Source organism: Paenibacillus sp. alder61 (assembly GCF_020179875.1).
Taxonomy (GTDB): domain Bacteria; phylum Bacillota; class Bacilli; order Paenibacillales; family Paenibacillaceae; genus Fontibacillus; species Fontibacillus faecis.
Genome location: NZ_JAIUDG010000022.1, coordinates 1 through 57,671 on the forward strand (window position 1 = coordinate 1; position 57,671 = coordinate 57,671).

Genomic DNA, 57,671 nt, shown 5'->3' on the forward strand with positions numbered 1-57,671 from the left:
TAATTCATCAAGAAATCCGGGAGCAACAGCGATCGGAAGAACATTTCACCCGGCTGCCTCTATCCCTCCATCATTAGTTCAACTCATTACGACTAACTGATGTTAAGGTTTTTGCAAGTTTAATGCCTTCGGTGAGAAATAGCGGTCTTTTGGGGCCTTATTTTAAGGAAAAGCGGGCTATAACCTGATTTTTGAACCCGCATCCGTGAAATAAGGCCCTTTTTGGCCGCTATTATTCCCGAAAATGCAAATCGGGCCAAAATAACGGCCCAAAAGGCCGTTATTCGATGGGAGGCAAGAGAAGCAGCGGGTACCAGCCCCCGTTTCCCACGCTGCCGCTAAAATCGGCGAATAAGTCTAATATAGGCTGGCAAGGTTAGCACCCATGTTAGTAGGGTCTCCCGAGGAAAGATAAGGTGTTCGGCTTGGAACGGCAGGAATCTGAATTCGTGTTTGTGGGTTCGCTAATTTTGTTCTGTACCCAACATTGCCGGGTAGAGGTATGTCCTCAAGCAGGCCAAAGTCCTCATACCCTTGCTTGAGATAGAAGTCCGGTGCCTGGAAATCGGGCGTATCCAGATGGATCAGTTTAGCGCCGGAATTTATGAAACTATGCAAATCTCCTTTGGTTTTGATGTGGGGTCTGCAGCATCCATAGGCAGATCCCGATCCGTAAAAAGAATGTCGACCTCTTCAAGCCGCCCGATTCGAAAGGGGAAATTCACGTTCATTTTCGAATGATCCGCCAGCATGACCACGTTTCGCGCTCTGGCGATCATTTTCTGCTTGATCAGCGCATCCTCCAAATGGACCCCGGTAATTTCTCCTTCATCGATCCCGCACGCCCCGGTAAAAAACCAATCCGCCCGATATTGTTCCAAGGCGTCAAGCGCAGCCGATCCGTATACATACTGATCCCGCGAATGGAGTCGTCCCCCCAGAAGGATCAGTTCCACCTTCGGTGAATGGCTGAAGGCTTGAGCGATATGGAGGGAATGGGTCACGATCGTCAAGACCCGGTCAACGATAAATTCGGCCATACAAGCTACCGAAGTGGACGAATCCATGAACAGCAGATCCCCGTCTTTCGGCAGAGAGGAGGCCGCTTTCGCCAATTTCCGTTTAAGGTCTCCGCTTTCTTCCTTCCGCTGCGCATAAGTTTGAATCGTGGAAGAGACGGCGCCCCCTCGGGTTCTGGTGATCCGGCCTTGCTGCTCCAGCTTGACCAGATCACGTCTTGCCGTGTCCCTCGATACTTGAAACGTGTCGCAGATATTTTGCACGGTCACTAATGCCATCGTTTTGGTCATGTCTTCAATGAGGGACAATCGGGTTTCCTGGTCCATCGGTATCGCTCCTTGTTAGGCCTCTAATTTAAAGGTCAGCTTGTAATTTCGACCCGATTGTTCTCGGGATCCAGCACGACGCTTTCATAGCACCCGTCCCCGGTCCACCGGGGCTCGCCGATCACGGCGTATCCGTCATTTTTCAAACGCGCGGTCAATGCGTCAACCTGCTCCACGCCGCCGACCGAGACGGCCATATGGATAAAGCCCAGAGCCTGAAAATCCACGGTGTTCTGATGCGGATCCTTCACGTCGGGTCTTTGCATCAATTCCAAACGGCAGCCGTCGTCGTAAGAAATAAAGTAGGACGAAAAGGAGGTACGGGGATTCACGTATTTCTCGTTGGCACGTCCGTTGAAATAGGTAAGGTAAAAGTCCTTCATTTTCTCCAAGTCCTCGCACCAAATGGCGATATGATCTATTCTCATTCAGTTTCACTCCTCACATAATATAAGTTATATCACTTAATATATAAGCAAAATAGCTTATTTGCAAGTGGGAGGGAGGAGGTAAGGATAAAACAGCCCCAGCCCCCCATGACGAGGCCATACCTATCTTACTTCCGCTTAGCAAGGAACAAAACGAAACCATTTCAGGTCAAACTGACTTCTCGGCAAAAAATAAAGGTAAGCACTTGCGAGCCTTGGATACGCTACAGCGCGAGTTGGGCGACTGATGGACGACCCGGACCTGGATTCCGTTAGGACCTTTTTGAATATAGGGGGTGATGTCCAGTTCAAACGTGGAGTAGCCGTATTTCCATACGCCGGCAAGTTGACAGTTGACATACAGCGAGAGCGAGGAATCCATATAGACCCCTTCAAATCGCAGGGCACGAAGAGCTTGCTGGGGTATTGAGAGACAATGGAGGGTATGGCTAGATTCTTGATGTGAATGAAATGGGGCGCGGGCTGCGAAGGGAACCCTTTGCGGCCCGCGTCTTGTCGCGTTTCCGCGAGGTCGTTTCCATAGGTTGGGAATTTTGATATACTGGGTGTGATCTGCAACTAAAATGAAGCAGGTGACATTATGAAATCGGTTACAGTCTATGACATCGCGAAAGAAGCCAATGTCTCCGTCGCAACCGTTTCCCGGGTGCTGAATAACACCGCACCCGTCAAAAAGGAAACCCGGGAGCGCGTCAAGGAATTGATCGACAAATATCAGTTTCAGCCCAACGCACTCGCCAGAAGTCTGATCAAAAAAGAAACGGGCATGATCGGCATTATTCTGCCGGACATTACGAATCCTTTTTTCCCGGAGGTGTTGTCGGGGTTCGACCAGGAAGCGAGGAAAAAAGGATATACGTACTTCCTCTGCGACACGGTGTCGGCCAACGCGGACGATGCCGAGCAGTATGTCAGGGAGTCGCAGTACCTGAACGTGCTGGCGGAGAAGCAAGTGGATGGCATCGTTATGCTGGGAGGCCGAATTGATCTGGCCAAGCCGGGCAGAGAACTGGTCGAAGAAGTGGTCGATGTGGGGAAGAGGCTCCCCGTTCTGCTGATCAATGGCCGAATCCCCGGGGCGGGCCTTCCCGCCGTCGCAAGCGATGAGCGGTTTGGTGCCGAGCTGGCCACCACACATCTGATTGAGCTCGGCCACCGCAAAATCGCCCTTGTCGGCGGATATCGGCACATGAGCAACACGCTGCAGCGCACGGCGGGGTTTACCAAAACGATGGAGCGGTACGGGCTGGAGGTTCGGAAGGAGTGGCTGCTCCACGACGGATTTTCGGTAGACAGCGGAACCGCATTTATGGACCGGCTGCTCCGGCTTCCGGATCGCCCGACCGCCGTGTTTTGCTTGAACGATTTGGTGGCGATCGGAGTGCTTAAAGCCGCCGTCAAAGCCGGTTTGAAGGTGCCGCAGGACATGTCGATTATCGGATACGACGACATCCCGTTTGCGTCGTACAGTATCCCGGAATTAACGACCGTATCGCTGCGGGCTCATGATCTTGGACGCACGGCGGCGGAAATTCTGCATAAGATGATTACCAAAAGCAAGGTGCCCAAAACCACGCTAATCAAGCCCGAACTGGTCATTCGGGAATCTACGGGCGCCCCCGCGCCACATTGAACTTTCGGACGGGGGCGTTTACGAACAAATTCCAGGATTGACAACCGTGATGGGCTAAGCTAAAATATCGATGAAAACCCTTACATTTATCTACTAATCATACTCCTCTTCGCACCAATTCGTACGTCATCCTTTTCACTCTTCATTTAAGAATACCAAGTTTTTTTCTTCCAAATCAGATTTGTCGTTCCGTTTACGAGGTTATCCTGACTCCCTTTTTCTCCGAGTATATGAAACCCATTTCATTAAAATTTTAATGACCTTCGCCTTTTTACACTCATTTGTTACGGTCTCGAATGTTCACTTGCCGTTTACTGTTACACGAAACACCCCATTTTCTATGAATACATCAAAATGAAACGGGTTTCATGAAATGGGTTTCATATAGAGTTACGCAGTCTGTTCATTTCCGATTGGTGAGGAGTGATGTTGATTGAGTTCTCATGTTCATGCAGAGTCGGTTGTTCGCCTAACCCCCGAATCCGTCGAAATCGACGGCGAAAGCGTCATTTTATTATGTGCTTCGCTCTTCTATTTTCGGATACCGCGGGAATTGTGGAAGGAACGAATGCTGCAGCTCAAGGCGATGGGGTATAACTGCATCGACGTTTATTTTCCTTGGAATTATCATGAACCCCGGGAAGGCGAATGGGACTTTACCGGGATGCATGACGCGGAGGCGTTTTTGCGGATCGCCGCAGAAAGCGGACTATGGGTCGTTGCGAGACCCGGTCCCTATATTTGTTCCGAATGGGACGGAGGGGGCTTGCCGGCCTACCTGCTGGCGAAGGGACCGGAAATAAAGCTGAGGGAGTACGATCCCGGCTTTTTGGAGCAGGTTGCCAAGTGGTACGGAGTCATCTTGCCGATCCTTCGCCGCCATCAGGCGGGGGAAGGCGGAAGCGTCATCTTGGTTCAACTCGATAACGAACTTGATTTCTACGGATGCGGCGACCCCGAAGCCTACATGTCGGCGCTCCGCGATATGGCCGTTGCTCATGGCATCAAAGTTCCGCTGATCGCCTGCGCCGGACAGGGGGGGATTGTCCAGGCCACGGGGCTGGCGCAGGGAGTGATCCCGACCTGCAATTTCTATCCCGATGATCGCGATCCCGAGTTTGAGGCCAAGGTGCTGCATTACCGCGCGGCACTTTCCGACCTCGGGCTCCCGTTAATGGTGACGGAGACGAACCGGAGCCATTATCTGCTCCGCAGGCTGTTGTCGGCCGGAGCGAAACTGCTGGGTCCGTACCTGCAAGTATCGGGGACGAACTTCGGGTTTACGAACGCCACCAATAACTGGGGCAGGCCGCTCGCCTTCCTGGCTTCGGATTATGATTTCGGGGGGATGATTTCTCCCGAAGGGCATATCCGGAGAGAAGGCTACGAAGGCAGACTGCTCGCCAGATTGCTTCAGTCTTATGGTCCAGCTCTGGCGGCAGCGGCGGTAGATCCGCATCGGCTCTGGAGCGGAGAAGGGGATATGAGGGAGGTATTCGGTCCGTTCGGGCTTCGGCTAAAAGGAGGCGGCAGTCTGCTTTTCTTGTCCAATGGAGCGGAGGAAGCCAGATCTTTCGCACTGCGGGCCCAAGACGGGCGAAGCATTCCGACCGCGGGAACGTTGACCCTCACCTCGCGCGGGTCCTTAATCTTGCCTGTCGATGTCCCCCTTTCGCTTTGGGGCGTTGACGGCAAAGTGATTTACGCAACGGCCGAGCTTTATTGGGCGAAACCGCAGGACGAGGGAATGGTTTTGGCGTTCCATCAGGCGGTGGATGGCGGGGAGATTGCGCTGGATCTAGACAATGTCTTGGAGTTTGAAGCAAACGCGGCGGCGGTGATCCGGGAGAATGACAGATTCACGATCCAAAGAACCGGCGCCGAAACGGCCTGTATTCGCTTCCGCTTGAAGGGAGGGCGGCAGCTTACGGTCGTCATCAGCGACCGTTTGAAAGCGCTTTATGCCGAAAGTGTCTCGCTAAACGGGGAATTGACCGTTACTGAACCGGATTTCCGTGAAGAACGGCTTCATGACGAAGGTGCGGGCGTGAGCTGGAAAAGATCTTTGGCAAAACAAGGTGAGCCGGCCGTTCAAGCTCAAGCTGTTGGCGAAACGCACGACAGCAGGCTTGAACCGTTGGAACGACTCGGCGTCTATCGCGGTTTTGCCTGGTATGAAGCCAAAGCCGCCATCCCGGAAGGGAAAGAAGCGGCGGGCGTGCTTGTAAGCAAAGCCGGGGATGTTGTGTCGCTTTACGCCTCGGGCCGGTATGCCGGAACTTTCACACCCGGCGGAGGGACCGTCTATGCCCCCCTGGAGAATGCGAGAGCGGAACCGGATCGAGGCGGACTCCCGATCCGCGTCAGGGTGGAAATTTGGGGGCACTCCAATTTCGACGATATCCGCCTCCCGGGGCTCCGGCTCCATTCGAAGAAGGGCCTGGAAAGTATCATCGCCGTCACGGGAATCCGCGACATCACCTCAAATTGGCGAATGTCTCCGGCAGCCGAGCATTCCGCTGGTGATGCGGCGGCCTTCCAGGCGGAGGAATCTTGGCACCGGGTAGTCGGGTTCGGAGGCTGGTTGTCCGATGATCCGTATCCGGATGAAATTTACAGCAAAACTTTAACTACCTCGGCGGATGTCAACCGCTGGACTCTGCACTTTCAAAACTTGCGGGGGAAGGCCAGGCTGTTTGTGAACGGCATCGATGCCGGTTTGATCCATCCCTGCGATCCCTTCGTCGACGTTACCCCTCATGTGGTCCCCGGCGAAACGGTGCATCTGGCCGTCCGTCTGCAACGCATGATGGGCCAATCCGCGGGACGGGTCATCTTGTATGAGGGAGTCTCCGCGGCCGATTACGTGATAAGAGCGGCTGAGGAACCGGAACTTCTCGCCAGCGCCGGGACGGAAGCCGCACAAGATTTGCAGGAGCCGATCCAACTGCCTATCGCCACGGATCCCGGCGCCGTGGGCTGGCTGCAAGGCGTTGTAGGGAACTCCGCCGCCGGTAAAGGCTGGAGGGTGCATGTGGCCGGCTCGGGGCTGAAGCTCACCGTGTTTATGAACGAGACGATCGTCGGCCGCCTTTGGCTGCCGGGGGGCGCCGGCCGCCCGGTGATGACCGGAGGAAGCGCGGATTCGTTCTACCTCCCGGGGCCATGGCTTGATCGGAAGGAAGCGCGGCTTCTGATCTACCTGGAGGCCGTTGATCCGCAGGCATCCGGAAGACTGGAGGCGCTGGATTTTATACCCGTATAAGGAGGTTCGCTATGGAGACTGCTGCACAAGCCCGGGGCCGCAAACGTCAGCACCTGCATTCCGGCAGCCGGAGGAGACGGTTCTGGAACAACAAAACGCTGCTGCTGATGTGTCTGCCCGCGATTCTGTTCTTTATCGTATTCGCTTATTTGCCGATGCCCGGCCTGTATTTGGCTTTCATTAAGTACAACTACACGGACGGCATATTCAAGAGCCCGTTCGTCGGTTTCGATAATTTCAAGTTCCTGGTCATGACCGGCGATTTGTGGAGACTCACATTAAATACCGTCCTTTACAACCTGGCCTTCATTCTGCTCGGCAATGTGCTGCAAATCGTCGTCGCCGTCTTTTTAAATGAAATTCGTCTGAAGTGGTTCAAAAAGGTATCGCAAACGCTCATGTTTCTGCCTCACTTCATCTCGGCCGTTCTGATCGGGCTGATCGCTTACAATGTGCTGAGCTATGACTACGGATTGCTGAACTCGATTCTGACTTCGCTCGGGATGGAGCCCGTCAAAACCTACTCCAACGCAGGCATCTGGCCTTTCATTATTATCCTGACCTATTTGTGGCAGTCGACGGGGTACGGCTCCATCGTTTATTTCGCCGCGATTATGGGATTGGACAACGAGATTATCGAAGCTTCGGAGATCGATGGGGCCAACGCCTTTCAACGAATCCGCTACATCGTTCTTCCCTGGCTTAAACCGACGTTTATCATCCTGCTCCTGTTCTCTTTGGGCGGGATCCTCAGAGGCAACTTCGGGCTCTTTTTCAATCTGGTCGGTGCCAATAACACCGCGCTTTACGCGACGACGGACATCATAGAAACCTATGTGTTCCGCGCGCTGATGACCAACTTCAACTTCTCGATCGGCAGTGCGGTCAGTTTGTACCAGTCGGTCTTCGGATTTGCCGTAGTCCTTACGGCCAACTGGCTGGTCAAGAAATTGTCGCCCGATAATTCTCTCTTCTAGGAGGCGTTACGCATGGATGACCTCATCGAAACCCGAAGCGTCCGAACGGATTTCAGCGGAATCCTCGTGAAAATCGTCGGCTACGTATTTATCGGACTGTTTTCCCTGTGCTGTCTGCTGCCATTCCTGCTCGTGCTGGGCACCTCGTTTACTTCCGAGGATGCGATCAAACGGTTCGGGTTTAATTTTTGGCCTCGGGAATTCAGCGCGTTTTCGTACAAAATCGTCTTCGAGAACCCGGATCTGATCATCGGCTCCTATCTGGTGACGATGGGTATTACGGTGGTCGGCACCGCCGTGGGACTGTTCCTCGTTGCCATGACCGGTTACGCGCTGCAGCGGCCGGATTTCGAGTACCGGAATAAAATTTCATTTTTTATCTATTTTACGACGTTGTTCACGGGGGGCCTTGTTCCGTTCTACCTGCTGGTCACGCAATACCTGCATCTGAAGGACAACTACCTGGCGGTTTTGCTTCCCGGCCTGATCAGCCCGTTTCTGATTATTATGATGAAAAGCTTCGTCCGCTCCATCCCGCACGCGATCACCGAATCCGCCAAAATCGACGGCGCCGGCGATTTCACGATTTTCATCAAGCTTATTCTGCCGATGACGACGCCGGCGCTGGCGACCATCGGTTTGTTCATCGCGCTGGGGTACTGGAACGAATGGTACAACTCGATGCTGTTTCTGTCGCCGGATATGAAATACCGGCCGCTGCAGTTGTTTCTCTATAACGTGATCACCAGCGCGGACTTTGTCCGGAACTCGGCGGCGGCCTCCAATGTGGAGCTGCGCGATGTGCCGCTGGAGTCTATGAAGATGGCGACCGCCATCGTTGCCACGGGCCCTGTCATTTTGTTCTACCCGTTCGTGCAGCGTTATTTTATAAAAGGAATTACGGTTGGGGCGGTAAAAGGCTGAATTTCATTACGAAGGAAAAGGGGAGGTCATGATCGATGAAGACGAAATGGGGAAAAGCTTCGATTGTGTTGCTGGTATCCGTCATGGTGTTTATTCTCTCCGCATGCGGCGGAAGCAACGAGGGCAAGGAGACGGGGAAATCCACCCCGGGAACGGCGCCCGGTTCCGGTCCGGACACCTCGAAGTTCGTCAAGATCAGCTATTTGGTGCTCGGCGATAAGCCGAAGAACGGACAGTTCGAAAAGGTGCTGGCGGAAGTCAACAAGTTCATGAAGGAAAAAATCAATGCCGAGCTCGAATGGAAGTGGATCGAATGGGCGGATTGGCAGACCAAATATAATCTGGCGCTGGCCTCCGGCGAGCCCATCGATCTGATTACGATCGGAACCGACTGGCTGGACACTTGGGGAAATGCGCAGCGCGGCGCTTTTATGAACCTCGATGAACTACTGCCCAAGTACGCGCCGGAAACGTGGAAGTCCATCCCCGAGGAAGACTGGAAGGAGAGCCGATACAACGGCAAAATCGTGCTGATCCCGGAAAACGACTACACGCAATGGGTAAACCACGGCTTCTTTTACCGCGGCGACTGGGCGAAGGAGGCCGGCCTAACGGAGCCGATCAAGGATTGGGAAGGCATCGAAACTTATCTGCAATATATCAAAGATCATAAACCCGGTGTGATCCCGTGGGATGCGGCTTCGGGGACGCAGACCTGGGGCGGATTTATCCAGTCGTATACCGATCAGTTGGAGCTGCCGATTTCAACCGGATTCCTGCCCGTCTTTACGGCAAAGTCCTATGATGAGAAATTTACGGTCACGAGTCCCGTGTTTGAGGACGTTTTTGTGAAATATGCAACGATGATGAAGAAATGGGCGGATCAAGGCTTTTGGCGCGAAGATGCGCTGAACAACAAAAACAACAACCGCGATGCCCTGAAGGCGGGCTTGTCCGGTTTGGACCAGCATCATACCCAAACGTTCTCGGGCCTGCGCGTGGAAATGGATAAATTACAACCGGGATCCGAGCTGCAGATGTTTCCGTTCTCCCGCACCCGCGGTACGAATTTGATGGAGCTGTCGATTACCCATGGCGGCACATCCGTCGGGGCCCATAGCAAAAACCCGGAGCGCGCCCTTATGGCTTACGATTTGATCCGCAATAACGAGGAGATCTACCATCTGATCAATTACGGGATCGAAGGGGTGCAGTACGAGGTGAAGGACGGCAAGCGCGTTCAGCCGGAAGGCTTCAAGGATGCCGAGCACGGGTACTATTCGGACTTCTGGGGTGGGCGTGTCGACAAATTTGAAATTCCGAGCGCGAACTCTTGGGATCAGATCGAAGAGACGCTGTATGCCGAATACGACAAAATTAAGAAGCCGTATGTGTACGGGCAATTCGTCTTTGACAAGACGCCGGTAGAAGCCGAGTTGACGGCGATCTCGCAGGTGACGGGCGAGCTGGGGCCGGCGATTGTCCTCGGCAAGGCGGGGGATCCGGCCCAGGCGGTGGAAGAATTCCGCGACAAGCTCAAACAGGCGGGCTACGATAAAGTGCTGGCGGAATTGCAAAAACAGCTCGACGCCTATAAAACCCAGCTGGGCGAATGAAAAGCGAATAAACCGACCATTACCGCTATCCCGGATTTACGGGATAGCGTTTTTGTTGCGGCTTTAGCCAGTTGAGTGCGTGAAACGTGCGAAACAAAAAACCACCCGCTATGCGGGTGGAAGGATTGAGGGTTTGACCACTAAGACCATTCCGATAAACTTGAGATGTTTAGGCTCAAGGAAAGGAATGGTCTTCCATGGCAACCAAGAGCTATAGCCTAGCTCACACAAAGTGGATGTGCAAATACCACATTGTATTCACCCCGAAGTATAGACGGAAAGAGATTATAATCAAGTGAGAAAAGATCTGATTGAAATCTTCAAACGCTTATGTAAGTACAAAGGTGTAGAGATCATAGAAGGTCATATGATGCCGGATCATGTACACATGTTGGTAGCGATCCCACCGAAGATTGCAGTCTCATCATTCATGGGATATCTAAAAGGAAAAAGTTCGCTAATGATCTTTGAGAAGCATGCCCAGCTCAAATATAAATACGGAAATCGAAAATTCTGGGCAGAAGGATATTATGTGAGTACGGTGGGTTTAAATGAAGCAACGGTAAGAAAGTACATTCGAGAACAAGAAGCACATGACCAAGCGGTAGAAAAGCTGAGTGTAAAAGAGTACGAAGATCCGTTCAGCAGCAACAGGAGCAAGAAGAAATAAACCAGTTTAACTGGTAAGTGAAAGTGACAAAAACACTGAGCCTGAACGGATTTGGGGTCAGGCTAGCGTCTTTAGGCGCAGTTTGGCAACAGGGGGTTATACCCCAAGAGCAAACCACCCGTTGGACGGGTGGATATGATTTAGTGATATGTCACATCCAAAGAGGCGCCTAGTGTGCTTCCAGGCTTCGAACTCCAAAAAGATGCAAATCTGCAGGTATTTCTGGCCGGTCCCCGCGGGAATTCTAAAAAAGATGCAAATCTGCAGGAATTTCCAGCGATTTTAGAGAAACGAGCCGGTTTCGTCGGAAATTCCTGCACATTTGCAGGTATTTAGAAATTTTGAGTCCAAACAGGAAAAAAGCATGCAGATATGCAGCAATTTTATGTCATCAAGGTTGTGTGAAGGGGTGCTAGTAATAATCGCGCCCCTTCAGAGGGAGGCAAAAGCGGTAACGGCATAGTAGCTTGAACGTAGTGAAAGCAAGCGCCTTTAGACGCGAGACACGGGTAGTTTTGATTTAAATTTTTCATTTTGTGAATCCCGCTACAAAATGAAGACGAATTTTCTTTTACCATTAGATTTGTGAATAAGCCAAGAAAGGGGAGACGATGAGGAAGCCAGGAAAGCTCGCGGTTTAGGAAAAAAACTGGCCAAGTGTTACTAGGCAGCATGCATCTAAGGGAGGTAAACATGAGGAAAGCGGCAAAACTTGCGGTATGCATCATCTTAACGGGAACCATCCTGGCACAAATGGTACATCCGGTTCATGCCCAGCTCGACGGGATCAAGGATCCTCCGGTCATGAATCGTTTATAAACAACCCTGAGGTTCCGCTCTTGCTACCGCCGATATCGGAAGGAAGCATATAAAGAAATATGCAGTTCACAAACCTCGCATGGGGCCCAGCCGGCCATGGCATTCTCGCTCCGCAACGATGGGTAGACGGGAAGTCTGGCGGGTAAACCATTAAAACCCCGGGCTAAAGCAACACATGCCGAAACGGCCGTAATGGTACTTCGCTTGTTGGAATACTCCGGTTTCATCGAGGTACCAAAACAACAGAAATAACACGCAAGCAGCCTCGGGTGCATTCGCACTCGGGGCTGTTTATTAAATTTTGGTGTGACAACACCTACTTTTTATACCGCGAATCGTTTGCACTTGGGAAAAAAGCCATTATGATGAAATATATAGCCCCTCAAAAATTTGTGGAGGATCATAAAGAAGAATTCGGACAAGTTCATAGAATTGAATGGAGTAAAAGGAGCCGTGGACGATGTATGGATCTGTATCAAAGAAAACGCTGGAACGAAAATCACAAACAATTAACGGGGATTCTGACAAAGGCTGCGGAGCATGAGAAGGCTGTCGAACTTTTTTAAATCAGCATGCCATGCTTCATTCCTCCAACATATCCCAGTCTGAATCTGAAACTCTAGAAGATGTCCTCCTGCAAAATTTGCCGTAAGCACAGTTCCGACGCTACCCCGCGGTTACCCCGGATACCCGTTTGGGGGAAAAAGACCTGGGCAGGCCTTGTGCTAATGCCGGCCACCCGGCACAATTTTGTCCATCTGAACAAGGCGATACGGATCAAGCGAAGGAAAAGTCAGTCAATCACGCCTTGACGTTGAGGCGTTTTAGATACTGGAATCAGAAAGGTTGAAGAGAGTGCCAACTTATAAGGGCTTTTACGCAAAATATACGGACAGATATGTAACGGTTTACCAAGCGTTTAATCATCTCATTGCGGACGAAATCATGGATAAAAAAACATTCGGTCCTTCTTTTAAGTTGGATAGAATGACATGGATCAAGCCATCATTTTTATGGATGATGCATAGATCCGGCTGGGGAAGCAAAAACGACCAAGAAAGAATATTGTCCATCGACCTTTCCAGAGAAGGATTTGATTATATTTTATCCAAGGCGGTATTAACCAAATATAAACCTAAGATTCATGGATCGTCCGCCGAATGGAAAGCCATGTTGAGTGAGTCTGATGTGGTATGCCAATGGGATCCCGATCGAGATATTTACGGAAACAAACTGGATCGAAGAGCAATTCAACTCGGATTAAGAGGAGAAGCGGTGCAGAAATATGTAAACGATTGGATACATACGATTAATGACATTACAGATATGGTTCACGATTGCAAACGACAAATTAGCCACGGTTCATTTAATAGTGATTTATTACCTGTGGAGAGGGAATACCATACAAACTGACAAGCTGCAATGGAAATGAAAGTTGATGAGCCCCGTCATCCAACGATAAAAAGAGCACCGCCGATGAAGAAGGAAACGTCCGGCCGTGCTCTTTTTCTATTCCCTTGTTTACATTCTCAAAGCGGCGGAAGCCATTTGGATGTCGTTGGCGAGCAGGTGCTCCAGGTTGTAGGAAGGATAGTAGCCGTTCGAGTACATGAAGTTAAACACTTTGGCATGAAGGGCTACGCCGGTATTCAGATGCCTCAGAAAGGTCTCGCGCAAGCTGGGGGTTGCCGTTTCCGTAATGGCGATCGCGTAGGTACGCACGGCCGTCTTGAAGAACCCGAGCAGGTTGGCCGCTTCAAAGGCCGTAGGATCCGGGAAGTGGCTGCGGTGCGCGGTTGGAGCCATAGGGTAAAACTTCAGCAGGTCCTTCAGATTTTGCTCCAGGACGCAGATTGTCTCTTCGTAAAGACAACGGAGGGTAGGATCTTGTATGGTCGGACATAGCTTTTTGAAGAGAACCAGATGCGACGATTGAAAGGCTACCAGTTCATGCAATTCCATCGTTTCATGCCAGGCCAAATGTTTGTGGGGCATGGGGTTTACGTTCACAATGTCACACTCCAAGTTTTTAGTTTGGAATATTCTATGCATTCGCCCAGAATTGGTGCGTGTATTAAATTTAAGTAACATATAAAATATTATGTAAACCAAAATAATCCGGTTATCCAAAATGACTTGGATTTGTCCGCTTTTCACTTTATCAGCAAACCTGATAGTTCCTATAAGATCATTCGAATTGACCATTCTTTCAACCTGTGATAATTTCAAGATAGTATAATTCTGATCATATTAGTAGGAATTGAATTTACGGAAGTTTTTGTGAGGTGGATCTATTGGAACTGCAGGTGACAAACAGCCCTTTTAATCAAGAGCAGGCGGAATTATTGAATCGATTGCTTCCTACGCTGAGCGAGCTTCAGCGGTTATGGCTTAGCGGATATCTTACGGCATTGCACGGCGGTGCCGCGACCGTCCCAGTCGGAACAGGGATACAACAAGCGGGAGGAGCGGCGGTGTCGGCTCAACCCGTTCCCGTCAAGGCGATCACCAAGGAGGTCACGGTCCTGTTTGGCTCCCAAACCGGAAACAGCAACGGACTGGCCAAAAAGCTGGCTAAACTGCTGCAAGAGCGCGGATTTTCGGTGCAGCTGACATCGATGGGCGATTTCAAACCGAATACGTTAAAAAAGATCGAAAATCTGTTCATCGTCGTGAGCACGCATGGAGATGGGGAGCCGCCGGACAGCGCCATCCCGTTTTATGAGTTTCTGCACAGCAAGAGAGCGCCGCAACTGGAAGGGACCCGCTACTCAGTGCTGGCTTTGGGCGATACGTCTTACGAATTCTTCTGCCAGACCGGCAAAGACTTTGATAAGCGGTTGGCCGAATTGGGCGCCAAGGCGATCGTGCCGCGCGTCGACTGCGATGTCGATTTCGAAGAACCGGCCTCGGCTTGGATGAGCCAGGTCGTTACCGCGTTGACCGACTCGGCCGCACAAGAAGTAGGGCCTCCGCAAACGGGTGCGGCCATCGGCTCCGCTCCTTCGCTCGCGGTCAGCGATGCCGAACCGGCGTATTCGCGCAGCCGTCCTTTCCAAGCCGAGGTGCTGGAAAACCTGAACCTGAACGGCCGCGGTTCCGAGCGGGAGACCCGCCACTTGGAAATTTCGCTGGAAGGTTCGAATCTCCGTTACGAACCCGGTGACAGCCTGGGCGTATATCCGCAAAACCATCCCCAGCTCGTGGATGAGCTGATCGAAGCGGCCGGCTGGAAGGCGGACGAAATCGTAACGCTTGGCAAAACGGGGGAGACCGCGCCGCTTCGCGAAGCGCTGCTGCGCCAATACGAAATCACGGTGTTAACGAAGCCGCTGGTCACGCAAATTGCCGAATTGAGCGGGAACACCGGATTGAAGGAACTGATTGAACCGGAACAAGCCGAGAAATTGAAGGCTTATCTTCAAGATAGAGATTTGCTGGATTTGATCCGGGATTTCGGCTTGAAGGGGATCTCCGCGGCCGAGCTCACCGGACTGCTGCGGAAAATTCCCCCGCGGCTGTACTCCATCGCGAGCAGCCAGAAAGCCGTGCCGGATGAAGTGCATATCACGGTCCGGGCGGTGCGCTATGAGGCGAACGGCCGCAACCGTTACGGAGTTTGCTCGGTTCAACTGGCGGAGCGTCTTGCGCCGGGCGATTCACTCCCCGTGTTCATTCAGCACAACCCGAATTTCAAGCTGCCGGAGAATCCGGAGACGCCGATTATCATGATCGGGCCGGGAACCGGGGTCGCTCCCTTCCGCGCCTTCCTGAGCGAACGCGAGGAGACGGGAGCTACCGGTAAAACCTGGCTGTTCTACGGCGATCAACGTTTCTCCACGGATTTTCTGTACCAGGTGGAATGGCAGCGCTGGTTGAAGGAGGGCGTTCTGACCCGGATGGATGTCGCTTTTTCCCGCGATAGCGAGCAAAAGGTGTATGTTCAGCACCGGATGCTCGAGAAGAGCCGGGAGCTGTATGCATGGCTTCAAGACGGCGCCGCGGTTTACATTTGCGGTGACGAGAAGAAGATGGCCCACGACGTGCATGCCGCACTGACGGCTATTTTGGAACGCGAGGGCGGATTGAGTCCTGAAGAGGCTTCGGAGTATCTGACCCGCATGCAGCAGCAAAAACGTTACCAGCGGGATGTTTATTAAGAAGCAAGTTCCCTAAGGACCCGCGAGAGGAGAGACTTGGAGCATGTCAGAAAATAATTTGATGTCGCCAAACAGTGCCCCGCACAGCGACGTGGAAGATATTAAAATCCGCAGCAACTACCTGAGGGGGAAATTGGCGGAAGTCCTGGAAGACCGCATTACGGCTTCGATTCCCGAAGACGAAAACCGCTTGATGAAATTTCACGGAAGCTATATGCAGGATGACCGGGACTTGCGGAATGAACGGAAAAAGCAGAAACTGGAGCCGGCTTATCAGTTCATGCTGCGCGTCCGCGCCCCGGGCGGTGTCGTCACGCCGGATCAATGGCTGATGATGGACCGGATCTCGCAAGCCTACGGCAACGGAACGATCCGGTTGACCACGCGGCAGTCTTTTCAGCTGCACGGCGTTTTAAAATGGAATATGAAGAAGACGATTCAGGAAGTGCATCAGTCGATGCTGACCACGCTGGCGGCTTGCGGCGACGTGAACCGGAACGTCATGTGTAACCCGAATCCGCACCAGTCGGAAATTCATGCGGAAGTCTATCAATGGGCATGCCGTTTAAGCGAGCATTTGGAGCCGCAAACCCGCGCGTACCATGAAATTTGGCTGGATGGGGAAAAGGTGGCGGAAAGTCCGGACGGCGTCGAACAAGAGCCGATTTACGGCAAGGTTTATTTGCCGCGGAAATTCAAAATCGGCTTGGCTGTCCCGCCTTCGAATGACGTGGACGTCTTTTCGCAGGACCTGGGCTTTATTGCGATTGTGGAAGACGGCAAGCTGGCCGGTTTCAATGTCGCCGTCGGCGGCGGTATGGGCATGACGCATGGCGACGTAAAGACTTACCCGCAAATCGCGCAGGTCATCGGCTTCTGCACGCCGGAGCAGGTGATTGAAGTCGCCGAGAAGACCGTGACCATACAGCGGGATTACGGCGATCGTTCGGTCCGGAAACACGCCCGGTTTAAATACACGATCGACGACCGCGGCATCGACTGGTTTATCGCGGAGCTGACCCGGCGGACGGGGTGGGAGCTGGAGCCCGCGAAGGCTTACTATTTCGAGAATCACGGCGACCGTTACGGCTGGGTAAAAGGCTCCGGCGGCAAATGGCATTTCACGCTGTTTATCGAGAACGGCCGGATCAAGGACGATCCCGATTATCCTTTAATGACGGGGCTGCGTGAAATCGCGAAGCTGCATACCGGGGATTTTCGTCTGACGGCCAATCAAAATTTGATCATTGCCAATGTGACCAGCGCCAAGAAAAAGAAGCTCGAAGAGCTGATCGGCAAATTCGGTCTCACGGATGGGGCGCGCTACACTTCACTGCGGCGGAATTCGATGGCTTGCGTGGCGCTGCCGACCTGCGGCCTTGCGATGGCGGAGTCCGAACGGTATTTGCCCACTCTGCTGGACAAAGTGGAGAAGCTGCTGGAAGAGAACGGCCTGCGCGAGGAAGAGATCGTAATCCGGATGACCGGCTGCCCGAACGGCTGCGCACGGCCGGCGCTGGCGGAGCTTTCTTTTATCGGCAAAGCGCCCGGAAAGTACAATATGTATCTCGGCGGCGGCTTTGCGGGCGAAAGGCTGAACAAGCTGTACAAGGAAAATATCGGGGAGACCGAAATTTTGGACTCCTTACAGGAATTATTTGCCCGTTACGCAAAAGAACGGCATGAAGGCGAGCATTTCGGCGATTTTACGATCCGTGCCGGGTACGTGAAAGAAGTTCGGGCGGGGCAGGATTTTCACGCGTAATTAATCATATTAATTAAATGGATATATACAGGACAGTCCTTATGTAGTGCGGGGCTGTCCTGTTTTGTTTAGGGCTTTAGCCAGTTGAGCTCGCGAAGCGTGCGAAAGAAAAAAACAGCTAATGGGATCGTGATCATAGGAGTGTTCAAGTTACTATGTATTACGAAGGCTAAAGGTGGCTTAATGGCTAATCGAAGTGGAATGTCACATAAAAAGAGGCGCCTAGAGTGCTTCCAAACTCCCAACTCCAAAAAGATGCAAATCTGCAGGTATTTAAGTCGATTCCCGAGGGAATGCGAAAATAGATGCAAATCTGCAGGCATTTCCAGAGATTTTAGAGAAACGAGCCGGTTTCGTCAAAAATTCCTGCAGATTTGCAGGAATTTTAAAATTTGGGGCCCCGAACAAGAAAAAAACATGCACATACGCAGGAATTCAATGTTACCAAGGTTGCTGAAAGGGGACTAGTAATAATCGCACCCCTTCAGGGGGAGACACTAGGGCTTGGGTCTCGCGAAGCGCCCCACAATTTCCGTGGACTGCACCACGTTCATAAAGGCCTGGGGATCGGTCTGCAGCACGGTTTTTCGGACGCTGGCCAACTCGTAACGGGTCGTTACGGTCATCAGGGTATAGTTTTCTTGTTCACTGTAACCGCCCTCCGAATGGATGCAGGTAATCCCGTGATGGAGCTTGCGGAGTTGACACAGCATTTGGTCTTTATGCTTCGTAATAATGAAGCAGGTCACCTTGATGTGCCCGACATGGATCATGTCGACCACTTTGCCTTTGACGAAGGTGGACAGCATCGAATACAGGGCCAGATCCCAGCTCTGAAAAAAACCGAGGGCCAGGATGACGGCTCCGTTCATCAGGAACAGAATATTACCCATAGGAACGTCCCGGGTACGCGTCACGATCGAGCCGAGGATATCGAAACCGCCGGTGGAACCGCCGGCCCGCAGGGAGAACCCGATGCCCGCCGCCGAAATAATCCCTCCGAATACGGCCGCCAAAATGGGGTCTTTGGTGATTTGGATGACGGGAATCAGCTCCATAAACCAAGTCGTGCCGATGACGGAAATACAGCTCAGAACGATATATCTGCGTCCCACCGACTTCCATCCCCAAATGATAAGCGGGATATTTAAGACGAAGAAAACGTAGGATATATTCCATCCCGTAATATACCCGATGATGGAAGCGACCCCCGTCACACCGCCGGACAAAAGCTGGTGGGGAATCAGGAATAAGTTTAGACCGGCGGCCACCAGCAGAGCGGATAAGAGGATCACCCCCACTTCCTGCATCGGTTTAAGTGAAGCTTTGAGCGGTTTGTTTATGAACGGAGCAACCGAATTTCGATTCATGACCAAGCCTTCTTTTCTCAACAATTTTTGGCTATAAAAAAATATTATCGGTTTAAATTATCTTTTTTATCACCATATCAGACTATGACAAATGTATCATTTTGAATCAAGCTTCGTTTATCCTTGTTTTGGGGCGTTTTTTCACAATAAGCTCGTTTCATCTTGACTAATGAGCGGTAATCTTGTAATTTAGCTATAAATTGCATGAAATCCCAATAAGCGAAGACCAAGGCCCCTCGGTTCAACATTCGCCGATTCAGAGAAGAAACCCGCCGGCTGAAAGGTTTCCCGGTGCGAAGAACTGGAGATCCTACCTTGCGAGCTGCCGTCAATGATACGATCATTCGCCGGCCGGCCTATGCCGTTATCGATGAAGGACCTTTGCCCTTGTTTCCTTGCGGAATCCTTTTTGCGGAAGGAACGGGCTGCGGTTAAATAAAGGGTGGTACCACGACACATTCGTCCCTGACGAATGTGTCTTATTTTTTTCCAGGGTGGAAAGGGGAAGATCGAAGATGCGACAAAGCGGATTACTGTTAAATACATTGAGGGAATCGCCGGGCGATGCGGAAACCGCGAGTCACCGGCTCTTGCTGCGGGGCGGCTTCATCCGCCAATTGGCCGCAGGGATATATACTTATTTGCCGCTGGGCCGCCGGGTATTGCGGAAAGCGGAGCAAATCGTCCGGGAAGAAATGGATCGGGCCGGTGGGCAGGAAGTGCTGATGCCGGCGATGCAGCCGGCCGAATTATGGCGGGAATCCGGACGCTACGAGGTATACGGTCCGGAGTTGATCCGGCTGGTGGACCGGCACGGCCGCGAATTTGCGCTGGGTCCGACCCATGAAGAGGTCATCACGTCGCTGGTGAAACAGGAAATCAACTCCTATCGCCAATTGCCGATGACCCTGTATCAAATCCAGACCAAGTACCGCGATGAGCGCAGACCGCGCTTCGGTTTGCTTCGCGGGCGCGAATTCCTGATGAAGGACGCCTATTCCTTCGACGCGGACTGGGAAGGGCTTGACCGCTCCTACCAAGCGATGTTCGCGGCCTATCACCGCATTTTCCAGCGCTGCGGCCTGGAGTTTCGCGCCGTGGAGGCGGATGCCGGAGCGATTGGCGGCGAGGGAGGAACCCATGAATTCATGGCTTTGGCCGATATCGGGGAGGATACGATCGTTGTTTGTACGTGCTGCGATTACGCCGCCAATTTGGAGAAAGCGGAAGCCCGGGAAGGGCGGGCGACGAAACGCGGAGAGGAACAAACGGAGCATTCGGCTGCATCCAGCGGCCGTCCGGAGATGGAGAAGTTCCACACGCCGGGCGTTAAGACGATATCCCACCTGGTGGATTCGCTGGGAGTAGGACCGGCGGACATCATGAAGACGGTCGTCTTCATGGCCGACGGCGAACCGGTGGCGGTGGCGATTCGGGGAGACCGGGAGATCAATGAGCTTAAGGTGAAGAATGCCTTGGGCGCGGAAATTTGCGAACCCGCCGATCCGGCTGCCGTCGAAGCCTTGACCGGCGTGCCGGTAGGGTCTGTCGGTCCTCACGGGCTGCGGCTCCGCGTTCTGTTCGACTCCACGGCGGCCGAGATGGAAGAGGCCATCATAGGGGCGAATGAACGGGATTACCATTTCCGCCATGTGGTGCCGGGAAGGGACTTGACCATCTCCCAGGTGGGCGATTTCCGCAATGTTCAGGAGGGCGAAGCCTGTCCCCGCTGCGCGGAAGGTACATTAAAGTACTATCGAGGGATTGAATTAGGTCATGTGTTCAAACTAGGGACCAAATACAGCGAGAAGCTGGGCGCCGCGTTTCTCGACGTTTCGGGCAAGTCGCAGCCCGTTATTATGGGCTGTTACGGCATCGGCGTTTCGCGGGTGTTGTCCGCCGTCATTGAACAGAACCATGATGAATACGGCATTATTTGGCCGGCCTCCCTGGCGCCTTTCCTCGTTCACCTTGTGCCGGTGTCGATCAAAGACGAAGCGCAAAAGCGAGTGGCTGAAGAAATTTACGAACGGCTTACGGAACTCGGCGTCGAAGTGCTGCTGGACGACCGCGACGAGCGTGCGGGTGTGAAGTTCAAGGATGCCGATCTGATCGGACTGCCGTTTCGCATCGTCATCGGCAAGGATGCTAGTCAAGGGCGGGTTGAATTCGTGGCGCGGCGTTCGCCCGGCGTGAAAACGCCGCTGGCCGTGGAAGAAGCGATCCGTCGGGTGCTGGAAATGTGAGGCGAAGCGAACGGTAGGCGCGTAAAATAACGGGAATTTTTCCCGTTATTTTGTTTTTCAGACTCGGTGGCTGCCCTTGCGGTTAGGACTGGAACCGGGATGTTTTCCCGGACTGGCGCTTTTTCGAAAGCTGCTATATAATTTTAAGGCAATATTTTATGAAACTGACCGTTCCATAACCAATACTAAATGTAGCGAGGTACAAGACCGATGAGTGGAAACGCGATTGAAGTGAAGGAACTGCGCAAAACCTTCAAGGTTCAGAAGAACCGCGAAGGACTGAAGGGCGCATTTCTGGATTTGTTCAAGCGGGAATATAATGAAGTCGCCGCGGTAAAAGATATCTCGTTCAGCATCCCGCAAGGGGAAATCTGCGGATATATCGGAGAGAACGGGGCGGGGAAGTCAACCACGATCAAAATGTTGACCGGGATCTTGGTCCCCACCTCCGGGCATCTCACCGTCGGGGGCTATGTTCCTTACGAGGAGCGGGAGAAGTTTGTGCAGCATATCGGCGTGGTGTTCGGACAGCGGAGCCAGCTCTGGTGGGATATCGGCGTGATTGAATCTTTTCAGCTGCTGCGAAAAGTGTACAAGGTATCGGAGCCGGACTTTAAACGGCGGCTGGATGAGCTGGTCGAGCGGCTGCAGCTCCAGGATTTGCTGAACCGGCCGGTTCGCAAACTGAGCCTGGGCCAACGGATGCGCTGTGAACTGGTGGCGGCGCTGCTTCACAATCCGTCGATCGTCTTTCTGGATGAACCGACGATCGGTCTGGATATCGTGGTGAAATCGGAAATCCGGGAATTCCTGAAGGATATGAACCGGGATCACGGTACGACGATTTTGCTGACGACCCATGATTTGCAGGATATCGAGGCGCTGTGCTCCCGGGTCATTATGCTGGATGACGGCAAAATCATTTACGACGGCGGGCTGGAGGAACTCAAAAACCGCTGGGGAACCGGGCGCGAAGTCCAGTTCCAGTTCGGTACCCCCACAAGGCTGGAACAGCTGAAAAGCTGGACCCAAACCCTGCCGACGCTCGCCTGGTCGGCCGAGAACGAGCTGGAAGCCAAGGTCTGGATTCCGCTGGAGATCAACGTATCCGACGTTCTCGGGCAGGTGGTAAGCAAGGCGGATATTACCGACATCAAGATTATCGAGACCAACACGGACGATATCGTCAGAAGCATCTATCAATCCGGAACGGCGGAAAAGAAGCCGGATGTGACGATCCGCGAGGACGAGGGCGTGGTGGCGACCCATGTTTAACGGTACCGGCGGCGCTTATCTCGATTTTATCCGGATCCGGTTTCTTACCATGCTGGCCTACCGCGTCAATTACTATACCGGCATTTTGATTTACACCTTGAATATCGGGGTTTATTACTTCACCTGGAAGGCCATCTACGGCGGCGGTGGGGAGTTGGGCGGTTTTTCGGCTTCGCAGATGACGACGTATCTGGCCGTATCCTGGATGGCCCGGGCGTTTTATTTCAACAATCTGGACCGGGAGATCTCCACGGATATCCGCGACGGCAGCATTGCGATTCAGTTTATCCGGCCCTATAACTATCTGATGGTCAAAATGATGCAGGGCTTCGGCGAAGGGCTGTTCCGGTTTATGCTGTTCATGATTCCCGGGATGGCGATCGCCATGCTGTTCTTTCCGGTGAAACTGCCGACCGCGCCGGAGGCGTGGGCCGGATTTCTCGTGATGCTGTTCTTCAGCTTTCTGATCAATTCGCAGCTTAACATCATCACCGGACTTATGGCTTTTTTCGTGGAAAATAACGAAGGCTTTATGCGGATGAAGCGCGTGGTCGTCGACCTGTTCTCCGGGTTGATTATCCCGATCAGCTTATTCCCCTCATGGCTGGGAAGCATCATGGAATTTCTGCCGTTTCAGGCGATCACCTATTTGCCGGGTTCCGTGTTCACGGGCCGGATTCAAGGGGTGGGGATCTGGAATGTGCTCGGCGTACAGGTCCTTTGGTTCGTGCTGCTGCTGATTCCGATGGTCTGGCTGTACCGGGCTTCCCGGAAGCGCCTGTTTGTGCAGGGAGGTTAAGTGGATGTCTTACTATTTTGGCTTAATTGGCGAGTATTTGAAAAACTACATCAAAACCCGGATGACCTACCGGGCCGATTTTTGGGTCGAAGTTATCTCCGACCTGCTGTTCCAGGTGACGAACCTGATCTTTATTTTCGTTATTTTTATGCACACCGACAGTCTGGGCGGCTGGAGCCAAAGCGAAGTGGTGTTCGTGTACGGGTTTTTTATGGTGCCTTTCGGGATTTTCAGCTGCTTCGTCAACCTGTGGGGATTTAGTGAACGCTATATTGTCAAAGGCGAGATGGACCGGGTGATGACCCGGCCGGCGCATAATTTGTTCCAGATTTTCTTGGAAAATGTCGACCCGTCGGCCCTCGTCGGCTCGATCATCGGCATCGTCATTATGGCCGTCAGCGGCGCCCAGCTTGATGTGGCGTTCGAATGGTGGACGATTCCGGCGTTGATTATCCTGACGATCAGCGCGGTGGCGATTTACACCGGGATTTATACGGCTCTGACGTCGCTCTCGTTCTACTCGGACGCGCCGACGGGCATCTTGCCGTTGATGTACAACGTGCAGGGATACGGGCGCTATCCGGTGACGATTTACAACCGTGCCATCCAGGTGCTGCTCACTTGGATTATGCCGTTCGCCTTTGTCGGCGTATACCCGGCATCCTTGTTCCTCGAACGGGAGGAGATGCGGAACATGGCGTTCCTTACGCCGTTAATGGGCGCGATCTTTTTTGCGATCGGACTGACGGCGTGGAATTACGGGGTGCGCCGCTACCGCGGGGCAGGCTCTTAGATTAAATGGAAAAAGCTCGGGAAGGTCTTCCCGGGCTTTTTTTGCTAGTGGAACTCTAAAGAAATAGATGTAATTTCGCACCAAATGATTGCAGCTTTATTTAATCGGCGTAAGCAGGTTTTCCTAGTTGGGCAGGGATAATGTTCCAATTTGTCGAAATCTTTTAGTGAAAGGAGATGGACGATGTTGTCCGATACAAATTTATTTGCCCCGTACATGGCGCTCACTTTGTCTTTAGGCCACCTCCGCACCAAAGACGAAGTCAGAAACGTATTCTTGGCCTTAAAAAGCGGCATGGATGAGGATCCCCGGCTGTTGGTTTTCACCAAGGACGAAACGAAACAGATTATCCTTGCCGGAGCCGGCAAGCAGCATCTGGCCGATACCGTAAGACGCCTAACCGATCGGTTTGATGTCGAACTGAAGGCTGAGGCGCCACAAGTGCTGTACAAAGAAACATTCGCTCGACCATTTGAGGCGGAGGGGCGGTTTAATCGACAATCCTCAAGCCCGGCACGTTACGGTCACTGCTGGTTAAGGTTCGAACCTTTGCCGAGAGGCGGCGGTTTTGAATTTGTCAACCAAATTCAGGATGAAGAGATGATCCCTCTCCAGTTTGTTCCTTTTGTAAAGAAAGGGCTTGAACGTAGCATGACCCGGGGATATGCAGGCGGTTTTCCGGTTGTCGATTTCAGAGCCACCTTGTTTAAAGGCTCTTATCATGCAACGGATTCCAGCGCCATGTGCTATATGGTCGCGGCGACGATAGGATTCAAGCAAGCCATCCAGCAATCGGATCTCATTATACTCGAACCTTTCATGCAGGTTGCATTCGAAGGTACCTCCTCGGATCAACTTCCTTTACTGATCGAGGCGATTCGCTCGAGTAGGGGGAGAAGTGAAAGTCTCCAGCCCAACGGGGGAGGATGGAGGGGATCCGTGGATATTCCTCTTAAGGAGTTAGACAACTTCTCGAACGACTTGACTTGTATTTTTAAGGAAGTACAGAAGCTCGAGGTACAATTCGCCTACTATGACCAAGTTCCCGATCATCTAATGGAGTCGATTATAAGCAACTCCATCTTTATAGATGCTTATTGCGATAATCTGGATTATTTGGACCAGACGATCGATTCATTTTGGGGGCAATGAAGAAGCATGTATAGTCTGAAAGTACATAAGGAAGTTATCCAATTACTTAAGCTATGCCTGTATGCCGGTTCAAATCAGGCGGAACGGATTGTTGGACAGTACGGGGAAGATCCGACCAGCGAATTGTTGGGGATCGATGAGGGGGGCGAATTGGCGGGAGTGATGGCGTTCAATTTTAACGCTTCCAACCTTCCAACTCCAAAAAGATGCAAATGTGCAGGTATTTAGGCCGACCTCCGAGGTAATTTGGAAAAAGATGCAAATATGCAGGAATTTCATGTTATCAAGGTTGTCTGACGGGAAACCAGACTAGATCTTATGAAAAAATTGTAAAAAGGATGTGTTTATGATGCAAATGCAAAATAATCTGCCGACAGAGCCGCCTAACCATTCTAACTTGGGAGTCTCCGGATTGGGGGGCTGGCTGGTTTTGGTTCAAATTTCTTTATACGCTACGATTCTGATGCTTTTAGCAAGAATACGGGAATATGTCTCCGGCTTTTTGTTAAATCCGGAAAGTTGGTCGGTTCTTACCACGCCTTCTTCACCCGCATATCATCCGCTATGGGGACCTGCCATTATTTTCGAAGCCGTATACTTCGTCTCGATGTTCATATTTTGTATTATGATTCTGATCATGTTTTATAGCAAAAAAAGAGTTTTGCCCAGGCTAATGATCATAGCTTATAGTGCCGGATTATTATTCGGTATCATTGACACTGTTCTAATTTTCCAGATTCCGATGCCGGCAGGAATGTTGGACGTCAGCTCAATCAGAGAAGTAGTGAAATCAGCCATCATATGCGCTATCTGGATTCCCTATTTCTTGAAATCGGAAAGAGTAAAGAACACATTCATCTGGTAATTCATAAGACTGGCTTACTAGGAAAGGAGATCGAGCGATTGAAGATTTTCAGTTTCGGTAAAGATCATGCCCACCCGATTTCGAATTTCGGCAGCAAGGATGCGTTTTTTACGAAGATGGTCAAACATGACAATACGGTACATCTGGGATGCGTCCACATCGGACAAGCTGGAAATTTAGGCGCACACGAAGCGCCTGTCGATCAATTGTTTATCGTTATCCAAGGAAAAGGATGGGTCAGCGGAAAAGAGGGAGTAGCGTACGAAATTCAAGCGGGTTACGCGGCGTTCTGGGAGGCCGGCGAAGTCCATAGTTCGAGATCGGAACAAGGCATGACGGCTATGATTTTGGAAAGCAGCGGGCTGCTGCCCCAAATGAATGAAATTAACTGGTGTGAACAATAGAGTCCGGAAAGGGGGAGACGATGACGATGTTTGAAAAAAAACGCCATGTGCGAATAGCCGCTGAAAGTTGGGTCGAGGATCCGGAGGACGCCCATGTGGATGTGGTCGTCACCTTTCCCGATGCGACCACATGGATAGCGGATTTCTATACTTATAAATGTATAGAGTCTATCAGGGAGGACCATAAGGTAAAAGGGCATGGCCTGAATGGTGCTTACTGGGCCGCATCCAAGGTTGTATTGGTCGATCGGGTCACCCGCGAACGGATTGAACAGATCGTTGACGAGTTGATTGAAAAAGGGACTTTTTCATATGCGTTCGAGTATTTGGGAGCTGTAAATGAACATGCTCTCCAGACTTACGGCTATCCTGCGGACTTTTTTGACGAGAATGCCAAAATGGACCCTTCCTATGTGAAATGGTTTGCCGCAAACCTGGTGCAGATGCTGGAACAGACGGATCATGAGACCAGAACGGCTGTTTTGAAAGAGTTTCTTGACATTTTCGGAGAGAAGGAGCGGAACCGACGTGGAGATCTTTAAACAAATTCCATTATACAGATTTTTGACGTTGTGCAATGAAACGGGATTGAAGAAGGAAATATTGGATTGCGGAGCGGGAGGAGACATGCCCCCTTTGAGCCTGTTTCATTCCCACGGATACTCGACCTATGGAATTGAACTAAGCGAGCGTCAAATTCAGCTGGCGAATGAATTCGCCGATCAACGCGGACAGCAATTGAATATCCGGCAAGGAGACATGCGAAAACTTCCCTTCGCGGATGAAGCTTTCAGTTTCGTGTATTCCTATAATTCCGTTTTTCATATGAGAAAGAAAGATGTGCGAATCGCCGTCGAAGAAATGAAACGTGTTCTGAGAAGGGGCGGGCTTTTGTTCGTCAACTTTCTCAACATCCATGATTTCCGGGTTGGCGAGGGGATTGATCTGGGAGAAACGCAATATGAACAATTTGAAGACGGGGAGAACGTCATACACTCGTATTACGAATATTTTGAGGCGGACCCTTTATTTTCCGATATGGAATGCTTATATAAGGAATACCGGGTTCTTGAACGGGATTTCGAGGGCAACCGAATCAGGCAGGGGTTTGTCGATTATATATTAAGAAAAAGTTGAGCGACCGCGATCATATCGGGAATATCATTAGGGGTACTGCTAAACGTTAAAGGCGGTTGAGAGAATCCATCATTATCCGGAAAGGCGGCGTACGGGATGACCATACCTTTGCTATCCACCAAATTACTTATCCCCCCGGCCCGGCCCAACACCGTGGTGCGTTCGCGCCTGATGGAGCGGTTAAATGCGGGCATGCATCGCAAGCTCAGCGTTGTTTCCGCATCCGCCGGTTATGGGAAAACGACGCTGATCAGCGAATGGGCTCGCCGCTGCGGCAGGCCGATCGCCTGGTTGTCATTGGATGAAGGGGATAACGATCCCGCTCGTTTTTTTGCCTATCTGAGCGCAGCCTTGAAATTCGCCGGGCCGAAATTTGAAGGTGCCGCTTTTGGCTTGCGGCAGTCTCCCATGCCTGTGCCTATCGAATCGTTAATGGCCTCCTTGCTTGAAGAAATAGGCTTCATCTCGGATCCCTTTAACCTCGTGTTCGATGATTACCACGTCATCCGGGACGGAACGATCGAAAAAATGGTCGCTTATTTGATCGAATATATGCCGCCGCAGATGCACCTCGTGATTGCGACCCGTGAAGAGCCGCGCCTGCCATTAGCCAGATGGCGAGTCCGGGACCAGCTTACCGAACTGCAAACCGCCGAACTGCGGTTTTCGCGGGAGGAAGCCGCCGAATTTATGCGCAACACAACGGGATCAATGCTTTCACCCGCGGATCTCGGCGTGCTGGAATCCCGGACGGAAGGATGGGTTGCCGCGCTTCAACTGGCGTCTCTAACATTGAGGGGGCTTGAGGATCCCGCCGCTTTTATCCGCTCTTTTTCGGGCAACCATGCCTACATCGTCGACTATCTCCTTGAAGAAGTGTTTCAGCGGTTAAGCGGTGAGGTACAAACCTTCTTACTCCGTACTTCCATCCTTGATCGACTGTCCGGTCCTTTGTGCGAATCCGTTCTCGGCAGCCGGGCTGACGGGGGAGGCGATGCCCTCACCGTTTCGGGACAAAATATGCTGGAACGCCTTGAAGCGGCTAATCTGTTGATCGTACCGCTGGACAATGAACGGCGTTGGTACCGGTATCATCAGCTTTTTGCGGAACTGTTGCAAAAGCGGCTGCAGGACAGCGTCGCATCCAACGAGCAGCATGGACGTGACGGTGTGGCCGGGCTGCATATCCGCGCAAGCCTATGGTATGAAGAGCAGGGAATGGAGCTTCAGGCTTTTCAGCATGCCGTCGCCGCGGCTGATACGGGGCGTGCCGCCCGGCTTTTGGAGGGAGAGCGGATGCCGCTGCTGTTTCGCGGAGCGGTAGCCCCCGTACTGAGTTGGCTTCATTCGCTGCCCGCCGAAGAAATGGATGCGAGACCTTCGCTCTGGGTGATGTATGCTTCCGCGCTGCTTATGACGGGACAGATGAACGAGGCGCGCCGGAAACTGGAGGCAGGCGAATCGGCTTTGCAAAATGCCGAAGCAGATGAAAGATCCCGAGATCTGATCGGACACATCGCTTCCATTCGAGCCACGCTGGCCGTGAGCGCTCACGAAGCCGAAACGATCCTGGCGGAGTCGCTCCGCGCTCTGGAATGTCTGCATCCGGATAATATACCGGTGCGGGCGTCCGCCATCTGGACGCTCGGATATGCATACCAGCTCCAAGGGGACCGTCGCGCGGCGGGCAAGGCATATGCCGAGGCGTTTTCGCTAAGCCGGTCGATCGGACATTCGATGATTGCCATGATGGCTGCGTTGGGATTAGGTATGATCCAGGAGGGCGACAACCGGCTTCATGAAGCGGAGGAGACCTATTTCAACGTGTTGAAATGGGCGGGAGAACCTCAACCGCCGGCGGCTTGCGAAGCTCACTTGGGCTTGGCCCGCATAAGCTACGAATGGAATGACCTGGATCGCGCAGCTCAGCATGCCGCGCTGAGCATTCGCCTTGCCAGGAGATTCGATCAATCGGACCGGGTTGTGGCGGGCCAAGTGGTTCTCGCGCAAATCAAGCTCGCTCAGGGGCAAGCGGCCGAAGCGGAATCCATCTTAGCGGAAGCGGAGCAAACCGCCCATTATCAAAACTTCGAAACCCAGCGGCCGGCCATAGCCGCCGTACAGGTTCTGGCGCTGCTGCGCCGGGGAAATCGGGTCCAGGCCGCTCATCTGGCGCGGAAGCAGAATGAGCGGTACAGCCTGATCCGCGTGTTCCTCTCGCAGGGGGAGGCAGACGCCGCATTGAAGGAACTGGAACCGCTGGAACGGGAGGCCGAGGAAATGGGCTGGGAGGACCGGCAGTTGAAGATTAAAATCCTGAAGGCGGCCGCGTTGGAAGCCTGCGGCGACCGTCCCAAAGCGGTGGAGCAACTCACGGCCGCCTTAACGCTGGCCAGGCCTGGGGGACATCTGCGTAGTTTTATCGATGAGGGCCTTCCGGTGTACCGTCTGCTGTGCATTGCGGCGGGGAATTCCGCCGAATTGGCCGATTTGAGAGCGGCTTTTGAAGGCGAGGTGCTGCCCGTCTACAAACCTATCAACACGGCGTATGCGAAGAAGGCCACCGCGCCTTTGATCGAGCCGCTGAGCGAGCGGGAACTGGAGGTGCTGCGGCTGATCGCCCAAGGCCTTTCAAATCAGGAAATCAGCGAGCGGCTTTTTATTGCGCTGCCTACTGTGAAAGGGCATAACCGGGCTATTTTTGACAAACTGCAGGTAAAACGCCGGACGGAGGCGGTCGCACTCGCTCGAGAGCGGGGACTTCTGTAATATTGACTTTTAAAACCATACTTTAGTATCTATAATCCCGTCCCGCAAAAGTATATACTTCTTGAAAAAGTGCGATGGGGGAAAATCGATGAAAGCGATGGTTTGCACCAATTACGGATTGCCCGATGTACTTCAGTTGGCGGAGGTTCCGAAACCCGCTCCCAAAGATGGTGAAGTGTTGGTCAAAATACACGCGGCAACGGTGGCGTCCGGGGATTTAAGGGTTCGCAGCTTTACTAGTCCTTGGCTGTTCTGGATTCCGATGCGGTTATTTTTGGGTCTGAGAAGACCTAGAAAAGCGATACTTGGCGTCGAACTGGCCGGGGAAATCGAGCGGGTCGGAAAAGGGGTCACGCGATTTAAGCAAGGCGATCGGGTTTTCGCTCTAACCGGGATGAGGTTCGGGGCTTATGCGGAATACACCTGTGTGCCCGAAGGCGGCGTAATCGCTCCGAAACCGGCCAATGCCACGTATGAGGAAGCGGCAGCCGTTCCGATGGGAGGAACCAACGCCTTGTATTTTTTAAGGAAAGGCCAGATCCGGAGCGGACAAAACGTCCTCATTTACGGGGCATCCGGTGCGGTGGGAACGATGGCTGTTCAATTGGCAAAATATTTTGGCGCGGATGTGACCGGTGTGTGCAGCACGGCTAATTTGGAATTGGTGAGATCATTGGGTGCCGACAGAACTCTGGATTATACGAAAGAGGATTTTACGAAGCGCGGGGAGCGTTATGATCTCATTTTCGACGCTGTCGGGAAACTGAAAAAAAACCTCTCAATCCAGGCTCTGAAGCCAACCGGCAAGTATGTGACAGTAGAGGGGCAAGGGATGTCCCAGGTCAAGCCGGACGATTTGGAGTTGATACGAGAACTCATGGAATCGGGAAAAATAAAAGCGGTGATCGACAGGCGGTACGCGTTGGAACAAATCCCCGAGGCACACAGATATGCCGAAACCGGACGCAAAAAAGGAGCCGTTATTATTCAAATTGGTCGAGCCGATGAAAAGTAACGATACTCAAAAAGCACCGATTGCCGCAGTGGAGCAGCCGGTGCTTTTTGAAGTTTGAAGTTTGTTGCGATTACTGTTATTGTGCCGTATAGCCGCCGTCCACAAACAAAGAGGTGCCGGTGACAAAGTCGTTTTCGCACAGAAAGACGATCGCGTGCGCGACTTCTTCCGGCGTTCCAAGCCGCCCGATCGGGTGCCGCGCGACAAGCCCGTCATAAAAATCCCCAAGCGCTTTCTTGTTGACCATCCCCGTTTCGATGTAGCCGGGACAGACGGCATTAACGCGGATGTTTTGTTTTGCGTATTCGAGGGCAAGGCTTCGGGTCATCGTGACCACCGCCCCTTTGGAGGCATTATAGGCGAACGCGCCCGCTTCACCGACATGGCCTAAGATCGAAGCGGTATTCACGATCGAGCCTCCGCCGGACTTCAGCATCTCACGGATCGCGTACTTGGATCCGAAAAAGACGCCATCCTGATTCACCGATATCACCTTCCGGTAATCTTCGTACGTCAATTCATGCGTAGCGGCCAACACGCCCACCCCCGCGTTATTGACCATGATATCCACTTTTCCGTATTTGCCGACGGTTTCCGACACGAGTGTTTCCACGGATTTTTCGTCAGCCGCGTTTACTCTCAGAAACAGGACATCCGCACCTTTGTCCTTTAACTTTTGCTCTACCGCTTTTCCGCCGGCTTCGTTAAAGTCGGCGATGACCACCTTCGCTCCTTTATCCACGAAGGCTTCCACCGTGGCCAGACCGATCCCGCTGGCGCCGCCGGTCACGACGGCGATTTTTTGCTGTAAGCTAGTCATGGCATATCCCCTTGTTTTGAATTGGTTATTCCCGCCTTATTATTCCAAGCGGCTTTGCAGGCTATGTACGGACACTGCGCCGATATTCGCCCGGCGTTAAGCCCGTCATTTTCTTAAACACCGTACAGAAATGAGGGTAGTTCATGAACCCTACTTTTTCGGCGATCTCATAGTTTTTGAATTCCGGCCGCAGCAGGTAATCTCGAGCCTTTTGAATGCGCAGCATCGTGAGAAAGTCGAGGAAGTTATCTCCGGTTTGCAGCTTGAAAAGATGGCTCAGATAGCTCGGATTCATATGGATATGTTCGGCTACCTTTTGCAGAGTCAAATTTTCGCCGAGATGGTTATGAATGAAGGAAAGCGCCTTCTGAATGTCCGGATGCTTGTTGGCCTGACGGCCGGCGACCGGTTTCGGCAGTTTGCCGAGCACGGCTTCAAGCTGGGCGTTCCAATGCTCCAGCGTGTCGCTGTATTCCAACTGCATCCATTCCTGGCGGGTAAGGGGGAGAGCCAGCCGCTCCAACAGCTCGATAATATTCGCTTTCAACTTGGAAGGACGCGGACGCTTCTCCCGCACAAAGGCTTGAAGCGATTGGAGTCCTTGAATGCGCCCCTCGACCTCCTCCATGGACCATTGGGACAATAGTCTTTCCGTCAAGATCTCCCAATCGTAGTCGCTATCATGCCGCCATACCACACGTTGATAGTCGTGGTGGAAATGAAGCGTTCCGCGGTTGTCATAGAATTGGATTTCCAAGGTTTGCAGCGCCTGCGAGATTCCTTGCTTGAGCAGGGAAAGTTCGGGAAAAACCGGGCTAATCCCGCAGAGCAGCGTGGTGTTCAAAAATTTACGAAACCACTGGTTAAGCGCATGGTAGAGTCCGTGGATTTGCGTTTCAGCTTCGGCTTTGCTCGCAGTGGCCGGCCTTTGCACAAGGATGAACGCCTCTCCGTTGATGTGGGGGAGGACATCGCCCACGACCTGCTCACTGACGATTTCATAGATCGCCTGGTTCATCGTAAAGCAGATCAGCGAATGATCGCTTTCCGGGTACTGGGCAAAGAGGGATGACCGCTGCGCCAGGCGCACGCACAGCACGTAAAACGGGGCCCGGCCCAACCTGCCGTTGTCACCGCGAATCAAGTTCTCCGCTTCCGCCGAATAGTTGAACACACCGCGGCGGATTTGCTCCAGCATATGCCGGCGAATCTCCCAAATATGCTCCTTTTGCAGGCGGTCGCCAAGCAGGGCCCGCCGCTTCACTTCCTTCTGCTGGATCACCGCGTCCTTACAGCGTAGAAGTGTTTTTTCGATTTCTTCGATATTCATCGGCGTTTTCAGCAAATAGTCAAGCGCGCCGGCCGACAAAGCCTGACGGGCATACTGAAAATCCTTGTGGGCGGTCAAAATCGCAAAGCGAATATCCGGGAAATCCCTGGACAGTTCGGCCATCAATGCGAAGCCGTCCATGACCGGCATGGTAATGTCGGTTACGACCAGATCCGGTTGATACACGGCGCACCGCTCCAAAGCTTGCTTGCCGTTCACCGCGGTGGCGACGATCTCCATGCCTAGCGCACCCCAGCGGATATCGTTGCAAAGAGCGTCCAGCACCATATATTCATCATCAACGAGCAGTACTCGCAGCATGTTCGTCTCCTTCCTTCGGCAGATTCATCTCTGGAATACGAACGGCCGGAAGCCGGATCGTTACGGTCGTTCCTTCGCCTTGGGCACTATGAACGGAGAGGCCGTAATCCGGACCGTAATGGAGCTGCAGCCGTTCGTGAATATTTCTGATCCCCAAGTGATCATAGGCTTTGCGGCTCTCTTTAGCACCCGACGAGAGCAGTGAGCCGAGCCTCGCTTCGGGGATGCCGACGCCGTCGTCGGATACCTCAAGCACAACGAAGGCCTCATGTTCTACGCGTCCGGTCAACACGATCGTACCGCACCGGTCATCCGCCAGAATGCCATGAAAAATCGCATTCTCAACAAGCGGCTGAAGTGTCAGCTTAGGTATCGTAAAGGCGCAGACGCTATCTTCCAACTCAACTTCCAATGAAAATCGGCCGGGATAGCGCATGGACAATAAGTACGCGTAATGCTCCACGCCTTGGATCTCCTGGCGGATCGGCACGATTTCGTCGATTTTGTCCAAGTGGAAATGCAGCATTTCCACCAGGCTGGTTATCATGCGGTCCACGTCGTCGGTGTCTCCTCGCCGTACGAGATAACTGATCGAGTTCAGGGTGTTGTACAGAAAATGCGGTTGAATTTGCGCTTGCAGCACCTTCAGTTCGTATTGTTTTTTGCTCGTTTCACTCTGAAGCAGTTCGTCCATCAGACCTTTTATTTTCTGCACCATCAGGTTGAAGCTATGGACAAGGATACCGATTTCTCCGCGGAACGGCAGGGTAATGCGTGTCTGGAAGTCCCCCCGGCTGACCTTTTTCATTTGGCGGATCAGCATATAAATCGGGCGGGAGACGTAGCGGGACAAGTAATAGGAAATGATGAGAGAGAGCATAACGCCGATCAATCCGACCAAGATGGAATAAAAGCGAATTTTCTCGATGCTGCTGTAGAGCTCCTCTTCGGGCAAAACGGCCATAATCTGCCAACCCCAGTTATTGTTCCGGGCCCGCGAGATAAACCAGCTGTTCCCGCGCTCATCCCGGTAGTTCCATTCCCGGCGGTTCGTGTCCGCCAGGCGTACAAACGAAATGTCCTTGACAAGATATTCGTCTTGAAAGGCGTTATAACCCACTAGCGAGTGATAAATGGAAATCGGCCGAAAGTCGCGGCTGACGACCAGCAAATCTTCCGTTTGCGAGAAGTTCCAGCGGCCGTAGCTGGATAAAATGTTCTGGAGGTCCAGGTCTACGGCCAGTACGCTGACGTACCGTCCATCCTTATCGTAGATGTTGACGCCTGCGGTGACGGTGTGGTCCGAAACGTCGGATACATAAGGCTCCGACCAATAGATCTGATCGCTCATCACCACGGCTTTGTAGATATCCGCGGCCATGCGGTGCCCTTTAATGTCCCATAAATAGTCCGACGTGCCGATGATCTTCAAATCGGGACGGATGATATACATATTTTTCAGATCCTGATTCCAGTACATGCGATAGCTCTCCATCAGCTTGATCGCTTCTTCTTCCGTAGCGGACAACAGTCGCTCGTCCCTGGATAATGCCAGCAGATTGCCCTGAAGCGTTTTCATAAACAGGTTCAAATGAACCTCCGTCCGCTCCAGCAAATTTGCGACATAACGGGTCTGCTGGGTTTTGAACGTATCCATCATAAAATTTTGCGTTAGATACCAGATCAGGACAATCAATCCGGCCATTCCGCAAAAACTGATCCAAAAAATCTTAATGCCGATCCCCATAACTTTAACGTTAGCCATCAACCATGCTCCTTAAGCAGGAAGTTGTTTAATTGTAACGCGAGTCTGTACGGCGAACCTTCGAAATCTTTGGATAAACGTTCGTATCCTTTGGAAATTTAGCATCCACATTGCACCACTATTATAACAAAATAGAAACAAGAGATTGACGAGAGGAGTGGGTGAATTGGCCATTCATTTAAAGCGCCTGTTTTTGTTGGCGTTGCTGCTGGCGAGCGCGGGACTGCTCGCGTCTTGTTCGGATTCCGCGAGGGAGGAACCGCTGGTTGTTTTGGAGGTGGACCGATGGTATCCGTATAACGTGGAGTTTCCCGATCCGCAGGAAGATTTCATTCTGCAGACGATCCGCAAGCGGTTGAATATCGATTTAAGATTCAACTTCTCGACCGGAAGATCGCAGGATTGGAGGACAAAGCTGGCATCTCGCGTGGCTTCGGGCGATCTGCCGGATATGATCTATTTTTTCAACATGATGGATTACCGGACCGCCCGCACGCAGGGGTATCTCATTCCGCTAAATGAAGCCTTGAAGTCGGGAGATCTGCCGGAACATCTGGATTATATCACTTCCGATATGCTTCGTACCATTTCGGATGACAGAGGGGAGTATTACGGGATTCCCAATCGGACCGGACCTGCCGTGGAGGGCTTATTCATCCGTAGAGATTGGTTGAACGCCCTTTCGCTTGATGCGCCGCGAACCGTTCAGGAGTTTGCCGAGGTCGCCGAGGCATTCGCAAAGGAGGATCCGGACGGAAACGGGAAAGACGACACCTATGGTTTTACCGCTGGGGGCTGTATGAGCTGCCAGGATTTTTGGGAACTCCTCTCGGCCTTTACCGGCAATACGTCTCCGGATGAATATTTGCTGGACGGACAGCTGAAAGGGGGCTGGACCAGTTCCGAATACCGGGAATACCTGCTCTTTATGAACGGACTGATGCAGAGTGGCGCCCTGGATCCGGACCTGGCGACCAACGACTCCAATACCAAACGGGAAAAGATCGTGCAGGGGCAGGTCGGTATTTTTCACTACACCGGTTACCCGTCCGAGCTGATTCAGGAAATGAAGGCGTATAATCCGCAGGCGGATATCGCCTATTTACCGCCATTGGTAGGACCGGCCGGAACCGGTTCGCATTGGCCGACGATCCACGTTCCCACGACCGTAGGTATCACGGAAAAAGCGGGGAAGTCCCCGGAAAAAGTCCGAAAGATTATCGAGCTTATGAACTGGTATTACAGTGACGAAGGGCGGGAACTGATTCTTTACGGTAAAAAAGGCGTCAATCACGTTCGGCAGGAAGGCCGGAAACGGCTGCTCGAAGGAAAACAGAATGAGTATCTGGAGGTATATAGTCTGATCGGCGAGCGCAGTCTGTTTCTGGACGATGAAGAGGTAATGCGAGCCATGTTCCCGGATGAGCGGCAGTTCGAGGTTGTTCGCAGCATGATACAAAACGGCGGCAAGCGGGGATCGGTATACTCGATGGGATATGCGATGGAGCGTGCCGAATTGATCGACGATCTTAAGCTATTCCGCGAGCAAATGGCGGCCCGATTCATTTACGGGAATGCCCCGCTGGACGACAAGGGCTGGAGCGATTATGCGGATAAGCATGATCACGCTTATAACGGCTACACGGTACGTGAGGCGATGCTGAGCGATTTGCGGAAAGGCGGGTATTTATCGACCCACAAAGAATAGAAAGCGTTTCCCAAAGGATTTGAAATCAAGTTCCTTCCCTTTTTTTCTATAATGACTCGTGAACAAATGCATTCAACCACAAAGGGAAGGGGCAAGAAGAAATGAAACAGGCTAAAATCTTCATGCTGCTGGCGCTTACGTTCATGCTGGCGTTGGCGGGATGCTCCGGCAGCGGTGCGGGCGGAGGAGGGGCCCAACCGGAAGGGGACGGAACCGTCAAAGAAAATCCGAAGGGGGCGGGGCAATCCGAACAAGTCACCATCACCGTGCAGTATCCGCCGCCTGACCAGGAAGTGGACCGGAAGGCAATGGATGACAAGATTGCGCGTTTCCAACAGCAGTATCCGCAAGTGGTCATTGAAAAAAGCGATTGGTTCTACAGCGACGGCGGGGCGGCGACACTGGGACTCAAGCTGGCTGCGGGGGAGGCGCCGTCTTATTACAACACGTATGCGACCGAAGCGAAGATTTTAACCGATAAAGGTTACGCCGCAGACATTACCTCTTTGTTGAACGGTTACGAGTACAAGGATCAGATTAACCAATCGCTGCTCGATATCTTCCATGTGGACGGGAAATATTACGCGATCCCGCAGGGCGGCTACGTGATGAGCGTCGGCCTCAATGCCAAGCTGTTCCGCGACAACGGGGCCGAGCTTCCGCCTTACGATTGGACATGGGAGGAAATGATCGAAGCGGCGAAATCCATCAATGCCCCGGACAAAGGGATCGCGGGTTTCGCCGTAGCCGGACAAAGCAATGCGGCCGGGTGGAATTTGACGAACTTCATGTATCAGGCTGGCGACTTCGTCGAGGAAGTCAAAGACGGCAAGGTGACGGCAACGTTCAATTCCGAAGCGGGGCTGAAGGTGCTTGAACTGTACCGCGACTTGAGATGGAAGTATAATGTGCTGCCGGGGGACTGGAACTTGGCCAATCCGGATTTATCGAACTTGTATAAGCAAGGCCGCCTAGGTATTATTTTTCACTCCGGATCGCTGAACACGGGGATAAACGACAGCGGTTTCGCGCCGGAGGACGCCAAAATTTATCCGCTTCCCAGCATGGAGAAAGGTTCGCCGAACTATGCCATTACCGGTGGAAATTTCTTTGTGATCAACCCGCAGCAATCACCGGAGCAGCAGAAGATGGCGTTCAAGTTCATCACTTACGATTACTTCCAGGACAGCGGGATCGAAACGGAGGAACTGAAAATTCAGGAACGCCAGAAAAACAAGCAGATGCATATACCGGAGCTGATGCCTTATTACAATCTGGATTCGGAATATGCGAAGCGGATGAATCAAATGTACGCCAAATATCCCGGCGTCGTTTACGAGTACGATCCCGAATTCATGAAGATCTACAGTTCGAACGCGATGCCGGAGCCTCCTTTCCACGCCCAGGAGTATTATGCGATCATGACCAATATCATTCAGGAGATTTTCAGCAATAAAAATGCCGATTTGCGGCAGCTGCTAAAAGACGGCGCGGAGAAAATGCAAGCCGCCTATCTAGACAAGATTGAACTGTAGCACCCCCTGTAGGCAAGGCGTGGATTCGGCCATGGAGTCGTTAAAGCCTATATGAGGCCTATCCGAACCCGAAAAACTCCATGTTTGACCGGTCGGATAGGTTTCACAATACGACGGAAGCGGGATGGTGGAGCATGAAAACGCAACTGGCCGCGCAAAAACCGACAAGCGGAACCCGGTTTCTCAAGCATTCGCGGCTTTATTTTTGGGGACTGTTATTTCTGATTCCGGAAATTGTGATATTTTGTGTTTTTTTATGGAAGCCGATCATCATGGGGATTTACTACAGTCTGCATGACATCAATTTTATCCGCGGCAATACGTTTGTCGGGCTGCAAAATTACCGGGACATCATCCAAGACGAGGCGTTTTTTACGGCGATCGGCAATACGCTTTGGTTCGTATTCCTGGGCTTGGTTATGGGCTACTGGGTTCCGGCGGTAGCGGCAACCGCCATATCGGAACTGCGGAAGTTCAAGGCGACCGCGCGGCTCGTCGTTTACCTGCCGAACATCGTTCCGGCCGTCGCCTTGTACGGGATGTGGCGTTGGCTATACGAGCCGATCGGTCCGCTCAACGACTTTTTGACGATTTTCCAGTTGCCTCCGGTAGAGTGGCTGACAGATAAATCGGTCGCGATGTTCTCCATCGTACTGATGAACACCTGGCATTATTTCGGCTCTACGGCGTTGATCTATCTGGCCGCGGTCATGAACATTCCGAAGGATTTATACGAGGCGGCCGAAATGGACGGAGCGGGGATTTGGCAGAGAATCAAATACATCACGCTGCCGTCGATCCGCCATATTTTCCTGTTAATGTTGATTATGCAGTTGATAGCCAACAGTCAAGCCTACGAACCGCAGTTGGCGATGACGGGTGGAGGACCGAATGAAGCGACCACCACATATATGCTGATGGTTGTTGACGGCGCCTTCAAACAATTCGCCTTCGGCAAGGCATCGGCGATGGGCGTGCTGCTGTTCGTTTCGCTAACCCTTTTGTCCATCTTGTTGTATGCGTTGCAAAGAAAAGGAGGAGACGAATAATGAAGGGCGATTCGCATCAGGAGCGGGGGATCATCTCCTTCCACGACTTTCGGCGGAGAAGAGTCAAAATCGGTTACGGCGTGATGGTCGTCATGCTGCTGGCGGTGGCGTGGACGATGATTTATCCGTTCCTCGTCACGATTTTTAACGCGTTCAAAACGAAAACCGATATCTACACCTTTCCGCCGTCTTTGCTGCCGAAGGATTGGGTGTGGACGAATTTTGGCGATGTACTGAAGTATGTGGACCTGGGCCGCCATATGACTAATACGTTTTTGATTTTTGCGGGCAATATGCTGTTCGCTGTCCTGTTCATCGGTTTGGCCGCATTCAGCCTGTCGCATTTAAAGATTCCGTTTCGCAAGGGCTTTACGTTATTTTTCATGTGTACGCTGATGATTCCCTCGGCGACGTACATGATTCCGAATTATTTGAACCTCCAAAGCCTCGGCCTGCTCAACTCCTACTGGGCGTTCTGGCTACCGGCGGCGGCCAACGCGTTCTGGATCCTGCTGCTTAAGAGCTTCTTCGACGGCATCCATAAAGAATTATTCGAAGCGGCCCGCATGGACGGGGCGTCGGAGATCCGCTGCTTTCTGCAGATCGCCTTCCCGTTGTCGCTGCCGATCATCGCCACGATCCTCATCTTCGGCTTCACGCAAACTTGGAACGAGTGGTATTGGGCGGGGGTGGTCATCACCAGTCCGGAAAAATACCCGATCGCTTCCGTCATTTACAAATATGTGCTGTCGGGTGAAACCAACAATATTCAGGAAAACGTGAAATTTGCCATTTTGACGATCGTCATGATACCCCCGCTCATGATTTTTGCGTTCTTGCAAAAATACATTATCCGAGGCGTGAACTTATCTTCTGTTAAAGGCTGACCCATTCCAGCGTAAAGGAGTACGGGAAATGACGGATAGAGCTCTAAAGCGTACGATCGCCATGCTCATGGTCGTGGTGTTATGGTGCGGCTCGTTGCCGCTGTCGGTTTCCGCCGAGGTAGAGGCTATTCGGATGATCCATGAACCGCTGTTCGTTAACGGAGAGTCGGCCATCTCCGCCACCGATCCCGCCAACCATTATCCAACCGGCGGTATCGGATTCCGTTCTCAAGGCGTGAACATGATGGCTGCCGATGTTGCAGTCAGCCACCCGGTCAATGTAAGCGGAGTTGAGCAATTAGCGTTTGAGCCGTACAGCAATGATTTTGAAAACGTGCCGGTCGGTGCGGTGCCGGAAGGCTGGAACGTAAGGGGCGACGCGAAGGTAGCGGAGCTTGCTACCGGCGAGAAGGTGCTCCGGCTTAACGGCAAGGTGGGCCAAATTTTCCCCACGGCCACGCTATCGGCACCCATGTATCGGAATATAGACAACTTTATCCTTAAATTTCGCGCCAAATACGAACGGACCAGTAATCAGGATTACAATGTATGGCGATTGCGCTACCGGATGGAGGATGAAAACAACAACTACGCGGTGGAGTGGGGAACACACAATTGGCGGTACTTCATTATGCGAAAAACCGAACTGGGCGGGAATTATCATCTTGGCACGTATAACGAGTCTCTGGATAACCGCTGGGTGGACTATGAACTTCGCGTATCGGGTATTACGCACGAACTCTATATCAACGGAACAAAAGTCATTTCCGTGGATGATTTCGATCAACTCCGGATGGAGAAAGGAAGGATTCAATTCGGTACCGTCTACGGCATCAACCTAATGATCGATTCATTGGAGCTCCTGCCGTTGGAGCCGTCCCATGTTTATAACGTAGAGCCGGCGGGGAATTTTACGGGTATCTACGGACCCGGCGAACAAGCGGGCATTCACGTATATTTGGCGGGAGGATCTGAAGCGCATACGTATAAGGTGGAGTACACGGTGCACCGGGCGGACGGCGATAAAGCGCTGATCACTTCCGGGGAAAAAGAATTCTCGCTGGAAGCTTACGGTTTGGTGGATGAAGCGGTACACTTCGACTTGCCGTCCCATTTGATCGGTACCTATGATGTCCGGGTTAGTCTATCGATCGACGGGACGTTGATGGATCAAATGACGAAGCGGATGAGGATGGCTATCGTACGCGAGCTCCCGGAACAAGGTAAGCCCGATCTCGATATGGAATCGAAGTTCGGGTTTAATACGCATTATGATTTGAATTGGCGTGACGACATCATGGACGCGGTGCACAAGACGGGCGCAAAGCACCACCGGAGCGTGCTGAACTTGTCGGAAATTTTTACCGGACGTTATGATTCCGCTGGCGATCCGATTTTTGACTACAGCAAGGCGGACGCTTATATCTCCAAAATCAACAGCTTCGGGTTAAACCATATCCCCGTCCTCGGATTCATTCAAGACACGAAGCAGGCGGCTTCTTACGAAGGATTAAGGCTGCTTGAAAATTTCGTTTCCGAAAGCGTCGACAGATATAAAGGGAAGATCCGAAACTACGAGACACCTAATGAACCGGAGTTATTCACAAAACCCTATATTCCTTATGAAGTGGTTCAACAGTGGAAACGGGCCTATATCGCGGCAAAAGCCGCCGATTTGGATTCCGTGTTCATTGCCGGCGGACACACGTCCAGCGTCAGAAGCGTCCTTCCCGCGGAACTGGACTTGGGTGCCTACAATTATGCCGATGCCTTTTCGTGGCATCCCTACGTGTACAATGCGATGCCGGACGGTGCGATCGAGGCGTTTGTCGATGACATCGGGGAAATGATGGAAGAATACGGAGGTTGGAAGGATTATTACCTGACCGAGGGCGGATGGCCGACGGCGAAAGGCGGTTATCCGAACGTATCGGAGGAGGTTCAGCGGGATTATATCGTCCGGGCCTTTCTGATCTACCTGACCCGGCCCGAGGTGCGCGCCTGGGAATATTACAACTTTAAAAACGACGGTACGGATGAAAATTATTACGAAGTGTTTTGGGGCATTACGGACGTGAACGGACGTCCGAAGCTGGCCTATCCTGCCGTAGGCAACATGATGGCCACGCTGGACCAAGCCGAATACGTCGGCCGTATCGATACGGGAGACCAACGGGAACGGGTGTATGTGTTTTTGAAAGACGGCGAGCCATTGGTCGTCGCATGGCGTTCCGTTGACCATAAGGACGATTCCGGCGAAAACCCGGCAACCTCGGAAATCCGAATAAATTCCGACAGGGACACCGTCACGGTGCGGGACATCAACGGGGTTGAGCGGATCGAGACTGTCAACGGAGGCAGCCTGGATATCCCGGTTTCCGGTTCCCCGGTTTATGTGATGAATCCGGGAGAGAAGATGCTTCTTCAGGCCGCAAGGCAGGCGGTTGAAGATCATCATCGGGCGGCTTCGACGGATATCGCGAAACTGGAAACGCCGGATAATGCACCGGTCGTTGACGACCTGATGCGGCGGTTGGATACGATCAAATCCGGTTTGCTGGAGGCGGTTGCCTCAGGGGATGCCATCGCGAGAGCCGATTTGACGGAACAAGGAATCCGCCATATCTATGAGCTGATGAGCAGCATGGCCGACGAAATTCAAGCGGGCCGGCTGGAGCGGATCAAGACGTTTGTCGCCTTGGAATCTCTCTATTATTACGCCGAATCGGTAGCCAAGGCCTTGATTTACATGAAGGCATCGGTGGGGGTGGAAGACGGAACGCCCGCTTATGAGGAAAACTTGCAGAGCGCAAACCAAATCTACACCTCAGTTAAAGGGGAGGACCAGCTGCTGCCGGTTTCCACGGTCGCTCTAATGCGCGCGAACCGCTATGGGCGATTGGCTGAGGAACACGCTTCGCGCGGGAATACGCCCCAAAGTTATGTATACGGTTTGCTTGCGCGCGAATTTTCCGGTACGGTTCGGCAAATTCTTGAAGCCGATAAACCCGTCTACGTTGGCGTATGGTTGAATGTAACGCCTATTCGAAGATCGGGCGAACCGGGCGGTCCAAGCGCGATAACGGGGACGGTAGCGAACGATACGGCGCAGGAGCAGCAAGTGACCGTCCGTTTCCAAGTGCCGGAAGGCTGGGAGGCCATACCTGATTTGTCAGCGGACATGGGTCCTCAGGAAGTTTTCCGATTCGATGTTCCCCTTAAGGTGCCGTTTGGCGCGGTTGCCGGTGAGTACCAGCCGAAGGTTATTGTTGAAAGAAACGGCGAACCGATCGACTCGGCCGAACTCGACTTCCGCGTTGAGGATACGATACAAGCCGAAATTTTGCCCGTGACCGAAGATGTTCGCGAGTTGGGGAACATTACCGTTCAAATCACAGGCTCCTCGGAAGCCCCGAAGAGCGGTAAAGTTACGGTACTTGGCCCGGATGGGGAAGAACTTCAGCCGCTGGCCGGCGATACGTTTACCAATCTGGCCAAAGACCGGTCGATCACGATGCAATTTCAGTGGAATTACCGGACGAAGTCGGATTACCACGAGTACATGAGTGAATTGATCATTACCGAAACGGACAGCCGGCGCGTGCTCTTGCGCGAGCAAGTGCCGCTTGACTTCCTGCTTGTGAGGTTTAGCCCTCAGCCCCCCGTCATCGACGGAATTCTGGACGATTGGAAGGCCGCCTATCCGGTGCACCTGCGCGGGGCGAAGCGGAATCAGACCGGTCGATACGATCCGGCGAACCTGGATGCGAAAGCCTACGCCATGTGGGATAACGACAATCTGTACCTTGCGGTGGAGGTGAAGGACGATATTCATAAAAATTCGGAAGATGCGCCTAATCTATGGAAAAACGATTCCCTGCAATTCTCCGTTGACCCATTAAGGGACAGTACGGCTTCTTATAACAACGACGACATGGAGTGGGGATTTGCGCATCATGACGATGGACGTCACCTGGCGAATATCTTCTTCTCCCGCGCGCCGAATCCGAACGGCAATGTCAGCGAAGGGTTTCCGTACCGCATAACCCGTGATGAAAAGGAGAAGACGACCTATTATGAAATCGCGCTCCCGGCCAGTATGATCCATCATCTCGAACTTACGGAAGGCAACGCTATCGGCTACAACCTCGCGGTAAACGACGCCGACTATCAGATGGGACGGGATAATTTCATCCAATGGACGAAGGGATTGGCGGACGGGAAAAATCCCGGAGCTTATGACGCGTTCACGCTGGTGAAAGCGGAGGACGGCAATGGGCCACCGGCGGAAGGCGCAAAAATCAAGCTGGTTGCGGACAAAAGCATTGTGGAAGTCGGCGAGGAGGCGGCATTGACCGTTTCGGTTGAGGAGGCCAGCGACCTCTATGGCATTTCGCTGGAAATCGATTATGATTCAACCTTGTTCGAGTTCAAGTCGATGGAATTGTTGGAGCCTTTCCGGGAAGGCGGCGATAACGGCGATGGCTTCCTGATGCATTCCGATCTCGGAGGCAAGCTGCGCATTGCCGCCAGCCGGCTGGGCGGGGTGAGGGGAATCGATGGCGATGGAGACTTGCTGCGGATTGTGTTTACGGCGCGGCAGCAGGATGGCCGCACGACCCTGGCCACGGATCAGGTTGCAATCTCCGACAGCATGGCGGTAATTTCGACCGGTTCCGACGGCACTTATCCGCTCGCGGTGGCGGATTCCTATGCCATTACGGGGTCGGAACCTCGTTCCAATGCGCTTGTTGCGATCGCCAAAGCGTTCAGCGCCAGGAATGGAGAAGCCAACTACGCTCCAAATCTGGATATGAACAAGGATGGAGGCATCGATATTATCGATCTTTCCTATGTCGCTATCCGGATTTTGCAAGCGAAGAAGTTTGCCGCCCTTCCGGCGGAAGCAGCCTTTTAAAAAGGATCATGAGGAGGAAATGTATGAAAATACCCCAATACTGGTCTGTTCTGCTCGTCATATCGCTATTGTTTACGCTTTATCCCCCTTTGTCCGGTCATGCGGCGGCCTCTTCCGAAAACGCCGCCGCCCTACCTGCCGATTTGATAACACAGAAAGAGGAACGTATTTTTCTAAAGGAGGAAGTCCCGATGGAGAGGGTATCGAAAGAAAATACTCCGGGAAATAACGTGCCGGAAGAGGATAACGTTATTGCACCCGGAGAATTGGAGCTATCCTCTGCGGCCGCGGTGGCACTGGGCAAGGAATTGGCCCGCGGCAAACCGATCACCGCGTCTTCCGAGGTTTCCTCCAGCGGCCGGGTCGCCGTCAACGCGAACGATGGCGATCTATCCACGCAGTGGGAGTCGGCGGTCAAACCGGCGTCGATTACGATCGACCTGGAATCGGTCTATCCGGTCGCAGGCATAGCCATGAGCCTGGGAACGAATTGGACGGCGCGAACGCAATCCATTGCCGTGGAGGGGAGCCGGGACGGCGAGACATACATGACGCTTGTTCCCGAAGCGAAATATTCGTTCCAAAGAGACCCGAAGCACCGCGTCGAATTGGGATTCGCACCCGCGGATTTGCGTTATGTCCGGTTCACCGGAACATCCAACTCCAATCCGAACGGCATTCAATTTGCCGAGCTGGAAGTGTATCAGGATCCGAATCACGTTCCGCCGGAGTTGCCCGACCTTTCGGTATCCTCGGTTCACCTGGCTCCATCCGTGCCCGAACCGGGAGATGAAGTCGCATTCAGCGCGGAGATCCGGAATGAAGGAACGGGGGTTGTGACGGATTCGGACATCCTGGTGACGTTCACTTTAAATCCGGCCGTCAACGATACGGCGGTAACCGATGCGGTGTATGCCGGGAGTCTGGGACCGGGCGATACGGTAACCGTGACGGGAACGACAACCTGGACGGCTTCCTTGGGCACTTACGCCTTACAAGCCGAGGTGAGCGCGGAGGTTCAGGAAACGGACAACCGGAACAATGCGAAAGTGGACTATTTTGCCGTGCGGCAGCCGGCTGCGGAGCGGACCGAGTTTGAAGAACGGGCAGAGTATATTCTGCAAACTCTCGCCACGAGCGAACCTACGCAGACGGACCGGACGCTGTGGGTGAAGGAAGCCGTTTTCCACGCCCAGGCGAGGTTTGCGCTCGGCGTTGATGTCGAACAGGGCTTGGAATATATATCCAGTATTAACAATAACCCCGCCGGTGCGTCCATGTTTTTTTACACGGCCAACATCGACAGTTATTTGAAATACGGCCATCTGTATCCGGAATCGCTCAGAGAGAAGGTAAAAGCCAATATGCTTGCCGCAGACTACTCCAATAATGGCAGTACGGAGAATCACTTTCTCAAATTCCGGACGGCCGGCTATCTGGTAGCCCAGACCTGGCCGGATTGGAGCCAGGCGCAAGCGACGAAGGCGTTCGCCGAACGCGACATCGGCGAAATGCTGGAGCGGTTCGTCAAGTACGGCATGAAGGAATACGACTCCACGACGTACTGGGCGCTTTACGTCGAATGTTTGTTAATGCTGCATGATCTGGCCGACGATCCGCAAATGAAGCAAAAGGCCAAAATGGCGCTGGACTGGATGATCGCCAATACGGCCGCGGAATGGGTTGACGGATATTGGGTATCTTCCACGGTTCGCGATTATATGGGGATGAGCCCCAAACTCGGCGCCGCCGGAACGACTATGGCCTGGTTGTATCTTGGCGGAGAAGAGCGGCCGCGTCTTCTTAATAATGAACTCAATTATCCGGAAGGGATGTATTCCGTAATTGCGGCTGTCTCATCTTACCGTGTGCCGGAATGGATTCGAGCGGCGGCGCTTGAACGGAGCGAGCCTTATACGAATCTTGAAAGTCATGATCAGTATCCATCGAGCAAACTGAACTGGCCGCACGGGTACCGAAAGACCACCTACATCGATGAACATTACGGCGTGGCAAGCCAATTTGACGGTTACGGCACCTTAGGATGGTCGGATCAGTTGCGACGGTGGTTCGTCAGATGGAAATCGGAGGACGCTTTCAGCACTTTTTATGTATCTCATCCGAAAAACGGCGCCTTGCAGTCGGGAGCCACGCCATACGAGCAGGTGCTTCAACATGGGGGAACGCTGCTGACCGTGACCCATATTCCGGCGAGCGATCCGAAGCCGTATATCGCCGGGCCGCTGCCGTCCGGCGTCATCGAGACGGTGGAAGATTCAAGCGGCTGGATCTTTGCGCATGAAGGCAACGTGCTGCTGGCGGTCAAAATCATCAAGCCTTACAGCTGGGCCGAAGAGTCGGTCGGGCCGCTGGTCATCCCCGTCCTTCGCAGCGAAGGCCTGAAGAATGCGGTGATCGTGGAGACGGCCAAACCGGGGGACTACGCCGAAGCCGGGGATGACAGCATGACGGCGGACGAACGGCGGACTAGCGAACTCGCCCGCTTCAGGGAAGCCATCAAAGCCGGCACGAAGGTGGATGCCGCCGGGTTGGAGAATGCGAATCCCGCTGTCGTCTATCATTCGCTTGCCGGGGATACGTTAAGCCTGACCTTCAACGGGGAACGAAGCGTTAACGGGGAACCCGTCGATTATTCATCGTGGCCGCTCATCGACAATCCGTTTATGCGTCAGGAGGTGGGAAGCCCAATCTTTACGCTGATGCATGACGGGGAGACCAGCGAATATGATTTTGACAATTGGACCATCCATACACCGGAAGCGGAACCTGACATGTCCGTGACCGGCGTTGGAACCGTACCGGATACTCCTCAAGCCGGCCAAGAGGTCACCTTCAAGGCAAAGGTTCGAAACGCCGGTTTGTCCGATACGCCGGGAGGTTTTGAGGTGGTGTTCAGCTTGAACGGCAATCCCGTTTCCACGATCGTCCATGCGGATAAGCTCGCCGCAGGCGAGACAGTTACGGTGTCCAGTGAACCTTGGAAATTTGAAGCTGAAGGAACCTACTCGCTATCCGTCTCGGTCCGAGCCGTGGATTGGCGGGAACCGGATCAGAGCAACAATCGATACGATCGTTCGATCGAGGTGGCCGGAGCGCTGCGCCAGCTGTTCGCGGACGATTTCGAAGGCGACATCGTCACGAAGTGGGACAGCGGCGGAAGCGTTGGCAGCTGGTCTCATGCGAACGATCCTGCGGTCGGTTCGATGGTGATGAAGGGAACGAGTACGGCGACTAACGGAAATCCGGTCCGTAAAGTGGCAAAATCCGCGGCGTGGACCGATTACGAACGTACGAACCGGGATTATGATTTTTCTTTTAAAGCCAGGTACTCAGTCGGTACAACCGGTGGCGGTTCCGGCGAGCAAATGCGGGCCCTCGTCCGGTTCGCCAACGTGCAGGCTTATTCATTTTTTGAATTTAGCGCCCGCACCAACGAGGTTTCCTTCTGGAAATATACTTCCGAACAAGGCTTTATCAATTTGTCCGGGCCGGTTTCGATTGCTGCCAAGCTTCCCGATTTCGATTTCAACCAATACAACGATTATAAAATTCGCGGGGAAGGCGATGTCATTTCCTTGTCGATCAATGGCCGACTGATTATGGAAACGAAGCAGATTTCGGACATCACGGGCGGTTCGGTTGGCTTTATGAACCGGAATTCGGAACTGTGGATCGACCAAGTGCGCGTTCAAACGATTGAAGACGAGGTTCCGGGTCCCGGCGACTCCACTTCGTTTGACTTTGAATTCATAGGCGCGGCACCCGGACAGAACGGAGAGGTCGTGGTGGATCTGAAGGCTTCGCAGGCATCGGACTTGTATGGATTTGTATTTGATCTGGACTATGATCGGGAGAAACTGAAGCTGACCCGCGCCCAGGCCAATGACGAGTTCGGAGAACATGCCTACGTGACATTCCAAGAAAGAGTGGACAGGGTGAGAATCGTCGGGACCCGAACCGCCCTGGACGGAGAATCGGGGGTAGATGGCGATGCTCGATTGCTGAGGCTCGTTTTCAATCGGCTGAAACCGTTGAATGAATTTGAATTAACGCTGATGGCTGGCTCCGATTATTCCGACAGCACCGGGAAGCGGACGATTCTTGAATCGCCGATTCACAAGACCCTCTTGCTCCTGGCGGCCGACGTCAACGGGGATGGGAAGGTTGGCATTGACGACTTGGTGCTGGTCGCGAAAGCTTTTGGTGCGAGAAGCGGAGACGAGGGCTACAAGGCGGCATGCGACGTCAATCGGGACGGCGTCATCGACATTGAGGATCTCAGTTACGTAGCTCTTCAAATCCTGCAGTCCGAATAAACCTAATAATGATTTCCCCTGCGGCTTCGCCGATAATGACGGAAGTTGCAGGGGATCCTGGGAGGAAGCCGTATGAGAGCAGTGAAGACCGGGCTGGCGTGTTTAGCGATGTTGTCGGCATGTTTCGCCTTGGCCGCAAATCCTGTTCAGGCCGAGGGAAGGACGAAAAGCCAAATCGAACTGTTTTTGCAAGACCAGGATGCCGTGTTGAAGCGAGGCTCCTTCGTGGACATATCCGTCAAGACCCAGGATGTTCCGGGGTTGTTCGGCATCCAATTCGAACTTGTCTACGACCCGGATCTTCTTGAGCTACCCGGCAAGAACAGCGTGGAAATCTCCGAATCTTTCCAGGCTTGGGTGATCAAGAACGATCCGGAAACCGGAATAATCCAAATCGCGGCCACTAGAAAATCGCTGCCTGAGGATGCAGAGGAAAACCTTCCGCTGGCAAAGTTCCGCTTCCGTACGTTGACCAGCGGAAACGCGGAGGTTTCTCTGCAGGAGATCAAAGCCGTCGATGCGGTCCCACGGGAAATTCAGTTGAGTTCCGCCGAGGAACCTGTCGTAGAAATTTCGATCAAAGATCCCGCTGCAAATGCAGGAAAAGGCCGGCGGGATGGGGGGAGTTAAGTTGGCGACCTCAATTGAGCCGGTATACCGTTACATGATGCACAGCCATGAGGAGGAGTGGGGAGACCACCCATGGCGGGATTGGGCCATGAATATTCACCGTTGGGATTGGAATCCCGGCGTGGCGATCCTAGCGGCGATGGAATATTTTAAGGTGACGGATCGCCGTGAAGTTCTGAACGAAATCGTCTGCTGGGTCAATCAAAATGAGCCCCCGTTTCATGGTGGAAGCATGGTGATTAATTCAGTGGCGCCGTTTGCGGTCTATCCGGATCTGTTCCGAGTTACCGCCGATGAATCTTACAAGCAAACGGCCATGAAGATCGCCGATTGGCTCATCGAAAGAGCCCCGCGGACGAAAGAAAGCGCGTTCGAGCATACGGTGACCGAGAGCGAAGCGTTCCGCGAGCAGGTGTGGGCCGACACCGTTTTTATGGCGGTCGTGTTTCTTGCAAGATCGGCCCGCTTGTTCCGGGACGAACATTATGCGCAAGAAGCCGCAAGTCAGCTTTTGGTACATTACCGGTTGCTGCAGGATGTCGAAACGAACTTGTTTTTCCACGGATATAACTGTTCTTTAAAATCCCACATGTCGGCCGCGAGATGGACCCGGGCAAACGCCTGGATGGCGCTGGGAACGCCCATGATTTACCGGGAGATCCAGGGTTTGTGCGAAGTTCCTCAAGAAATCGGAACCCGTTACCGGGAGATGATGCAAGCGATACGAGCGGTACAGCGCGACGACGGGCTGTGGCCGACCGTGCTGGACCGCCCAGATTACGTACCGGAAACCTCGGGAAGCGCCGGTATCGCCTGCGGTATAATCCACGGTATAAGCCAAGGGTTGCTGGACGATTCGTTCCGCGAATGCGCGCTGAATGCGGCGGAAGGCGTAAGTGCGCAAATCGGCGCGGACGGAAGGGTGTCGGGCGTATCGGGGGGGACCCCGGTGCTCGCTTCGGTTGATGATTACAATCGGGTTCCTGTTTTTCCTACGTTATACGGGCAAGGGCTGGTACTGATGCTGCTCACTACACTGCACGATGAGCGCACGCGTTCTTGAATTTCGCGGCTTCGTTCGATAGTTCCATTTTAGGGGCATACACCCACAGCCTCAATCCTGACGGATTGGGGTTGTTGCCGTTAACGGAACGCCACACTAGAGACGGATATTTATATATCCAGGAAGCTTATTTTTGGAATGGAACAAAACGCCTTCCTTTTGCGTTAATACTATGTGTAATTCACATGATAAATTGACATGAGACGGGAGTGGCTTTAATGAACCGAGGAATAGGATGGGTGACCGCGTCAGCGCTCTTGCTGCTGGCTTTGACGGGGTGTGCCGGACATGAAGCGGGAAAAACGGATACCCCAGGAGCAGGAAATACAGCGGCAGATCGCCTGCAGGAAAAACCGGCTTCTTCAGGAACGGAGATGAAGCAGGGCGAGAAGAGCGATCCGGCCACGAATGAGACCGTAGAAAATAGCTTGGCCTATTACGAGCCTGATTTGGAAATCAAGCAGGAAGCGCAGGAGGGCAAGGTAGTCTGGATGTCGGGCCATGTCGAGTTGGTGATTGAGAAGTCGCCGAAGGAAGTGCACGCATTGAGCGTGAAAACCAATGGGAAGACCTATTCGCTTAAACCGGAACGTGAACCAAGCTCGGTCGAAGCCATGGCTCTGTCCGTAACCGGGAAATTTTTGGCCGTGGATCTTTTTCAGAACAACGTTGGCCATGAGATCCTCATTCTCAATCTGGAGAACGGGGATCAAATAAATCTTAATCAGCTGGCCTCCGGGAAAAACGAGGGAGTTGAGACGATCCACGCCTACAACTGGTCGCCGGATGGAAGCATTTTGGCTTACGCCTACGGCGATACAAGTTCCAGCAGTATTGCAGCGTACGATTTTGAAAAAGAAACCGCACTGAATTTGGCGGAAGATGCCCCATATATTTCGACAGCTTATATTTTGTGGAGTACGGACGGTGAAGTGATCGACGCCATCAGTGAACAGCCTTCGGATCAATTCAAATTGCACCGCTATTCCGTGAAAGGCGGAACGGTTGAAGAAGTTGCGGACGTAAAGCGCGAAGAACTTCAGCGATACAATAAATACAGACCTAGCGCTCCATGAGAAGAGTCGTTTTTCTGGTTATAACGGGCTACACTTTACTGATCGGCTATTGGATGCTGTTCGGATTCGGTAGAGAGCCCCAGCCCGGTTATTTATTTAACTTAAAGCCCTTATGTACCATTCGTCAGTTTTTGCAGGTAGACCATTTTAGTCCTAAAGTGTGGATGATGAACTTGGTTGGTAATGTCGGGGTTTTTGTGCCCTACGGGGTGCTGCTTCCTCTCTTTCTGAAGGAGGGGAGACTGCTACTTAAATCGTTGTGCCTATTTTTAAGTGGCGTCTTCGTGCTGGAGTCTTTACAGTTACTCACCAAAAGGGGAAGCTGGGACATCGATGATTTTATATTAAACACGCTCGGCTTCCTTCTTGGTTATGGCTTGTACCTCATTCTCAAAAGATCCGGGAGGTGATTACCTTAGGGTTGTTCTATAGAGATGTCGGACCAAGTCGGGCACCGCTGCTGGTATTTCTGCATGGCGGGGGCGTCGGCGGCTGGATGTGGGAGAAACAGGTGGAGTTCTTCTTTCGTGACTACCGCTGTTTAGTGCCGGATTTGCCCGGGCACGGCGAAAGCGAAAGCCGGACGTTCAGCATGTCCCAAAGCGCCGAGGAAATCCTATCCTTGATAAAATCAAATCAAAACGGGGCCCCCATCACATTGGTTGGATTTTCACTCGGCACCCAAGTTATCGTCAAAATGCTAAGTCTCGATCCCTGGTTAGCCGACTACGCGGTCATCAATAGCGCGTTAACCGTCCCTTGACTTGGATACAGCCGTGGATTGGAACCTCCGTGAGAATGACGCACGGTTTGCTGCGGTACCGGGCATTTGCCAAACTCCAGGCCAAGCAGCTATACATAGACAAAGACATGTTTGAACAGTACTACGAGGATTCTCTAAAGATCGGACCGGAATTGCTTACGGAAATACTCAAAGAGAATATGTCTTTCGCCATTCCGGACAGCTTTAAGCAGACGCGTGCCAAAGTGTTGATTACCGTAGGACAAGGGGAGAAGAAAATCATGATGCGTTCGGCGAAAGACCTCCTGATAAACCTTCAAGGAAGTCAGGGAGTTATCGGTATGGGCTTCGGACACGGCTTTCCATTAGCGAGACCGATGTTCTTCAATGAAACGGTGGAATCCTGGATTCAGGAGAAGAGGTTGCCGAACGGTCTTTTTACCGTTGGTATAGGAGGATGACATGGAGTTAAAGCAGTTGTTGCAAGACATTAAAGAACATGACAATAAGATCCCCGAAGGAACGGACACGGAGCGGTTGGTGGAGGAGATGCTGCGTGAAATCGGCTCCATCGATTTCGAGCTACGGGATGATCTTATCTATTTTACTTTTTATCATTGGATCCAGAGAAACGTGTTAAGTCCGGAAACGATGAAAAATATGCTCTATACAAGTCTTGACGAGGACCACCTGTTCCTTGGACTGGGGAGTTCGGATGAGGACACGGTGTTTACCCGCTCCTTTTCGGTGTTGATATCTCCGCTTATCCTGGAATGCCATCTTTCCAGGCCCTTTTTATCCGAGGAAGATATTCGCCATGTTTTTGAGCGGCTCTGCCGCTATTTTAGAGAGGAGAACGATTTGAGAGGGTACGTGGAGGCTAAGGGGTGGGCACATGCGGTGGCTCATACCTCCGATGCTTTCGAAACCCTCGTAAAATGTCGAGGCATAACGAGAAACGATCAGCTTGCGATCATGGAACTAATCCTCGAAAAAATCCAGGTAAATACGCATTACTTTGTCGATGGTGAAGATGAAAGGATGGCGGAAGTCGTAAATACGATCATCAAGAAAGGTCTTTTGGGCGATGATCCGATAGTAGCCTGGGTGCATAAAGTAACGAAGTTTAACACCATCGGAAAATATCCCGAAGACAGCATTATTCGCGGGAACGTGCGAAATCTTTTGAGAAGCGTCTATTTTAAATGTGCGGAGCAGAACAAGGACTCCAAAATCGCAAAGGCGATTGTTCATGCCTTGGGTCAAATTTAAAAAGGGGAGGGCCTTTCATGAAGTTTCATATGAAATCGGGCGATACGAGTTTTATCGGCATGGCCAATCCGGATACGTATCGGTCGTTTGTGGACGAAGATTGGGAACTTGAAGGACTGTTACGACATTTCGGAGACGAGATGAAGGACGGGCATCTGCTGGTTTGCCAGATGACCGAGGAAGGCATTGAGCATTCCTGGAAGGTTGACGTCCGGGTGGACGGGGAATCACCGGCTGGACCATACCTCCGGCGGGCCGAAGGCTTCCTTGAAGTAACGGAAGGGTCATTGTACTTGGTGGACTACGATTGCTTGACGATGGCCGCCCAATTTGAGGACGAAGAAATCCCGGACCGGAACTGTTCCCAATACCGGATCGAACTGGAAAACGGCCGATATCGCGTGGAGATCGTTCAGTTCTATGACGTGGATCAAGACAAACGCATCGGAACGGAAGAGTGCGACCTGATTATTCATTTGACGCCATCCGATTCAGCCGTGCCGGCGGAACGGGTGTTTTGGTGCACTTATTGTTCTTGAGCCGAGCGCCGGGGATATCACGAAATAGCGGCTACTGTGTCCGTTAGACTCGAAATCGGCCCAAAAGTGCGAAATAGCCGCTACTGCGTCCGTTAGAATTCCGGCGGCGGGGTGTGCGGCCTCAAGAGCATCCCGAGCGGCCCCAAACGTCCCCGGCGCTCCCTATGCAACGGATGCTAACGGAACTAATAGCGGCTATTTTGCGATAAACGGCGATTCTGAGAATCTAACGGAACTAATAGCCGCTATTTGCGTCCTCCGCCCCCGAAAAGGCGGGGATATCACGAAATAGCGGCTACTGTGTCCGTTAGACTTCGAAATCGGCCCAAAAGTGCGAAATAGCTGCTATTGCGTCCGTTAGAAATCCGGCGGCGGGGAGCGCGGCCTCAAGAGCACCCCGAGCGGCCCCAAACGTCCCCAAACGAACCCGGCGCTTCCTATGCATCGGATGCTAACGGAACTAATAGCCGCTATTTGCGTCCTCCGCCCCCGAAAAGGCGGGGGGTTCACGAAATAGCGGCTACTGTGTCCGTTAGATTTCGAAATCGGCCCAAAAGTGCGAAATAGCTGCTATTGCGTCCGTTAGAAATCCGTCGGCGGGGCGTGCGGCCTCAAACGGTCCGCAACAGCCCCAGAGTAGCCCGGGACGGGAGCGGTCCCTAGTGGACCGGGTAAATTCCCTATACACAGCAGGTCAAAAAGCCTCGACAAAGATCACTCTTTTCGAGGCTTTTTTGCGTCGTTTTTGTGAACAGGGTTTTTACCCGGATCATCAGGGATTTCCCTTATGTGAACCAAAGCGCAACCCTTTCATAATGGGATTAGAAGAATGAACGCTGATGGATTCCCCTCCAAATGATTCATTCTGGACGAAGGAGTGATCGCTTCACATGAAAAGAAAAACAGGCTTGAGATTTTTTAAACCGACGGAAAGCTATTCGGGAAATTGGTCGATTCTTGAGGAAAAAAGCCGGGAATGGGAGAACATGTACCGCGGCCGCTGGTCGCACGACAAGGTTGTTCGCACCACGCACGGCGTGAACTGCACCGGATCCTGTAGCTGGAAGGTTTTTGTGAAGAACGGGATTATCACCTGGGAAAACCAGCAGATCGATTACCCGTCCTGCGGTCCCGATATGCCGGAATTTGAACCCCGCGGATGCCCGCGCGGCGCCTCGTTCTCCTGGTACGAGTACAGCCCGCTCCGCGTGAAATATCCTTATATGCGCGGACGTCTGCTGCGTTTGTGGACGGAAGCTTTAGCCAAGCACGGCGACCCGGTGAAAGCCTGGGCCAGTATCGTAGAGAACCCGGAAACGGCGAAATCGTACAAACAAGCCCGCGGAAAGGGCGGTCATGTCCGGGTCACGTGGGATTTGGCGTCCGAACTGATCTCCGCGCAATTGATCTATACCATCAAAAAATACGGCCCCGACCGCATCGCCGGCTTTACGCCGATCCCGGCCATGTCGATGATCAGCTACGCCTCGGGCGCGCGCTTCATTTCCCTGCTTGGCGGAGAGATGCTCAGCTTCTATGACTGGTATGCGGACCTTCCGCCGGCATCGCCGCAAATTTGGGGCGAGCAGACCGATGTGCCGGAATCGTCGGATTGGTACAACTCCGGCTACCTGATGATGTGGGGCTCGAATGTCCCCTTAACGCGGACGCCGGATGTCCACTTTATGACGGAAGTCCGTTATAAAGGGACGAAGGTCGTCTCCGTCGCCCCAGACCATGCGGAGAACGTCAAATTCGCCGACAACTGGCTGGCCCCGCATCCGGGGACGGATGCCGCGTTGGCACAGGCGATGACGCACGTCATCCTGGACGAATTTTATGTGCGGCGCCAGGAGCCGATGTTCCTGAACTATGCCAAGCAGTACACGGATATGCCGTTCCTGATTATGTTGGAGCCGCACGAAGACAAGTATAAAGCCGGGCGCTTCCTGCGGGCGAGCGATCTGGGCGATACCTCGGAGCATGCGGAGTGGAAACCCGTCATTTTGGACGAAGCGGCTGATGAAATTCTGGTGCCGAACGGAACGATGGGCCAGCGCTGGGAAAAAGAAGTGAAGTGGAATCTGATCCTGGAGCGCGGGGACGGCACGAAGATCGAACCGGCCTTGTCCGTTGAGACGCACGGGGCGGAATGGACGGAAATCGTCTTCCCGTTCTTTGACCACGCCGGCAACGGGACGTTCAACCGTACGATTCCGGTGAAGGAAGT

Annotated in this window: 44 protein-coding genes and 2 pseudogenes (1 of these 46 running past the window's edge); 38 read left to right on the forward strand and 8 right to left on the reverse strand. The window is 52.7% G+C overall.

Annotated elements, in window-relative coordinates:
* Positions 1-602: 602 nt before the first annotated feature.
* The 3 genes and pseudogenes from LBW89_RS21040 to LBW89_RS27970 all read right to left on the reverse strand — a co-directional run.
* Positions 603-1,346 (reverse strand): DeoR/GlpR family DNA-binding transcription regulator, encoded by a 744-nt coding sequence (locus LBW89_RS21040; RefSeq protein ID WP_148457487.1) that lies wholly within the window; start codon positions 1,344-1,346, stop codon positions 603-605.
* Positions 1,347-1,381: 35 nt separating this feature from the next.
* Positions 1,382-1,774, reverse strand: a complete 393-nt coding sequence (locus tag LBW89_RS21045; RefSeq protein WP_148457489.1) for a VOC family protein — start codon at positions 1,772-1,774, stop codon at positions 1,382-1,384.
* 229 nt (positions 1,775-2,003) lie between these two features.
* A pseudogene (locus LBW89_RS27970) lies at positions 2,004-2,177 on the reverse strand (sugar-binding domain-containing protein); the annotation flags it as partial.
* A 198-nt stretch (positions 2,178-2,375) separates the two neighbouring features.
* Here LBW89_RS27970 and LBW89_RS21055 point away from each other — a divergent pair.
* From LBW89_RS21055 to LBW89_RS21090, 9 genes and pseudogenes are all read left to right on the forward strand, one after another.
* Positions 2,376-3,428, forward strand: coding sequence for a LacI family DNA-binding transcriptional regulator (locus LBW89_RS21055; protein WP_213505960.1), 1,053 nt, complete (start codon positions 2,376-2,378; stop codon positions 3,426-3,428).
* 433 nt (positions 3,429-3,861) lie between these two features.
* The gene (locus LBW89_RS21060) at positions 3,862-6,693 is read left to right on the forward strand and encodes a beta-galactosidase (protein WP_225040226.1); all 2,832 of its coding nucleotides are present in this window, start codon (positions 3,862-3,864) and stop codon (positions 6,691-6,693) included.
* A gap of 107 nt (positions 6,694-6,800) precedes the next feature.
* Positions 6,801-7,670, forward strand: a complete 870-nt coding sequence (locus LBW89_RS21065; protein WP_225040321.1) for an ABC transporter permease — start codon at positions 6,801-6,803, stop codon at positions 7,668-7,670.
* Positions 7,671-7,682: 12 nt separating this feature from the next.
* A complete protein-coding gene (locus LBW89_RS21070; RefSeq protein ID WP_148457498.1) occupies positions 7,683-8,594 on the forward strand; it encodes a carbohydrate ABC transporter permease in 912 nt (303 codons plus the stop codon).
* A 35-nt stretch (positions 8,595-8,629) separates the two neighbouring features.
* Positions 8,630-10,210, forward strand: coding sequence for an extracellular solute-binding protein (locus LBW89_RS21075; RefSeq protein ID WP_148457501.1), 1,581 nt, complete (start codon positions 8,630-8,632; stop codon positions 10,208-10,210).
* 197 nt (positions 10,211-10,407) lie between these two features.
* Positions 10,408-10,880: pseudogene (gene tnpA / locus LBW89_RS21080) on the forward strand (IS200/IS605 family transposase).
* Positions 10,881-11,573: 693 nt separating this feature from the next.
* Entirely contained in the window at positions 11,574-11,699 is a 126-nt protein-coding gene (locus LBW89_RS27585) for a hypothetical protein (RefSeq protein ID WP_263639254.1), read from the forward strand.
* 362 nt (positions 11,700-12,061) lie between these two features.
* The gene (locus tag LBW89_RS21085; RefSeq protein WP_225040227.1) at positions 12,062-12,265 is read left to right on the forward strand and encodes a hypothetical protein; all 204 of its coding nucleotides are present in this window, start codon (positions 12,062-12,064) and stop codon (positions 12,263-12,265) included.
* Between the two features lie 289 nt (positions 12,266-12,554).
* On the forward strand, positions 12,555-13,112 hold the full coding sequence (locus tag LBW89_RS21090; RefSeq protein ID WP_225040228.1) for a DUF4291 domain-containing protein: 558 nt from the start codon (positions 12,555-12,557) through the stop codon (positions 13,110-13,112).
* 108 nt (positions 13,113-13,220) lie between these two features.
* On the opposite strand, the gene LBW89_RS21095 is transcribed toward LBW89_RS21090, so the two are convergent.
* A complete protein-coding gene (locus LBW89_RS21095) occupies positions 13,221-13,694 on the reverse strand; it encodes a spore coat protein (protein ID WP_148457966.1) in 474 nt (157 codons plus the stop codon).
* A 299-nt stretch (positions 13,695-13,993) separates the two neighbouring features.
* Between LBW89_RS21095 and LBW89_RS21100 the strand changes: the two genes are divergently transcribed.
* On the forward strand, positions 13,994-15,859 hold the full coding sequence (locus tag LBW89_RS21100; RefSeq protein ID WP_148457967.1) for an assimilatory sulfite reductase (NADPH) flavoprotein subunit: 1,866 nt from the start codon (positions 13,994-13,996) through the stop codon (positions 15,857-15,859).
* A gap of 43 nt (positions 15,860-15,902) precedes the next feature.
* Positions 15,903-17,624, forward strand: coding sequence for an assimilatory sulfite reductase (NADPH) hemoprotein subunit (cysI, locus tag LBW89_RS21105; RefSeq protein ID WP_148457505.1), 1,722 nt, complete (start codon positions 15,903-15,905; stop codon positions 17,622-17,624).
* A 497-nt stretch (positions 17,625-18,121) separates the two neighbouring features.
* Here cysI and LBW89_RS21110 read toward each other — a convergent pair whose 3' ends face one another.
* Complete coding sequence (locus tag LBW89_RS21110; RefSeq protein WP_211373369.1) at positions 18,122-18,994, reverse strand: YitT family protein; 873 nt, start codon at positions 18,992-18,994, stop codon at positions 18,122-18,124.
* A 515-nt stretch (positions 18,995-19,509) separates the two neighbouring features.
* On the opposite strand from LBW89_RS21110, the gene LBW89_RS21115 reads away from it, so the two are divergent.
* From LBW89_RS21115 to LBW89_RS21170, 12 genes are all read left to right on the forward strand, one after another.
* A complete protein-coding gene (locus LBW89_RS21115; protein ID WP_225040229.1) occupies positions 19,510-21,240 on the forward strand; it encodes a proline--tRNA ligase in 1,731 nt (576 codons plus the stop codon).
* A 210-nt stretch (positions 21,241-21,450) separates the two neighbouring features.
* Positions 21,451-22,515: an ATP-binding cassette domain-containing protein gene (locus LBW89_RS21120; RefSeq protein WP_225040230.1), complete on the forward strand. Its 1,065-nt coding sequence runs from the start codon at positions 21,451-21,453 to the stop codon at positions 22,513-22,515.
* Positions 22,508-23,314 carry an ABC transporter permease gene (locus LBW89_RS21125; RefSeq protein WP_225040231.1) on the forward strand — a complete coding sequence of 269 codons (807 nt, stop codon included), beginning with the start codon at positions 22,508-22,510 and terminating at the stop codon, positions 23,312-23,314. The genes LBW89_RS21120 and LBW89_RS21125 overlap by 8 nt, the downstream gene beginning before the upstream one ends.
* Positions 23,315-23,318: 4 nt before the next feature.
* The gene (locus tag LBW89_RS21130) at positions 23,319-24,107 is read left to right on the forward strand and encodes an ABC transporter permease (protein ID WP_225040232.1); all 789 of its coding nucleotides are present in this window, start codon (positions 23,319-23,321) and stop codon (positions 24,105-24,107) included.
* A 183-nt stretch (positions 24,108-24,290) separates the two neighbouring features.
* Entirely contained in the window at positions 24,291-25,259 is a 969-nt protein-coding gene (locus tag LBW89_RS21135; protein ID WP_225040233.1) for a hypothetical protein, read from the forward strand.
* A gap of 6 nt (positions 25,260-25,265) precedes the next feature.
* Positions 25,266-25,487 (forward strand): hypothetical protein, encoded by a 222-nt coding sequence (locus tag LBW89_RS21140; protein WP_225040234.1) that lies wholly within the window; start codon positions 25,266-25,268, stop codon positions 25,485-25,487.
* Between the two features lie 118 nt (positions 25,488-25,605).
* Positions 25,606-26,124: a DUF2569 domain-containing protein gene (locus LBW89_RS21145; RefSeq protein ID WP_225040235.1), complete on the forward strand. Its 519-nt coding sequence runs from the start codon at positions 25,606-25,608 to the stop codon at positions 26,122-26,124.
* A gap of 38 nt (positions 26,125-26,162) precedes the next feature.
* Positions 26,163-26,528 (forward strand): cupin domain-containing protein, encoded by a 366-nt coding sequence (locus LBW89_RS21150; protein WP_225040236.1) that lies wholly within the window; start codon positions 26,163-26,165, stop codon positions 26,526-26,528.
* Between the two features lie 26 nt (positions 26,529-26,554).
* Positions 26,555-27,070 carry a hypothetical protein gene (locus LBW89_RS21155; RefSeq protein ID WP_225040237.1) on the forward strand — a complete coding sequence of 172 codons (516 nt, stop codon included), beginning with the start codon at positions 26,555-26,557 and terminating at the stop codon, positions 27,068-27,070.
* On the forward strand, positions 27,057-27,665 hold the full coding sequence (locus tag LBW89_RS21160) for a class I SAM-dependent methyltransferase (RefSeq protein ID WP_225040238.1): 609 nt from the start codon (positions 27,057-27,059) through the stop codon (positions 27,663-27,665). Before LBW89_RS21155 ends, LBW89_RS21160 begins: the two co-directional genes overlap by 14 nt.
* Positions 27,666-27,761: 96 nt before the next feature.
* Positions 27,762-30,434, forward strand: coding sequence for a LuxR C-terminal-related transcriptional regulator (locus tag LBW89_RS21165; protein WP_225040239.1), 2,673 nt, complete (start codon positions 27,762-27,764; stop codon positions 30,432-30,434).
* 88 nt (positions 30,435-30,522) lie between these two features.
* Positions 30,523-31,449: an NAD(P)-dependent alcohol dehydrogenase gene (locus tag LBW89_RS21170; RefSeq protein ID WP_225040240.1), complete on the forward strand. Its 927-nt coding sequence runs from the start codon at positions 30,523-30,525 to the stop codon at positions 31,447-31,449.
* 76 nt (positions 31,450-31,525) lie between these two features.
* On the opposite strand, the gene LBW89_RS21175 is transcribed toward LBW89_RS21170, so the two are convergent.
* From LBW89_RS21175 to LBW89_RS21185, 3 genes are all read right to left on the reverse strand, one after another.
* Positions 31,526-32,269, reverse strand: coding sequence for an SDR family NAD(P)-dependent oxidoreductase (locus LBW89_RS21175; RefSeq protein WP_225040241.1), 744 nt, complete (start codon positions 32,267-32,269; stop codon positions 31,526-31,528).
* Positions 32,270-32,330: 61 nt separating this feature from the next.
* On the reverse strand, positions 32,331-33,920 hold the full coding sequence (locus LBW89_RS21180; protein ID WP_225040242.1) for a response regulator: 1,590 nt from the start codon (positions 33,918-33,920) through the stop codon (positions 32,331-32,333).
* Positions 33,898-35,685 carry a sensor histidine kinase gene (locus tag LBW89_RS21185; RefSeq protein WP_225040244.1) on the reverse strand — a complete coding sequence of 596 codons (1,788 nt, stop codon included), beginning with the start codon at positions 35,683-35,685 and terminating at the stop codon, positions 33,898-33,900. The genes LBW89_RS21180 and LBW89_RS21185 overlap by 23 nt, the downstream gene beginning before the upstream one ends.
* Before the next feature lie 166 nt (positions 35,686-35,851).
* Here LBW89_RS21185 and LBW89_RS21190 point away from each other — a divergent pair, with 166 nt between their 5' ends.
* From LBW89_RS21190 to LBW89_RS21260, 15 genes are all read left to right on the forward strand, one after another.
* Complete coding sequence (locus LBW89_RS21190) at positions 35,852-37,393, forward strand: extracellular solute-binding protein (protein WP_225040246.1); 1,542 nt, start codon at positions 35,852-35,854, stop codon at positions 37,391-37,393.
* A gap of 101 nt (positions 37,394-37,494) precedes the next feature.
* Complete coding sequence (locus LBW89_RS21195) at positions 37,495-38,928, forward strand: ABC transporter substrate-binding protein (RefSeq protein ID WP_225040248.1); 1,434 nt, start codon at positions 37,495-37,497, stop codon at positions 38,926-38,928.
* 134 nt (positions 38,929-39,062) lie between these two features.
* On the forward strand, positions 39,063-39,977 hold the full coding sequence (locus tag LBW89_RS21200) for a carbohydrate ABC transporter permease (protein WP_225040250.1): 915 nt from the start codon (positions 39,063-39,065) through the stop codon (positions 39,975-39,977).
* Complete coding sequence (locus LBW89_RS21205) at positions 39,977-40,864, forward strand: carbohydrate ABC transporter permease (protein ID WP_225040252.1); 888 nt, start codon at positions 39,977-39,979, stop codon at positions 40,862-40,864. The genes LBW89_RS21200 and LBW89_RS21205 overlap by 1 nt, the downstream gene beginning before the upstream one ends.
* 28 nt (positions 40,865-40,892) lie before the next feature.
* Entirely contained in the window at positions 40,893-45,782 is a 4,890-nt protein-coding gene (locus LBW89_RS21210) for a sugar-binding protein (protein ID WP_225040254.1), read from the forward strand.
* Between the two features lie 23 nt (positions 45,783-45,805).
* Positions 45,806-50,119, forward strand: coding sequence for a CARDB domain-containing protein (locus tag LBW89_RS21215; protein ID WP_225040256.1), 4,314 nt, complete (start codon positions 45,806-45,808; stop codon positions 50,117-50,119).
* Between the two features lie 72 nt (positions 50,120-50,191).
* Complete coding sequence (locus LBW89_RS21220; protein ID WP_148457549.1) at positions 50,192-50,749, forward strand: cohesin domain-containing protein; 558 nt, start codon at positions 50,192-50,194, stop codon at positions 50,747-50,749.
* Between the two features lies 1 nt (position 50,750).
* Positions 50,751-51,812, forward strand: a complete 1,062-nt coding sequence (locus LBW89_RS21225) for a glycoside hydrolase family 105 protein (protein ID WP_170287192.1) — start codon at positions 50,751-50,753, stop codon at positions 51,810-51,812.
* A gap of 218 nt (positions 51,813-52,030) precedes the next feature.
* Positions 52,031-52,888, forward strand: coding sequence for a hypothetical protein (locus tag LBW89_RS21230; protein WP_148457552.1), 858 nt, complete (start codon positions 52,031-52,033; stop codon positions 52,886-52,888).
* Positions 52,885-53,298 (forward strand): VanZ family protein, encoded by a 414-nt coding sequence (locus LBW89_RS21235; protein ID WP_148457553.1) that lies wholly within the window; start codon positions 52,885-52,887, stop codon positions 53,296-53,298. Before LBW89_RS21230 ends, LBW89_RS21235 begins: the two co-directional genes overlap by 4 nt.
* A gap of 11 nt (positions 53,299-53,309) precedes the next feature.
* Entirely contained in the window at positions 53,310-53,651 is a 342-nt protein-coding gene (locus LBW89_RS21240) for an alpha/beta fold hydrolase (protein WP_148457554.1), read from the forward strand.
* A 29-nt stretch (positions 53,652-53,680) separates the two neighbouring features.
* Positions 53,681-54,091, forward strand: a complete 411-nt coding sequence (locus LBW89_RS21245) for an alpha/beta fold hydrolase (protein WP_148457555.1) — start codon at positions 53,681-53,683, stop codon at positions 54,089-54,091.
* Between the two features lies 1 nt (position 54,092).
* Positions 54,093-54,902 carry a DUF2785 domain-containing protein gene (locus LBW89_RS21250; protein WP_148457556.1) on the forward strand — a complete coding sequence of 270 codons (810 nt, stop codon included), beginning with the start codon at positions 54,093-54,095 and terminating at the stop codon, positions 54,900-54,902.
* 29 nt (positions 54,903-54,931) lie between these two features.
* Positions 54,932-55,441 carry a hypothetical protein gene (locus LBW89_RS21255; protein WP_211373379.1) on the forward strand — a complete coding sequence of 170 codons (510 nt, stop codon included), beginning with the start codon at positions 54,932-54,934 and terminating at the stop codon, positions 55,439-55,441.
* 890 nt (positions 55,442-56,331) lie between these two features.
* Positions 56,332-57,671 carry the beginning of a nitrate reductase subunit alpha gene (locus LBW89_RS21260; protein ID WP_225040258.1) on the forward strand. 2,335 nt of this gene lie beyond the right edge of the window, so the window shows 1,340 of its 3,675 coding nt (coding positions 1-1,340); its start codon is at positions 56,332-56,334; its stop codon lies off the right edge, out of view.

Excerpts from the sequence above, each read along its gene's own strand:
- LBW89_RS21040 (WP_148457487.1), bottom strand. The coding sequence starts at position 1,346 with ATGGACCAGGAAACCCGATTGTCCCTCATTGAAGACATGACCAAAACG.
- LBW89_RS21045 (WP_148457489.1), bottom strand. The coding sequence starts at position 1,774 with ATGAGAATAGATCATATCGCCATTTGGTGCGAGGACTTGGAGAAAATG.
- LBW89_RS21055 (WP_213505960.1), top strand. The coding sequence starts at position 2,376 with ATGAAATCGGTTACAGTCTATGACATCGCGAAAGAAGCCAATGTCTCC.
- LBW89_RS21065 (WP_225040321.1), top strand. The coding sequence starts at position 6,801 with ATGTGTCTGCCCGCGATTCTGTTCTTTATCGTATTCGCTTATTTGCCG.
- LBW89_RS21070 (WP_148457498.1), top strand. The coding sequence starts at position 7,683 with ATGGATGACCTCATCGAAACCCGAAGCGTCCGAACGGATTTCAGCGGA.
- LBW89_RS21075 (WP_148457501.1), top strand. The coding sequence starts at position 8,630 with ATGAAGACGAAATGGGGAAAAGCTTCGATTGTGTTGCTGGTATCCGTC.
- LBW89_RS27585 (WP_263639254.1), top strand. The coding sequence starts at position 11,574 with ATGAGGAAAGCGGCAAAACTTGCGGTATGCATCATCTTAACGGGAACC.
- LBW89_RS21085 (WP_225040227.1), top strand. The coding sequence starts at position 12,062 with ATGATGAAATATATAGCCCCTCAAAAATTTGTGGAGGATCATAAAGAA.
- LBW89_RS21095 (WP_148457966.1), bottom strand. The coding sequence starts at position 13,694 with ATGCCCCACAAACATTTGGCCTGGCATGAAACGATGGAATTGCATGAA.
- cysI (WP_148457505.1), top strand. The coding sequence starts at position 15,903 with ATGTCAGAAAATAATTTGATGTCGCCAAACAGTGCCCCGCACAGCGAC.
- LBW89_RS21110 (WP_211373369.1), bottom strand. The coding sequence starts at position 18,994 with ATGAATCGAAATTCGGTTGCTCCGTTCATAAACAAACCGCTCAAAGCT.
- LBW89_RS21115 (WP_225040229.1), top strand. The coding sequence starts at position 19,510 with ATGCGACAAAGCGGATTACTGTTAAATACATTGAGGGAATCGCCGGGC.
- LBW89_RS21120 (WP_225040230.1), top strand. The coding sequence starts at position 21,451 with ATGAGTGGAAACGCGATTGAAGTGAAGGAACTGCGCAAAACCTTCAAG.
- LBW89_RS21125 (WP_225040231.1), top strand. The coding sequence starts at position 22,508 with ATGTTTAACGGTACCGGCGGCGCTTATCTCGATTTTATCCGGATCCGG.
- LBW89_RS21130 (WP_225040232.1), top strand. The coding sequence starts at position 23,319 with ATGTCTTACTATTTTGGCTTAATTGGCGAGTATTTGAAAAACTACATC.
- LBW89_RS21135 (WP_225040233.1), top strand. The coding sequence starts at position 24,291 with ATGTTGTCCGATACAAATTTATTTGCCCCGTACATGGCGCTCACTTTG.
- LBW89_RS21140 (WP_225040234.1), top strand. The coding sequence starts at position 25,266 with ATGTATAGTCTGAAAGTACATAAGGAAGTTATCCAATTACTTAAGCTA.
- LBW89_RS21145 (WP_225040235.1), top strand. The coding sequence starts at position 25,606 with ATGATGCAAATGCAAAATAATCTGCCGACAGAGCCGCCTAACCATTCT.
- LBW89_RS21155 (WP_225040237.1), top strand. The coding sequence starts at position 26,555 with ATGTTTGAAAAAAAACGCCATGTGCGAATAGCCGCTGAAAGTTGGGTC.
- LBW89_RS21165 (WP_225040239.1), top strand. The coding sequence starts at position 27,762 with ATGACCATACCTTTGCTATCCACCAAATTACTTATCCCCCCGGCCCGG.
- LBW89_RS21170 (WP_225040240.1), top strand. The coding sequence starts at position 30,523 with ATGAAAGCGATGGTTTGCACCAATTACGGATTGCCCGATGTACTTCAG.
- LBW89_RS21175 (WP_225040241.1), bottom strand. The coding sequence starts at position 32,269 with ATGACTAGCTTACAGCAAAAAATCGCCGTCGTGACCGGCGGCGCCAGC.
- LBW89_RS21180 (WP_225040242.1), bottom strand. The coding sequence starts at position 33,920 with ATGCTGCGAGTACTGCTCGTTGATGATGAATATATGGTGCTGGACGCT.
- LBW89_RS21185 (WP_225040244.1), bottom strand. The coding sequence starts at position 35,685 with ATGGCTAACGTTAAAGTTATGGGGATCGGCATTAAGATTTTTTGGATC.
- LBW89_RS21195 (WP_225040248.1), top strand. The coding sequence starts at position 37,495 with ATGAAACAGGCTAAAATCTTCATGCTGCTGGCGCTTACGTTCATGCTG.
- LBW89_RS21200 (WP_225040250.1), top strand. The coding sequence starts at position 39,063 with ATGAAAACGCAACTGGCCGCGCAAAAACCGACAAGCGGAACCCGGTTT.
- LBW89_RS21205 (WP_225040252.1), top strand. The coding sequence starts at position 39,977 with ATGAAGGGCGATTCGCATCAGGAGCGGGGGATCATCTCCTTCCACGAC.
- LBW89_RS21210 (WP_225040254.1), top strand. The coding sequence starts at position 40,893 with ATGACGGATAGAGCTCTAAAGCGTACGATCGCCATGCTCATGGTCGTG.
- LBW89_RS21215 (WP_225040256.1), top strand. The coding sequence starts at position 45,806 with ATGAAAATACCCCAATACTGGTCTGTTCTGCTCGTCATATCGCTATTG.
- LBW89_RS21220 (WP_148457549.1), top strand. The coding sequence starts at position 50,192 with ATGAGAGCAGTGAAGACCGGGCTGGCGTGTTTAGCGATGTTGTCGGCA.
- LBW89_RS21230 (WP_148457552.1), top strand. The coding sequence starts at position 52,031 with ATGAACCGAGGAATAGGATGGGTGACCGCGTCAGCGCTCTTGCTGCTG.
- LBW89_RS21235 (WP_148457553.1), top strand. The coding sequence starts at position 52,885 with ATGAGAAGAGTCGTTTTTCTGGTTATAACGGGCTACACTTTACTGATC.
- LBW89_RS21250 (WP_148457556.1), top strand. The coding sequence starts at position 54,093 with ATGGAGTTAAAGCAGTTGTTGCAAGACATTAAAGAACATGACAATAAG.
- LBW89_RS21255 (WP_211373379.1), top strand. The coding sequence starts at position 54,932 with ATGAAATCGGGCGATACGAGTTTTATCGGCATGGCCAATCCGGATACG.